Origin of the sequence: Dictyobacter aurantiacus (genome assembly GCF_003967515.1) — a bacterium.
GTDB classification, from domain to species: Bacteria; Chloroflexota; Ktedonobacteria; order Ktedonobacterales; family Ktedonobacteraceae; genus Dictyobacter; species Dictyobacter aurantiacus.
Genome location: NZ_BIFQ01000001.1, coordinates 3,229,608 through 3,287,278 on the forward strand (window position 1 = coordinate 3,229,608; position 57,671 = coordinate 3,287,278).

Annotated in this window: 40 protein-coding genes, 1 tRNA gene and 2 rRNA genes (2 of these 43 cut by a window edge); 23 read left to right on the plus strand and 20 right to left on the minus strand. The window is 52.9% G+C overall.

From position 1 onward, the window contains the following. The 6 genes from KTT_RS13025 to KTT_RS13050 form a co-directional block, all read right to left on the minus strand. Positions 1-101, minus strand: the beginning of a protein-coding gene (locus KTT_RS13025; RefSeq protein WP_126596380.1) for a glycosyltransferase. It extends 2,122 nt beyond the left edge of the window; 101 of the gene's 2,223 nt are visible here — the first part of the coding sequence; the start codon lies at positions 99-101; its stop codon lies off the left edge, out of view. 16 nt (positions 102-117) lie between these two features. Then, complete coding sequence (locus KTT_RS13030) at positions 118-1,473, minus strand: lipopolysaccharide biosynthesis protein (protein ID WP_126596381.1); 1,356 nt, start codon at positions 1,471-1,473, stop codon at positions 118-120. 92 nt (positions 1,474-1,565) lie between these two features. Beyond that, complete coding sequence (locus tag KTT_RS13035; RefSeq protein WP_126596382.1) at positions 1,566-1,949, minus strand: hypothetical protein; 384 nt, start codon at positions 1,947-1,949, stop codon at positions 1,566-1,568. Positions 1,950-2,367: 418 nt separating this feature from the next. Beyond that, the gene (locus KTT_RS13040; protein ID WP_160145838.1) at positions 2,368-3,147 is read right to left on the minus strand and encodes an RNA polymerase sigma factor; all 780 of its coding nucleotides are present in this window, start codon (positions 3,145-3,147) and stop codon (positions 2,368-2,370) included. Positions 3,148-3,689: 542 nt separating this feature from the next. After that, positions 3,690-4,874 (minus strand): AI-2E family transporter, encoded by a 1,185-nt coding sequence (locus KTT_RS13045; RefSeq protein ID WP_126596384.1) that lies wholly within the window; start codon positions 4,872-4,874, stop codon positions 3,690-3,692. A 253-nt stretch (positions 4,875-5,127) separates the two neighbouring features. Further along, positions 5,128-5,201: transfer RNA gene (locus KTT_RS13050), tRNA-Gln, on the minus strand. 257 nt (positions 5,202-5,458) lie between these two features. Here KTT_RS13050 and mdh point away from each other — a divergent pair. After that, complete coding sequence (gene mdh, locus KTT_RS13055; protein ID WP_126596385.1) at positions 5,459-6,385, plus strand: malate dehydrogenase; 927 nt, start codon at positions 5,459-5,461, stop codon at positions 6,383-6,385. 68 nt (positions 6,386-6,453) lie between these two features. Here the strand turns inward: mdh and rsmI are convergent, their stop codons facing one another. Together rsmI and KTT_RS13065 are read right to left on the minus strand one after the other, a co-directional pair. After that, positions 6,454-7,161 (minus strand): 16S rRNA (cytidine(1402)-2'-O)-methyltransferase, encoded by a 708-nt coding sequence (gene rsmI / locus KTT_RS13060; RefSeq protein ID WP_126596386.1) that lies wholly within the window; start codon positions 7,159-7,161, stop codon positions 6,454-6,456. A 49-nt stretch (positions 7,162-7,210) separates the two neighbouring features. Then, positions 7,211-8,764: an AMP-dependent synthetase/ligase gene (locus KTT_RS13065; RefSeq protein ID WP_160145839.1), complete on the minus strand. Its 1,554-nt coding sequence runs from the start codon at positions 8,762-8,764 to the stop codon at positions 7,211-7,213. Between the two features lie 758 nt (positions 8,765-9,522). Between KTT_RS13065 and KTT_RS13070 the strand changes: the two genes are divergently transcribed. The 3 genes from KTT_RS13070 (at position 9,523) to KTT_RS13080 (ending at position 13,137) form a co-directional block, all read left to right on the plus strand. After that, positions 9,523-10,905, plus strand: a complete 1,383-nt coding sequence (locus tag KTT_RS13070) for a helix-turn-helix domain-containing protein (protein ID WP_126596388.1) — start codon at positions 9,523-9,525, stop codon at positions 10,903-10,905. 251 nt (positions 10,906-11,156) lie between these two features. Next, on the plus strand, positions 11,157-12,056 hold the full coding sequence (locus KTT_RS13075) for a hypothetical protein (protein WP_126596389.1): 900 nt from the start codon (positions 11,157-11,159) through the stop codon (positions 12,054-12,056). Between the two features lie 34 nt (positions 12,057-12,090). Beyond that, entirely contained in the window at positions 12,091-13,137 is a 1,047-nt protein-coding gene (locus KTT_RS13080; protein WP_126596390.1) for a hypothetical protein, read from the plus strand. Here KTT_RS13080 and moaC read toward each other — a convergent pair. Beyond that, positions 13,134-13,643: a cyclic pyranopterin monophosphate synthase MoaC gene (moaC, locus tag KTT_RS13085; RefSeq protein WP_235845698.1), complete on the minus strand. Its 510-nt coding sequence runs from the start codon at positions 13,641-13,643 to the stop codon at positions 13,134-13,136. The genes KTT_RS13080 and moaC overlap by 4 nt on opposite strands. A 373-nt stretch (positions 13,644-14,016) precedes the next feature. Here moaC and KTT_RS13090 point away from each other — a divergent pair, with 373 nt between their 5' ends. Beyond that, on the plus strand, positions 14,017-15,090 hold the full coding sequence (locus KTT_RS13090) for a pentapeptide repeat-containing protein (RefSeq protein WP_160145840.1): 1,074 nt from the start codon (positions 14,017-14,019) through the stop codon (positions 15,088-15,090). Between the two features lie 180 nt (positions 15,091-15,270). On the opposite strand, the gene KTT_RS13095 is transcribed toward KTT_RS13090, so the two are convergent. Continuing rightward, positions 15,271-16,620 (minus strand): helix-turn-helix domain-containing protein, encoded by a 1,350-nt coding sequence (locus KTT_RS13095; RefSeq protein ID WP_126596392.1) that lies wholly within the window; start codon positions 16,618-16,620, stop codon positions 15,271-15,273. Positions 16,621-17,454: 834 nt separating this feature from the next. Here KTT_RS13095 and aroC point away from each other — a divergent pair. Further along, positions 17,455-18,618 carry a chorismate synthase gene (gene aroC / locus KTT_RS13100; protein ID WP_126596393.1) on the plus strand — a complete coding sequence of 388 codons (1,164 nt, stop codon included), beginning with the start codon at positions 17,455-17,457 and terminating at the stop codon, positions 18,616-18,618. Positions 18,619-18,815: 197 nt separating this feature from the next. Here the strand turns inward: aroC and KTT_RS13105 are convergent, their stop codons facing one another. Beyond that, the gene (locus KTT_RS13105; protein ID WP_160145841.1) at positions 18,816-19,268 is read right to left on the minus strand and encodes a Fur family transcriptional regulator; all 453 of its coding nucleotides are present in this window, start codon (positions 19,266-19,268) and stop codon (positions 18,816-18,818) included. Positions 19,269-19,757: 489 nt separating this feature from the next. On the opposite strand from KTT_RS13105, the gene fdhD reads away from it, so the two are divergent. Then, positions 19,758-20,621, plus strand: a complete 864-nt coding sequence (gene fdhD, locus KTT_RS13110; RefSeq protein WP_218030887.1) for a formate dehydrogenase accessory sulfurtransferase FdhD — start codon at positions 19,758-19,760, stop codon at positions 20,619-20,621. Positions 20,622-20,705: 84 nt separating this feature from the next. Here the strand turns inward: fdhD and KTT_RS13115 are convergent, their stop codons facing one another. Continuing rightward, positions 20,706-24,050 carry a glucodextranase DOMON-like domain-containing protein gene (locus KTT_RS13115; protein ID WP_235845700.1) on the minus strand — a complete coding sequence of 1,115 codons (3,345 nt, stop codon included), beginning with the start codon at positions 24,048-24,050 and terminating at the stop codon, positions 20,706-20,708. 297 nt (positions 24,051-24,347) lie between these two features. Between KTT_RS13115 and mnmE the strand changes: the two genes are divergently transcribed. The 6 genes from mnmE to KTT_RS13145 all read left to right on the plus strand — a co-directional run bounded on the left by mnmE (position 24,348) and on the right by KTT_RS13145 (position 34,641). Next, positions 24,348-25,775, plus strand: coding sequence for a tRNA uridine-5-carboxymethylaminomethyl(34) synthesis GTPase MnmE (mnmE, locus tag KTT_RS13120; protein WP_126596395.1), 1,428 nt, complete (start codon positions 24,348-24,350; stop codon positions 25,773-25,775). Between the two features lie 217 nt (positions 25,776-25,992). Further along, positions 25,993-27,186 carry a hypothetical protein gene (locus tag KTT_RS13125; RefSeq protein ID WP_126596396.1) on the plus strand — a complete coding sequence of 398 codons (1,194 nt, stop codon included), beginning with the start codon at positions 25,993-25,995 and terminating at the stop codon, positions 27,184-27,186. Positions 27,187-27,807: 621 nt separating this feature from the next. Then, positions 27,808-29,285: ribosomal RNA gene (locus KTT_RS13130) — 16S ribosomal RNA — on the plus strand. Between the two features lie 312 nt (positions 29,286-29,597). Beyond that, a 23S ribosomal RNA gene (locus tag KTT_RS13135) occupies positions 29,598-32,563 on the plus strand. Together the 16S and 23S rRNA genes form the textbook arrangement of a ribosomal RNA operon. Positions 32,564-32,735: 172 nt before the next feature. Next, the gene (locus tag KTT_RS13140; protein ID WP_126596397.1) at positions 32,736-33,596 is read left to right on the plus strand and encodes an amidohydrolase family protein; all 861 of its coding nucleotides are present in this window, start codon (positions 32,736-32,738) and stop codon (positions 33,594-33,596) included. A gap of 43 nt (positions 33,597-33,639) precedes the next feature. Next, positions 33,640-34,641 carry an MBL fold metallo-hydrolase gene (locus tag KTT_RS13145; RefSeq protein WP_126596398.1) on the plus strand — a complete coding sequence of 334 codons (1,002 nt, stop codon included), beginning with the start codon at positions 33,640-33,642 and terminating at the stop codon, positions 34,639-34,641. Here KTT_RS13145 and KTT_RS13150 read toward each other — a convergent pair. Beyond that, on the minus strand, positions 34,598-38,719 hold the full coding sequence (locus KTT_RS13150) for an adenylate/guanylate cyclase domain-containing protein (protein ID WP_126596399.1): 4,122 nt from the start codon (positions 38,717-38,719) through the stop codon (positions 34,598-34,600). The genes KTT_RS13145 and KTT_RS13150 overlap by 44 nt on opposite strands. A gap of 635 nt (positions 38,720-39,354) precedes the next feature. Here KTT_RS13150 and KTT_RS13155 point away from each other — a divergent pair. Together KTT_RS13155 and mce are read left to right on the plus strand one after the other, a co-directional pair. Continuing rightward, positions 39,355-39,912: a ribonuclease FAU-1 family protein gene (locus KTT_RS13155; protein WP_160145842.1), complete on the plus strand. Its 558-nt coding sequence runs from the start codon at positions 39,355-39,357 to the stop codon at positions 39,910-39,912. 33 nt (positions 39,913-39,945) lie between these two features. Further along, on the plus strand, positions 39,946-40,350 hold the full coding sequence (gene mce, locus KTT_RS13160; protein WP_126596401.1) for a methylmalonyl-CoA epimerase: 405 nt from the start codon (positions 39,946-39,948) through the stop codon (positions 40,348-40,350). A gap of 393 nt (positions 40,351-40,743) precedes the next feature. Here mce and KTT_RS13165 read toward each other — a convergent pair whose 3' ends face one another. Further along, positions 40,744-42,150, minus strand: coding sequence for a transposase (locus tag KTT_RS13165; RefSeq protein WP_126594639.1), 1,407 nt, complete (start codon positions 42,148-42,150; stop codon positions 40,744-40,746). A gap of 332 nt (positions 42,151-42,482) precedes the next feature. On the opposite strand from KTT_RS13165, the gene KTT_RS13170 reads away from it, so the two are divergent. The 4 genes from KTT_RS13170 to KTT_RS13185 all read left to right on the plus strand — a co-directional run bounded on the left by KTT_RS13170 (position 42,483) and on the right by KTT_RS13185 (position 44,333). Beyond that, positions 42,483-43,220: a YggS family pyridoxal phosphate-dependent enzyme gene (locus tag KTT_RS13170; protein ID WP_218030888.1), complete on the plus strand. Its 738-nt coding sequence runs from the start codon at positions 42,483-42,485 to the stop codon at positions 43,218-43,220. Positions 43,221-43,283: 63 nt separating this feature from the next. Further along, positions 43,284-43,778 carry a DUF6391 domain-containing protein gene (locus KTT_RS13175; protein ID WP_126596403.1) on the plus strand — a complete coding sequence of 165 codons (495 nt, stop codon included), beginning with the start codon at positions 43,284-43,286 and terminating at the stop codon, positions 43,776-43,778. Positions 43,779-43,780: 2 nt separating this feature from the next. Beyond that, positions 43,781-44,068 carry a YggT family protein gene (locus KTT_RS13180; protein WP_126596404.1) on the plus strand — a complete coding sequence of 96 codons (288 nt, stop codon included), beginning with the start codon at positions 43,781-43,783 and terminating at the stop codon, positions 44,066-44,068. 4 nt (positions 44,069-44,072) lie between these two features. Further along, complete coding sequence (locus KTT_RS13185; RefSeq protein ID WP_126596405.1) at positions 44,073-44,333, plus strand: DUF167 domain-containing protein; 261 nt, start codon at positions 44,073-44,075, stop codon at positions 44,331-44,333. Positions 44,334-44,556: 223 nt separating this feature from the next. Here KTT_RS13185 and KTT_RS13190 read toward each other — a convergent pair whose 3' ends face one another. From KTT_RS13190 to KTT_RS13215, 6 genes are all read right to left on the minus strand, one after another. Beyond that, positions 44,557-47,415 carry a protein kinase domain-containing protein gene (locus KTT_RS13190; protein WP_126596406.1) on the minus strand — a complete coding sequence of 953 codons (2,859 nt, stop codon included), beginning with the start codon at positions 47,413-47,415 and terminating at the stop codon, positions 44,557-44,559. An 81-nt stretch (positions 47,416-47,496) separates the two neighbouring features. Continuing rightward, positions 47,497-50,310, minus strand: a complete 2,814-nt coding sequence (locus KTT_RS13195; RefSeq protein ID WP_126596407.1) for a protein kinase domain-containing protein — start codon at positions 50,308-50,310, stop codon at positions 47,497-47,499. Positions 50,311-50,773: 463 nt separating this feature from the next. Next, positions 50,774-51,616, minus strand: coding sequence for a sulfurtransferase (locus KTT_RS13200; RefSeq protein WP_126596408.1), 843 nt, complete (start codon positions 51,614-51,616; stop codon positions 50,774-50,776). 236 nt (positions 51,617-51,852) lie between these two features. Next, positions 51,853-52,932: a dipeptide epimerase gene (locus KTT_RS13205; RefSeq protein ID WP_126596409.1), complete on the minus strand. Its 1,080-nt coding sequence runs from the start codon at positions 52,930-52,932 to the stop codon at positions 51,853-51,855. 28 nt (positions 52,933-52,960) lie between these two features. Further along, the gene (locus tag KTT_RS13210) at positions 52,961-54,088 is read right to left on the minus strand and encodes a D-alanine--D-alanine ligase (RefSeq protein WP_126596410.1); all 1,128 of its coding nucleotides are present in this window, start codon (positions 54,086-54,088) and stop codon (positions 52,961-52,963) included. Between the two features lie 28 nt (positions 54,089-54,116). Further along, the gene (locus KTT_RS13215) at positions 54,117-55,544 is read right to left on the minus strand and encodes a UDP-N-acetylmuramoyl-tripeptide--D-alanyl-D-alanine ligase (RefSeq protein WP_126596411.1); all 1,428 of its coding nucleotides are present in this window, start codon (positions 55,542-55,544) and stop codon (positions 54,117-54,119) included. Between the two features lie 294 nt (positions 55,545-55,838). Between KTT_RS13215 and KTT_RS13220 the strand changes: the two genes are divergently transcribed. The 4 genes from KTT_RS13220 to KTT_RS13235 all read left to right on the plus strand — a co-directional run. Beyond that, positions 55,839-56,189: a zinc-ribbon domain containing protein gene (locus KTT_RS13220; protein WP_126596412.1), complete on the plus strand. Its 351-nt coding sequence runs from the start codon at positions 55,839-55,841 to the stop codon at positions 56,187-56,189. A gap of 5 nt (positions 56,190-56,194) precedes the next feature. Next, positions 56,195-56,380: a 30S ribosomal protein S21 gene (gene rpsU / locus KTT_RS13225; RefSeq protein ID WP_126596413.1), complete on the plus strand. Its 186-nt coding sequence runs from the start codon at positions 56,195-56,197 to the stop codon at positions 56,378-56,380. Between the two features lie 397 nt (positions 56,381-56,777). Further along, positions 56,778-57,302 (plus strand): YceI family protein, encoded by a 525-nt coding sequence (locus KTT_RS13230; RefSeq protein ID WP_126596414.1) that lies wholly within the window; start codon positions 56,778-56,780, stop codon positions 57,300-57,302. A 265-nt stretch (positions 57,303-57,567) separates the two neighbouring features. Continuing rightward, positions 57,568-57,671, plus strand: the start of a protein-coding gene (locus tag KTT_RS13235; protein WP_126596415.1) for an NAD(P)H-quinone oxidoreductase. It continues 877 nt past the right edge of the window; only the first 104 of its 981 coding nucleotides appear in the window; it begins with the start codon at positions 57,568-57,570; its stop codon lies beyond the right edge, outside the window.

Sequence of the window (57,671 nt, forward strand, 5' to 3'; positions counted from 1 at the left end):
CCGCTTTGCGCCAGTTCCCTTGAACTGGTCCGAAAAGCGCCGGTCGACCTGGTGCGGATAGAGATATGGGTGGAATGCGCTAAAGAATGGTGGATCGTCATACATTCTCCTGTTTGATCAAAGCAAGGTGTTGTGGCGTAGCAAAAGTTTTTTGCAGAGTAGAATGGAGATCAAAGCAGAAACAATCTGTGCCAGGGCGCTGGCGAATGCTGCTCCTGTCATGCCGAAAAATATGATCAATGGAATTGCCAGCAGAATTTTGAAGGTAGCCACTCCCATATTGAGCTCTCTCTGCATCTGCTGCAGGTGGCGCAAGTCATAGTGTTCATGAGTGGTCATATGGGTAAGCCCGACAGTGGCGATGCTGCCAAAGACGGCCGCGATCAACAAGATACGCAATGGTTTAACCAGCGGGAGGTAGGAGTTGCCCAGGCAGGTGATCACAATAGTCGGACTGAGCAGGATCAGTATGGTACAGATCGGGACAGCCAGGAAAATGATATAGCACGAGGTGCGCACAAAGGCATCGTACTGATTGAGATAGCGATGGCGGGGCAGGTAGCGCACAAACAAAGGGAATAGCCACTGAGAGAAGAGCGACGGTGCCAGCCCGATAATCCTGGTACTGATGATCGAGCCCAGAGCATAGAATCCCAGTTGCTCAGGGCGATACCAGCAGGCCAGCAGCAGCAACTCGCTTCTCTGCCATATGATCGCATCCAGCGCGAAATGAAAGCGCGACTGATACATATTGCGTGCCAGCCGCTCGCGCAAAAAGATGCCCGGTGCCAGCGCCTGGTCCATGGGTAGCAGATGCATCACGCAGATCACGGCCAGCACTAGCGTAATAGTATTCGCCAGCGCGAACGCCAGGATAAAAGCCTCAACCGGTCTACCATTTACCTGGGTTGAAATAATGATCAGGAGCAGAGTTAATAGATTGCCGAAGAGATGCAGCATTGTCAGCAGATCCGAGCGGCGCAAGCTTCTCAACGTAATACCCGCCACACTGCTCAAGAGCAAAGGGAGGGTAGCCAGGCTGGAGAGCAGCAGCAATCCCGGCGTAAAGTCATGGAAGACATGTGTCAGAGCGAGGGAGAGTCCCACGTAGATCAGGCAATAGAGCAGGATACTGCGATGCTGGCGATACCATAGAAAGTAAAAGATGCCGGCCATTAAACGTGGAGACTCGCGACTCTGGGTGGCTGCAATCTGCCGACTAGAGAGGGTCGACATCCCGGCGCCAATCGCCGGGACTGTCACCGTAGCCAGCCACTGAGCAAAAAGATAGCTACCGAACAGGTAGGGTCCCAGTGCACGGGCGATGACCAGGTAGACAATGATATTGACGGCAGTAGAGCCAGTGAGGATAACATTTTGCCAGATGCGAGCATAAGGCAGACTCACCGTAGATGTCTGCGATGCAACATTTGTACGCAATTGTGCCAACGACGTATCCCTTCCACCCACCATATATGTGTATCCTTAAACTGCAACCCCATTGCAGATACAGAAAGACATATCGCCCTATGCGGGCCTCCACACATTAGCGGCACATAGCCTGTTTATATAAAGGCTCCCATCTCCAGATCCAGGAAGGCCGTAAAATCCTGAAGGCCCTGAACATCCTGGTCCGGCGTCATTTCTCCGGCATCCACATCCTCTGACGATGCATCCACTGTCGCGGTTTCAGTCTGTACAAAGGTTCTCTCCCTGGGCCCTGCAAGGAGGGGTGTCATCTGAGCATCCTGCGCTTGCTGCGCTACCACGGCCAGTATATCCGGTGTAGAAAATAACAGACCCGGGATATGATTGTTTTGTCCGGCAACCAGTGAATAACACTGATGGCTCGACTTAAGAAATACATCGCCCTCTGGAATCATAGCTGCTTCAGGCATCAAAGGTGCCAGCCAGGTAATGGTCCAATCTGTGTCCATCGTTGTTCTCATTGTGCGCAGAACTCCCTCCATGAGCAGGGAAGAAGATGCGCATCTCCTTTCATCTACTGAGCATATGTGATTCATCGTGGGCGATCATTCCTGGATAATGAGCGGCCGCGCCTACTTTTATCCAGAAAGATCAGAAACAGTTATAATTGTACCATAATGCACCAGGTTATGCCGCCTGTCTATGAACTTATGGTACCGATGTGGTTATAAACGTGTTGATATCAGGTGGGTGGTGTTAAGGATTGAAGAAGAGGGATACAGATAGAAGATAATAGAGTTGGTTATTGGGGAACTGAGAGGAGCAGGTATAGGTTAGGAAAAAAGAAGAGGCGGTTATAGACATCACGCTGGCAGAGGAAAAACATGCGCAATGTAAACCGCCCTTCATTTGTGTTTATCCATTGTCGTCTCACCATACTTACGCCGCGGAAGTCGCAAAACTCGCTATATGTTGTGTTAACTGCTCCTCTTCCTCCATATTAGAAGCGCGTAGTATGCGGCGTAGATTTGTTAAGGCTGCCTGAATACGCTTCTTAAGGGTATTCTCAGATGTTTGCAATGTCTGTGACATTTCTGGTAGCGTCATGCTATTGTAATAGTGCAGGACGATCACCACGCGTTGCTTCAGGGGCAGACTTTCGATAGCCTGAGCCAGGTCCCAATCTCTCTCCATGCGACCTTTATGGTCATCGGCAGCTTGAGCGATCAGATCTGTTTCCTGCTCTGATAGAGCCTGGCGCATAAATGCGCTGGTACGGGCCAGGCGGCGCTTAAAGCTAATGCACTGATTGACAACGATACGCATGAGCCATGGACGGAGGGCACCGGCCTTACGTAGATCTCCGAGGTGATGCCAGGCCTGAATCAATGCATCCTGAACCACATCCTCCGCGATATCACGATCGCCAACGATCATCGCAGCCGTACGCAGCATAAGAGTACTGTATTGATCAACTATTTCGCCAAATGCCTCATGATCACCCAGGGTTGCACGCGCCACCATCGACTCCTGCTTCAAGAGTTCGGGCTTGTCTAATGTATCATCGACATCTTCAACATCCTCAACAACATTGTTGCCAGCTTCCGCATGCTGATTATCGTTCTCATTTTCATCATTTTCCACTGCAGGCAATTCGGGAACCTCATCTAGCAGCGACATCGTCTCCGGAATTTCAAGCTGGGCTGTGGCTGTGGTCATATGAAATTCTCCTCCTGTAGAGATTACTGTGCAAACTATATACAGAAATATAACATAAGGTATACATGTGAACAAGGTGTGCCTGCTCATGAATTTTTGCATGTGTCGTTTTATTCAACGCGCCAAAAAGAACCGAAAACGAGTAGGGTGGCAAGCAACTTTGAGGGAGGTAGTGATGCTAATATGAGGAATAGGGACAGACACTAAAGCGGCATGAGAAGACGCTTGACCGCAACTTTGACTATTCTCTTGCGGGCTTGTAAGATCCCCATTCTATTGGTCGGTTGAGACATCATTAGTGGATATCATGGACCCATGGCATTATCCAGACAACAGAGAATGGGGTAAGATAGATACGGAGCTAGATGGAGAGCGATTCCTGGTATTACGTAGGTATCGCCCTATTATCGCTTTATATGGAACGGCTGTTAGAGTCAGCTCAGCTACAACTGCCATCCTTTATCTCAGCCTTTTTAACGGCGTAAGGTGTCGAAAGGCGAGGGCCATTTCCCAGCCAAAAGGATATACAAAGATTGTACAACTTATCGGGTGGGTTGCTCGATATCTACAGTTGGATGGTCGGCGGTCTCAAGCGTAACCTCCGCGATATCGTCTGCAAGCTGTTCATCGGCGGATTGGAACTGTTCGGGATGGGATTGGCGCCACTCGGTCCAGAATGTGATGATCAAGGCCTGGATGATACCAGCGAGCGGAGAAGCGAACAGCGCCCCCCAGATTCCAAAGAGCTCACCTCCGGCGATCAGAGCAAAGAGCGACACCACGGGATGCAGGCCGATGGCTTTACCGACGATACGCGGGCCAACCAATTCACCCTCGATCACATGGATAATAACAAAGTAGGCCAGCACACCCGCCGCGATCCAAATGCTCTGAGTGAGGGCGATCAAGACGCATACCGCGCCAGAAACCAGGGTGCCCAGCACCGGCACAAAGGCCATCGCAAAGGCGAGCACGCCTAGCAAGACCGAATAGGGCACATGGAAGATGAGCATACCGATCCACACCAGTAACCCGATCAAGGCCGCCAGCGTCACCTGTCCACGAATGTAGCCACCGACGACGTGTTGCAGGGTATCTAGAAAGAAACTGGCTCGTGTCGCCGTCGGTGTATTATTGCGTGCCCAGCGAGCAACCCGCGAACCATCGATGAGCAGATAGATACTCAGGACCGCAACGATGATGATATCGATGGCGAAATCCAGGATGCTCTGTAACAATGGCAGCGCCTGTTTGGAAAAATCGCCAATGGAGGTGATCAACTGATGGCGTGCCTGCGCGATCTGATCGGGAGAGATACCATAGTGAATCAGTGCCTGTTCCAGAGGGGTAGTACGCCCCTGCCGAGGTGAGAGCAGATCCATCAACTCGCGGGAAAGCGAACCGGCTTGATGAATGGTCGTCGCGATCGCAAAGTAAATAAAGGTGCTGATGGCCCCGAGGACAATCAGGTACACTATGGCGATGGCTGCGAAGCGCGGCATAAAGCGCTCAAGCATCCTGGCCGCGGGCGCGATCGCATAGGCCAGGATGGCGGCGATAATCAGCAACAGCAAAGCACGCGCGATATGGCTGGCCCCCCACAGAATCACCGCGGCCAGCGCGATCCAGGCCAGTATCGCCAGAGGAATGTAGAGACGCCGCGCCCACCTGGCCGCCTGCACGTCTGGTTTTCTGGTTTCGGGAAGAAGCCGGGTTTCTTTTGCCACAGTATTACACCTCTGTTTCATCAGAATATCTATATCAGGTAACACATCGTATAAATAAGATCTTCAAGTATTATGTCATATAAACGCGCCTCTGCAATGTATTTGGGAAGTGAACTCCCCTCATTACAAACTGAATAGATAGAAGAGCTAGAAAAGAAGGAAGGCAGTTAATTTCAGCATTTGCAAATGCTGAAATTAACTGCCTTCCTTCTTTTCTAAAGAATCAAAAACCGCCTCTGCAGGCGGTTTTATGTGGCTGGGGTACAGGGATTCGAACCCCAATTAACTGATCCAGAGTCAGCCGTCCTACCGTTGAACGATACCCCAATATTGTTTGTTTAGTGTGTTCTCTCGAACGCGTTGTTATAATACTCCATCCATTGATGGATGTCAAGGGTTTTGTAAGAGCTTTTAAAAAAATTCGCAGAAATTGATAGAAATCTCAAAAGATTGGAAAGAAATGGATCGAATAATTGCCATGATGGCCTTTTTAGGCATACAATAGCGGTAGAAGGTTAATGGATCCAGCATCCATTCTATTTCAAAGATACATCTTGTATGCGAACAGATGAAAGGATACGTCAATGCGGAGTAAAATCACCGTAGTTGGAGCTGGTTTTGTTGGGAGCACGCTCGTGCAGCGTATCGCGGAACGCGACTATGCTGACGTGGTTATGTTTGATATCGTTCCCAATATGCCACAAGGCAAGGCTCTCGATATGCTCCAGGCCGGTCCTGTGCTTGGTTATGATACATTAATTACCGGCACCAATGATTATGCCGATACCGCTGATTCGGATGTCGTGGTAATCACCTCTGGTTTTCCGCGTAAGCCAGGCATGAGCCGTGATGATCTTTTAAAGAAGAATCAAGAAATTGTCACGCAGGTGACGGAGCAGGTTGTTAAATACTCGCCAAACGCTATTTTAATCATGGTCACCAATCCGTTGGATGCTATGGCGCAGGTGGCGCTCAAGGTCAGCGGCTTCCCGCGCGAGCGCGTCATTGGCATGGCCGGCGTGCTGGACACCGCTCGCTTCCGCACCTTTATCGCCCAGGAGCTAGGCGCCTCGGTACGAGACGTGCAGGCCTATGTGCTGGGTGGGCATGGCGACACCATGGTACCGCTGTCCCGTCTCTGCACGGTAGCCGGGGTGCCGATCGCTGAACTGTTGCCAGCCGAGCGCATCGAACAGATCGTACAGCGCACAAGGGACGGTGGCGCCGAGATCGTCAAGCTGCTCGGAAACGGCAGTGCCTATTTCGCCCCCTCGGCATCGGTTCTGCAGATGCTCGACTCGATCATCCTGGACAAAAAGATGATCATGCCCTGCGCCATCTACCTTCAGGGTGAATATGGTTTGAACAACCTGTTTGTCGGTGTTCCCGCCAAACTGGGAGCAAAGGGCCTGGAGCAGGTCATCGAAGTTGAGCTGCAAGAGCAAGAGAAAGCGCAACTGCAAAAATCGGCCGACGCCGTCAAAGAGCTGGTCAACGTCCTGGGATTGTAAACATCATTGGGAAAGGTGCGCGCATGGGTACGGGCCGCTTCGCGGCAAAGCCGGGGCAAGCCCGGCACCTACGGTTCCTCTTCGGGTATGGCGCGCGCATCTTTTCCGCGCGTCATGCCTTCGATGACTACGATATACTCGCCCTTGAGCTTTGTTTGTGGGGGGAGGGAGGCCAGCAAGGTTGAAAGCGTACCCCGTTCCACCTTTTCAAACATCTTCGTCAGGTCATTGGCCAACGCCGCCGGCCGGTCCCCGAACACCGCCAGGGCATCTGCAAGAAAGCCATCCAGCCGATAGGGGCTTTCATAGTAGATCAGCGTATGGGGCGCATCGCGATCCACTTCAAAGAACTTGCGGCGACCCACGACCTTGCGGGGTGGGAAGCCGCGAAAGGTAAAGCTATGAACAGGGAGCCCTGACAGGACCAGGGCCATCACAAAGGCTGTCGGGCCGGGAATCATCGTGAAATCCAGTTGAGCCTGGATAGCGCGGCGCACCAGGGTAAAGCCGGGATCCGAGATACCCGGTGTGCCAGCATCCGTTACTACCGCGACCGATTGACCCTGTTTCAGCATCTCCTCAATGCGCTCACCCGCGCGCTGCTCATTGTGCTCGTGAAATGCCATCTGCGGCTTCTGAATATCGAAATGCTTTAGCAGCATGCCTGTTTTACGCGTATCCTCACTGGCCACAATATCGACCGAACGCAGAATATCCAGGGCGCGCAGCGTAATATCATTGAGGTTCCCAATCGGGGTAGCAACTAAGTAGAGCATAGATGATTCTTCGACTCCCAATCCATGAATTCTTACCTGTATTGTACTATCACTGACGCGATTGAGATAGGGTCTCAAGGACTTCTTGCCGCTTAACCTTCAGGGTATGGGTACGGGGAAAATCCTGCTCAGACCAGATAGTAAAGCCTTTAACCTGTTGATGGGGGGCCAACTGCTTATTTGTGCTCTGGATGGTGATCTTCGCCAGGCTCTCATCCTCCATCAGCAGAACGGCGTGGACCGTAGGACCCTGATCTTTCTCATGCAAGCCAAGCACCACGGCATCCTTCACGCCATCCTGTGTCTGCAAGACATTCTCAATATCCTCTGGATAGACGTTCATGCCATTGGCGAGCACGATCAGATTTTTCTTGCGCCCCTTCAGATACAGATTATGCTGCTTATCCATGTAGCCCAGATCGCCCGTCGCATACCAGCCATCATGGAAGGCGGCCGCGGTCGCCTCCTCATTCTGCCAGTATCCCAGAGCCACATTCGGACCTTTCACCTGGATCTCACCATCCGCCTCGATACGTACTGTAACGCCCGGCAGGGGCTGGCCCACAGATTCCAGCGTATGGTCGTGTATTGGATTCACCGAGATCACGGGTGAGCACTCGGTTGCCCCATAGCCTTGCAGGATGCGAAATCCCATCTCTTCCCAGGCGCGTCCCAGCATTGGAGCAAGGTAGGCCCCTCCGCTTACAAACAAGCGGAAGTGGCCGCCAAAGCGCCGATGGATCGAGCGGAAGAGATGGCGTCGCCATGGAAAGGGGGTCCACCTGGCGATTTTATGTAAAGTTTTCCACTGTTTCTCTAATTTCTGGCGTCGAACCTCGCGTTCGATACCATTCATAAAAAGCTGTAACGCCTGGGGCACCAGCACCATACAGGTCACATGCTGGGTTGCCAGCAAGCGGAATAGTGTATCCGGCACCAGGGAACGAGCATACACAATACTGGCGCCCGCATAAATAAGCGCCATCTCGATGGTCATCTCAAACATATGAGAAAGTGGCAGAATGGAGAGCGCGCGATCAGCGGACGTAATTTTTACGACCTCAAGGGAAGCAATGGCATTGGAGACAATATTCTTATGGGAGAGCATAACCCCCTTGGGTTGACCAGTCGTGCCAGAGGTAAAAACCAGCTCCGCCAGATCACCTTCTTCAACTGCTGGTAGTTGAGCTGTAGTTAGCTCAGCAGTTGGCAGGGCATCAATATCGATGAATGGAAGAGAGAAAGACTTAAGACTTGTATAATTTTTTTGAGTTGTAATCAGAAATGCAGCATCTGTAATTTCTAGCAATCGCTGAAGAAAATCTTCTTTTGTATTTACATCAAGTGGAACGACAACCAATCCCAGCAACAATGAAGCGAAGTAGGCGACCAACCAGTTAGAGCAACTGGCGGACCAGATCATCACACGCTGACCTTTTGACACATTTTGTTGCTGCAGGTAGCCAGCGAACTGCAGAACACGTTCACGCAACCCATCATACGTCAATGTCGTTACAGCGTTATCTGAACGCGGTTCAAGCAAGGCAGGGCGTGCGCCAAAGCGATCGGCGGAGCGCATAAAGAGACGTGGAATAGTATGCATATGCAGGCTTAGCATCCTTTCTCAGGGACGGCAGTGAAACGTTTTACATCATTGTTAGAAAGCGCCCGTTATTTCTCTCATCAGCGCTGGCAATCCAGCGAAGCCACAGAAAAGATGGCCCAATGATTGTGCATTATAGTGTAGTTCGTGTGTTTTTACCAGTCTTTTCAGCCGATTCAATATACAAGATGGAGAGATGGTTGATCCGGCTACAGCATTACTACTTTTGATAGTTATGAAGTTGACATATTGTTTGCTCATTTATAGATTGCTTGCTATCATTTCACAATATGAACTCATGCGTTGATATGTTTTTATAGCTCACCTGATTCAGTATAGTAAGCATGGAAGAAGACGAAAAAGACTGCAAAATAAATGAGCTTTTTATTCAAACAATATTTGATCTGCCCATGCTTCATTGATGTCAAGGATTATATAATAAAGCGATGAAAAAAGTACAATATGGGTTGACTAGAATCGTAGTCTATGTTAGACTACGAAATATGAAGTAACATCTAGCTATTTTCCTTATTGTAGCATTCAGAATGCTTAGAACACTCTCTATTTTTTGAGAGTTATACATGAGAATGAAAAGAATGCAGTAGCAGCAAACACATCTATGACTTTTGGTAACAATTGCGGCACCTCCTGCCGGATTGTTACGATTTTTTAAGGAAAAGGATAGCTAGTTCAATTGACAATGCTGAAGCTTATAAACGAGAGCGTTTAATATATTACTCATTGAAAGGAACTATTCCATGCCATCCCTTGAAACTGCAAATGTAGGGAAGGCTGTTGCCGCAAGAGTCGGTACGAATATTCGTGAGGTTCGTACGAAATTGGGCATGACTCAAGCTCAACTAGCCGCCCCCGAATTTTCGATCTCCTACATCTCGGCCATTGAACGCGGCAAGATACGACCCTCCTTAAAAGCCCTCTCCATTCTGGCCCGTCGCCTGGATGTACCACTGACCTTCCTCCTCGAAGGGTCTCCCTCGGGCGCAGCTGAAGCGCGTGCGGTTGGTTATTCTCCTGCCGATGCGGGACCTGATCAGCGTGTTGATGTTGAAATATTGCAGGCCAATGTTCTGGTGCAGCAAGGAGATTACCAGCAGGCAGAAGTATTACTGGAGCCGATTCAGCCGGACCGTGTCACCACAGACCAGGTGTATCGCCTTTACTTATTGAAGGGGCAGATCCACATGGGATCGGGAGCATACCAGGAAGCTGTCGTAGATCTGCGTAATGCGGTTGCCCAGGGTGAAGCCCTCAATGATAGTGAATTTATCGAGCGGGCTCGCAACCTGTTAGGCAAAGCCTACTTTTTACTCTATAACTATACCCTGGCCGTAGAAAACCATCAGCGCTGTTACACCGCCATCGAGAACGGACAGATCACCGATCCGGTCTTCTCACTGGAAGTGTTTAGTAACCTGGCGAACGACTATTTCCGCCTGGGTGATCTCGAAAAAGCGATTGCATATTATCATCGTGCGCTTGAGACCCTGGATGCCATGAATCGGGATAGCAAAAGTTTCGCCAGAAAGTACATGGACATCAGCCAGCATTACAAGACCGTTGGCAAGCTTGCCATGGCGCGTGAGTATGCCATGCAGAGCCTGGCTATCTACGAGATGCGCGACGAGCAGCGCCTGGTAGGCATGACTCACCAGCGCCTGGGCAAGGCCCTGGAGAAACAGCAGGATCTGGATGGAGCAGAAAAAGAGTACCGCCAGGCGATCGCCATTGAGCGCGAGCTGAACGACGAGATTTCCGCTTCCATCTGCCACACGGGCCTGGCCGAGTTGTTGCTCAAGCGTGGCAACTCTAAAGAGGCGGAGCAGGAAGCGCAGGAAGCCTTAAAGTACGCTCAGGCTGGTGGAGATTCACAATCGCAGGGCCAGGCCCTCATCGTATTGGCCCAGATTCGCCACCAGTTAGAGGACTATGATGCAGCCGACCAGTACTTCACGCAGGCGTTAGAATTGCTTGACACCTCCAACGCCCATGAAATCGCGGCCGATGCATACTTCCGCTACGCTAACTTGTTAGAGGAGCGCGGAGATGTCAAGCGCAGCCTGACCGTGATCAAAAAGGCCTACGAGCACCAGCGTCTGGGCAAACGCGGCGACATCGAATAGCAAAGCAATTCGCTAAATCTGTCAGCGAAACCGTGGCGCTCCTGATAAAAGGAATGATACCTCATGAAATCCTTTATCAGGAGCGCATTTTGTTGCGTCTCGCACGTATTCAATATACAATGTACAGGAAAACGCCGGCTCGAAACTATTTAAATATTGTTTCAAGAATATATTTGATCCATCTCCATCGTCTAACAGAGATAGAGATACATACATTTCATAGGATCGGCACCTCGGAGGAAAATCCTGCCATGCCATTTACAGCCAACGATTTGAGGTATCGGGCAGAGCAAAGCTATCCATTACTGTATGCCTACCTGCACAGGAACGCGCAACGATATTTAGGTGCTTTAAAATACGATGCATTTGAAGTTGATACAGTAATCGGGCACGTGGTAGAGCAGCTTGTGCGCCTGGGTATCTTAGGAGGGGAAGACCGAACCCCGCGGACCGCGCTGGACCAGTTGACCGATGCCCAGTTTTATGCCTTTCTCAGTCGCAGTGTAAGAAACAAGGCCATCGATCGCCTCAGAAAGAGACGCCTGCAGGTGAATACGGCGGCCGAACTGGAGGGAGTGGATGAAGAGGAGCCCGACAATCCTCTTTCAGACGCGGTAGAGTCGATATGGGGTGAGACCCCTTTTTCGACGCCTGAAGCGATCAGCCTTCATATCGCTTCTCAGCGCGAACTACGCAATATTCTCAAGCACTGTATCGCCGTCTTGCGTGCCGCGCCCAATCAACTGCAGGCTGTCATGCAAGAGCTACAAGAGATAGGTGCTGATGACCTGGTTGATACCTTATCCAAAGAACTGGACTTCTCCTTTAGCACTGAACTCAACCCCCATATTAGCCAGCACAAGGACCATGCGCACAAAAAATTACGCAGTTGTTTGCAGCAGCAAAGTTCAAATTTGACAGTTACCATTGCCTTGCGTTTAACCATGTATACAACGAAACATTCCACTGATAAGAATATATACGAGGTAGACGTTCAAACACTCGCGCAGAACGACCTGACAAAGCAGGATGTATGTAAAGGCTTGCATGAGCTCGCTTCCGAGGGTCTCCTCAATTGGCATGGCGAGGAGACTGTACAGCTTACCTCGGCACAACTGAAGCGTCTATCGCGTTTCTATAAAGAAGAGTAGAGCCAGATAACTGACACCGAAGGAGAGAATTATAATGAACGACGAAACAAAGTTTGGAGGGGCCTCTGAACTCAGGGGAAATTACCGCAAACTGGGACAGTGGCTCCAGCAGGTTTTACAGGCGCCCGCAACAACAGATGGAGAGGCCGGGGGGCTGGTAGAAGAGAACGACAACCAGCTAAAGCTTCAATTAAGCGAAAATTATCATATCTCCTTTTATCAGCAGCTTCCTGATTTCATCATGGCTCTCCTTAACAATGATTCCCAGGCCACAATCCACTATGCGCCCCTTCTCTTTCACCTGGTCAGCTGTCAGGAATGTCATCACGCTTACCTGGATCTCTATGATGCCATGCGCGCGGCTGTACAGCCGCTGGGGACGCGAGCCTTGCTGGGACAGGGAACACGTACCCTATCGGCCACTCCTCATCGCATGCTCAGCCACCTCAGTCAGTCTCTGATCAGCCAGGCCGAGGCGGTGCTGCTCCAGGCCCGTCACGAGCATAGCGACAACGACGAGGCGGCTCGCTCGCTCTTGCAACTGGCCTTGCGCGTGAGCGCCCATATCACCCAGAGCTCGCTGCGCCAGCAGGCGTTAAAGGACCTGGTACGGGTTGCCACCTTATTTGGTGGAGCTACAGCGCCGGAGGAGCGCGCCGCTGACACTCACGCATATACACCGGTCATGACCAGCGCGGGCGGCGTACGCCGTGGCAAAACCTTAACGCGTCCAGATAGTGCTCTACGCATCAATCCAGCTGATCAGGCCATCATCCACCTGCATTCCCAAAATTTAGAAGGTAGCATCATCCAGCGCGGTGAAACGCTGGAATTGCACCTACAAGATCTCGACCCATCCCTGCGTGGACAATATGTTACCATCTCGGTTTTCCTGGGATCGCTGCTGGAGCCTGTACGCTGGCTGGGAGGAAATCCGCATGCCATTCGTAGCGTGGTCCCCGTGGACGAGAATGGCATGCTGGTCACTCCAATTGGACAAACAGAGTTAAGCCTGGCCCAACCCGAAGAGCGCAATCTGATTGAGGCTATGTTGATGCTGCTGGAAGTGCGAAAAAATTAAGGTCTGGTCGGGCCGGGTTGAAACGTCACAGTGCCGCTCTTGCCACCACTTTTCTGCGCGATATAGGCCTGTTCAAGGGTGATAGTGGTATCCACTCCTTTGCACATATCGTATATGGTGAGCGCGGCCACGGTCACCGCCGTTAGCGCCTCCACATCGACGCCGGTCTTATAATTGGTGCGTGTACGTCCCTCAATCGAGATCAGACCGCTCTCGCTCTCCAGGGTAAACTGCAGATCAATGTGGGTCATTGGTAGAGGATGGCAGAGAGGAATGATCTGCGGCGTCTGCTTGGCCGCCATAATGCCGGCGATTTTAGCCACCTCCAGCACACTCCCCTTTGAAATCTGATTCCCTTCAATCAAGCGCACCGTTTCCGGTCGCATGCGCACGCGTCCATGGGCGATCGCCTCACGAACTGTCTCAGGCCTATCGGTAACATCAACCATGTGGATATTGCCCTGCTCATCCAGGTGAGTTAATTGCTTTTTATCTGTTGTATCCACGCTCGAAAAATCTCCTCTATGTTTTTGATATGCTGATCTTATTTTATTCTAGTTGCGCTACATGTATAGAGCTTCCCTATAGAGCTTCCCTTTGTGTAGATAAAGTACAGGCTCAGCGCCTTATTAGTATAAGATATTTTATTGGTCTGAAACGGCTACTATTAAAGAAGGTCCTGGTCAGCTCTGGATGATTCTGTACCCCTGGAAACGTATCATTTTGTCCCCTTGTTCATGCTCGTGTTTGCAGTCAACAACTATGATAGGATTGTCCTCTGACCTCACGTAGTGCCCCTGATAAGAGATGACTCCTGATGCAAGATGCGTTTAGCGTATGTTTCCCGGACATGGTATTTATCGCTCTATGAGGAATCATATGAATGAGGAACATCAAGATAAGACATATAGCAAACCGATGGCAGCAGACGATGAACTCTGGGTTCCTCCACGGTTAGCTAAAGATCGCAGCAAGCTCAAGCGCCTGCAGAAAAGAACATTGATTCAGAGAATAGGGCTTGCCGGAAAGACTCCACTAGAAATATTTCAATTGTTGCTTCTTCCAGTTGTTCTCGCGGCATCCGGATATTGGTATAGTTTTACTCAAGTACAAAGCAGCCAGAGGGGGCACCTTGTAGATCTCCAGATCGCGGCGGACCAGCAACGAGAGACAAGGCTTAAAGACAGCCTGGATGAAATAAGAGACTTATTGCTTAATAAAAATCTAAGCGGATCACAAGCGGGAGACGAAGTGAGGGTAGTCGCAAGGTTGGAAGTTTTAACAGCCCTGCGGCACCTTGATGGAGAGCGTAAAAGGTTGTTGATGCTGTTCTTATCCGATGCGAAGCTCATTTCTACAGATAGGAATGATGTAATTATTGACCTAAGCCACGCTGACCTGAGCAATACTGATCTAAGTAATATTGATCTGAGCGGTGCCCATCTGAGCCATGCCAGCTTGAACAATGCAAATCTGAGCAATGCAAATCTGAGCAATGCAAATCTGAGCAATGCGAATCTGAGCAATGCAAATCTGAGCAATGCGAATCTGAACCAGGCTAATGCGTCGCAGGCTAACGTGTCGCAAGCCAGACTGCTTTATACCAAAATGAGGGGAGCACATCTAGATCGCGCCGATCTGAATCTGACCAGGTCAGGCCATGTTGATATGGACAGTGCCGATTTAAGGCAGGCCAATTTGACTAGATCTGATATGATCGGTGCTAATCTACGCGGTGCCAATCTGGCCGATGCCGTATTGCACGGATCCATATTGATCTATGCCAACTTGAATCATGCTAAATTGATGAACGCCAACCTGAACCACGCCAGATTGATGCACGTTGACTTGAGCAATGCTGATCTCCGCAATGCCAGGATTACCAGAGATCAACTGGCTGAAGTAGCATCACTTAAAAAGGCAATTATGCCCGACGGATCAATACATCCTTAGAATTGCGTTATGGTCTGTTGTATCAATGACTACTGAATAGCATTAACCCGGGTGGTCCCTTTTTTTTAGGACATATAACAAATGATAAGAGGCACGATCAAAAATTGGCAATCGGGATCAGCGCCGTTCCTTCCAGTGCCGCTGACCACCCGATTGTCAATCTTATATGGTAAAAGTACTTTATCGTCCCAGTTTCTGGCGGCTCTGGAAGGCACGTCGGATGTGGGTAAAAGCTTCACGCTCATGGCCCAGTTCCTCAAGGAGCTGAGCGTAGCGAACAGACTCATCCGCCAGTTCTTCGTGGCTCCCCAGTCGTTCTAGCATATCCAGACCCTCAACGAAATGTCCACCCCCCTGATCATAATTTTTCAGTGCATACTCTATTCTGCCGAGAACAATCAATGTATCTGCCGTAATGATTGTATCGCCGAAGCTTTGCGCCAGCTCATAGGCCTGCCGGGCATTTTGTTCAGCTTCCTTGAGATTCTGTTGCGCAAAGTACCACTCGGCATTGCGGGCCAGCAGACTGGCCTGCGTCAATTGATCTCGGGTAACAGTAGGAGATTGTAGAGCACTATCCAGATAGGCACGTGCCTGCTGGCTATCAGTCTGCATCACAGCGTGACCCAGATAATGATAAAGCTCGCTGCGTAAGTGTTTCGTGATATCAAAATTGTGTAATTGAATGCTTTTATAGGCATACAACATAGCCAGTTCATTATCTTTCGCGGCAGCATAATATTGACTGAGATTTGCGTACGTAGCCTGAATACTTTGGGTAGTTGTCAGTTCTTCAGTAATAGAAAGAGCTTTATGAAAGGCATCCAGGGCCTGCTCAAAGTTTTCCAGACGTGTATAGTGTTGGCCCATCTGAATATAGATTTGAGCGCTAAAGAACGGATCCTGTGTTCCGCTCTCCTCAAGCTGGTTAAGGCAGCGCTGATGAGCCAGCAAAGCCTGTGCATAATTGCGCATGGCGGCATATGTCAATGCTAACTGATGAAGGATGCGCAGATGCAGATATTGCGCGTTCAACTCCTTCGCTATCTGTGTCGCTTCAGAGAGAATGTATTCGCTTTCCTGGTACTGATTGTCCTTATAGTACGCCCAGCCCATGAGATAGCGATGCTGCAATTGATGGTGGCGTTTCAAGCGCTTATTTGAGGTATGTTCGAGCAATGTGATTGCAGATTGTGCCTCTCCTTGTATAATTAGAATCTGTGCATCGAGTAGATCTAATTCTACCTCGTCCTCTTCTCGTTCGCTCAATGCTGCGGCAGCGCTAGCACGTTCTTCCTGCTGAGATTTGTTGGGAAGGAGTTGAGTTGAGCTCATTCCAAGACGGCTGGCAAGAATTTCCAGAGCGCGGAGCGAGGGATGAATCTGTCCGCGTTCAATGGCTGAGATGTAACTGACTGAGAAATCAGGGGCGGCAAGTTGACTCTGTGTATAGTGCTGAGTGATGCGCGCAGCCCGTAATTTTTCCCCTACCGTTTTGCCAATCTTAGCTGATGGTTGCTCAGGGGACATGTTGACCTCCTAGATGTAAGTTTTTTTTAACGAGAGAGTCAATAAATACACAAAATCCTGGTCAAATGTATTGTAAAATACACTTATGTATGGTGTCAATATGTTAGTGCAATCTGCACTAGAAAGATACTGATATATGATAGCTTGTGTTACAAGTACAGTTCTTAATTTACGCCCCTAATGATAATGCAAACAGTGGATGCTTCAATAATCAAATTAGTCAAATCACCAGAAAGAATGTTAGATATTCTCAAGCTATCATGCGAGCAGGTTCGCTTTTTGCTGTACTTTTACTGCTTGCTTTGTAGCAAAATTATGTTGAGAACCGCTACGAAGAACGTTTATACATCATGTTTGCTGATTGCTTGAATGAGAAATAGTTGTATCTTTTTTCAACTAAAACAGCCTGCTTATTACACAAGTTGTAAGAATGGCCTCTGTTCTCGCTCTACTTTTTTTCAGCTAATATAAAAGTGAGAGCATTTCAGAGAGACTTATATTACAGACGTTATATATAGAGAAACCGTTTCTGATTCACTGATTTGCGGCCGCAGTGTTGGTACAAAATGATGATGGATGATTTGTCTGTTGACGAAAATGTTGGGTTTTTTTACAATGTCGTTAAATCATTGGGGCTCAAATGTCGCCTGTTGTACAATTAGGCTATTAGCCAATGGCATATGTAGGTTATTGATTTGCGGCTCCACACTGATGGCGTTGGGGAGCTGATTGCGGCGCTGGCAATGAGTAGTATGCAACAAAGATACCCGGGTGTGGAAACTGGTCCTCTGCATAGCAAATAAGGCAGTATTCAGATTTGAGGAGTGCGCAAGTATGTTTCGTTTCTTAACGGCAGGAGAATCACATGGTCCCTGCTTAACCATGATAGTCGAAGGCCTGCCTGCGGGTTTAGAGGTCAAGAAAGAGATCATTGATGCTGATTTACGCAGGCGCCAGGGAGGATATGGACGCGGGGGACGAATGAAGATCGAGAAGGATGCCATCCGTTTCCTGTCCGGTGTGCGTCATGGCAAGACGCTGGGCTCGCCGATTACATTGCAGGTGGAGAATCTGGACTGGGTGAACTGGGAAGAGCGCATGAGCGCGTCTCCAGTTGAGGCGGAGATGGAGTCAATCACGCGTGTTCGACCGGGGCATGCTGATTTTACTGGCTCCATCAAATATGGCCATGACGACGTACGTAACGTCATTGAGCGCTCCAGTTCGCGTGAGACTGCCTCTCGTGTCGCCGTAGGCGGTCTATGCCGCCAGTTTTTAGCGCAGTTTGGTATCAGCGTACACAGTCATGTGCTCTCAGTCGCGGGCGTTGGTTATGAGACTTCCCGTGCTATGACCGCTGATGCATATCCAGAGGACATGTGGCGTCAGGTTGAAGAGTCACCGATGCGCTGCGCAGATGCCACTCTCACCGAGAAAATGATCGCGCGTATTCTAGAGGCCAAGCGCGAGGGCGACACCTGCGGCGGCGTCTTTGAGGTAGTGGCGTTTGGGGTACCGATCGGCCTGGGATCTTTTAGCCAGTGGGATCGTCGTCTGAGTACGCGCGTGGGCATGGCGATGATGAGCATTCCATCGGTAAAGGCAATGGAGATCGGGGCGGGCTTTGAAACGACTCGTACCACCGGTTCGCATGTACATGATGTCCTGCGCCATGAAGAGCAAGGCGGCTGGTCACACCTGACGAATAACGCCGGTGGTATTGAAGGGGGCATTTCGAATGGAGAGCCCATCGTGGCTCGCGTCGGCGTCAAGCCTATTCCTACCCTGGCGCATCCGCTCCCTTCAGTAGACCTGGCGACCAACGAGAATATCGACCAGAGCCGTTATGAGCGCAGCGACGTCTGTGTGGTGCCCGCCGCGGGCGTCGTGGGAGAGGCGATGATGGCTATCGTCCTGGCTGAAGCGCTGCTCGAAAAATTTGGCGGCGACAGCATCGAGGAGACGTTGCGCAACTACCGCTCCTACCTCCAGAAATAAAAAGAAAGAGATGTGGCTGGCGCCAGCGCTCCCCAGGCTGGCGCTCCCGCTCATATTTTATCATGGGTAGTTGGTACAGAATGTGCGCAAATGCGCACATTCTGTACCAACTACCCATAAGGGATGAAGTACGTGATGGAGTGTGATGAGTTAAAAACCGCGATGGTGTACTGGTGATAGGGATGATATTGAGAGGGTTAAGCTTGTGCCGGTTCCTGCTGGATTTTTTGCCAGCACTCATGGCAATAGCCGGCGGCCATCAGCTCCAGAGAGAGGCCATGAAAGTGGTACTGCTTCTGGAGTTGTTCATTCAGGTTGCCCAATAGCTCTTCGTCGAGGTGGAAGGTCGCTTTACAGCGACGACAGATTAGATGGTGATGGGCCTGGCCCTCGGCCGTCTCATAGAGAGGTTGTTCGCCAGGGAGGTGGCTTTCACGCACCAGTCCAACACTTTTGAGCAGCTCAATTGTGCGATAGACCGTAGATAGGCTCACGTAAGGATTCAACTGTTGGACGCGCTCCATGATCTGATCGATGCTTAAATGCTCGTCAGCTTCTTGAATGACCCTGAGAATCATATGGCGCTGCGGCGTAAGGCGATAGCCGCGCTGGCGCAATAGATCATTACTCGATTGAAGGAAAGAATGCATCTCTGGTTCCTGTCGTGATTGCGAGTGCGATAATATGTTGCGCATATCCTAGCACGTGTAGTATTGACAGTCAACGGCCTGTTATTCCTGCGAGAAAGGTGAGGAAGAGCGTTTATTCTCGGTGTGTGTTTGACTTCCGTCATGTTAGGGGTACGTGCGCACCCCCGCACGCGCGTCCGCACTGATTTTTTATATGAGTGCATCGCGTGCGCATCTGCGCACGCGATGCACTCATATAAAACTGACACGTGAGCACCGAAGGTGCGAGACCTCATGCAGGCCGCGCGTGTGGGGTGTGCAAGTGCTCCCACACGCGCGACCGCATTGGTTTTTTATGTTAGGGCATGGGGGCGCGAAGGTGCCCCCATGCCCTAACATAAAATAGAAGGTTAGAATTATGGTACACTGGGGGCATAGCTATCCGTTAGGTACGATGGTTTTTTTCAATTGCTGGCCATGTGGTGCGCGATTTTGATGAGGAGCGGTTTTATGACTCTTTTTCATAGCTGGCGTTCAGAGCTAGATCCCGAACGCGTCATGGAAGTGCAGGTTCAGCACTGGAAGGAGGAAGCAGCTACATCCAGGGAGGAACATGTGACGGTCGAAGAACCGTTTGAAGTGCGTCTCGGGAATCAAAGCCTGGCTGTAATTATGCGTACTCCCGGCCACGATACTGAGCTGGCGCTTGGCTTTTTGCTATCCGAGGGCATCATCCAGGGTCCACAGGATGTGATAGGGGTGAAGAACGCGCAGGATGAGGATGGTCTACCGCTCGAAAACGTTGTAAGTGTTACCCTGCGTCGAACAACTTTTCAGGACGCTTTGCAGCCGCAGGCGCCCAAGTTCGAGCGTCACTTCGCCGTTTCCGCCAGCTGTGGGTTATGCGGAAAGAACAGTATTGCGGACTTGATGCTATCTGTCCCGGCTCTGGAAGCAGACGAGCTACGCATCTCCTTCGAGACATGCTATGGGTTGGCCGCGCGTTTAAATGCCGAGCAGGCTGTTTTCCGGCATACGGGAGGACTGCATGCCGCCGGCCTCTTTACCCACCAGGGTGAGTTGCTGGCGCTGCGTGAAGATATCGGACGGCACAACGCCGTCGACAAGCTGATCGGTTATGGCCTGGAAAAAGGGCTCTTCCCTTTTAAGGAGCATATACTCATGGTCAGCGGGCGCACTTCATTTGAGATTATTCAAAAGGCTCTGCTGGCACGCATCCCCTGCATAGCGGCCATTTCCGCACCTTCCAGCATGGCGGTTGAACTGGCCGAGCGGGGTGGCATCACCCTGATCGGTTTTTTGCGTAACCGGTCCATGAATATATATACCCATCCCGAACGCATCATTCATTGAGCAAGCTATGCTACCAACAAAATGAGAGAAGCGGGCAGCCGATAAGGCTGCCCGCTTCTCGTTAATTAACGACAATGTACGGTGTCAGGGGATAACCACATCCTGTAGTACAACGGGATGTTTGGTATAGTCCAGTTCGTCAGACTGGCTGACTCCTGTCGGGGTGATGGTGTCCATGACTTTGGGCACCGTATTGGGATCAACCGTACAATGTGGATCGCTACTGGTAGTGGCACAGACGCCGAAGGAATACGCGCCCGGCGTGGCTGTAAAGGCGCGCGCCTGGTCCGGGCTGTATCCATCCTGCCCCGTCAGGGTTACGGTAAAGCCCCAGCCGGAGCCAGGAGTGCCAAAGGTAGCTTTCGGCACGCTAAAGGTGATATAGCGCGAAATCGCGTTAGCGCTGACCTGTACGGTCCCCAGTGACGTACCGTTTGCATCGATGTAACGCTGACCAAAGCCCTGTACCTCGATGAGCTGGCTCCAGGCGGCTCCAGGCGCGATGGTATAGTTCCGTTGCGGATAGGATGCTGCCGTAGAGGTCTGGCTGGTCGCGGGATTATGCACATAGACATCTACCAGCTGCGCGCCCAGTGGACTGCCGAAAGTTGGAGTGAGATCGCGGGTCTGCAGCTTGAAGATGATATTGGTGCCGTCATCATAGATGCGGAAGTCCTGGATATCATAGGCCCCGGCATGGAAGTCAGACGCGGTCGGGTAGGCGTAGTTGCCGGGACCGTTGTCGTCGTTGCTGGGATCGCTGGCATCATAGACGAGCTTGCCAGGTGTGAAGTCGTAGACGACGGTGCGCTGATCGTGCGCGGTTGCCCCGCTCGGGCTGACCGCCACCGTATTCAGCACGGTTGTGCCGCCGCTAATCGGCAGCGAGGCGTTGAATGATCCGTCCGCCGCCACCTGCGCCTGCACGGTGCTGGTCTGATTCTGTTGATCAGTATTGGTCGCGGAAACGTAGACCGCGTTGCCCGGCGCGGTTTTGCCCGTAACGACAACGGGTGATGAACTCACTGACGAAAGGTTGGCCGGAGCTGCCACACTCAGTTGCGTTTGATCTACCGGGTGGGTTACGTAGCGGTTGTAGGTATTCTGTGGCTGTTCGAGCAGCTTATTGGACAGGGTATCGTTGAACAGGCGCACATATGACGCGACAGCCCAGGTCAGTGGAGATGCGGAGCCATCGGGCTTGCCAGTCTCAAAGCCAATCGACGCAACGGTGGGATCGGTGCCATACGGAGACTGGGCCAGATCTGGCTGTTCCCAGATCTGCTCTGGCAGCAGACCCACTCCTGACGTGGATTTCTGCAGGGTATTCAGCAGCGAGACCGCTGTACCGATATCCCCGGCGGCCAGTTGATACTCGCCACGTTCGTCTCCCAGGACCGGCCATGGATGGCCGCTACCTTTGCCGCTAGGCGCCCACGGATGTCCATCCTGATCTCCATCCCCATAGCCATCGCCATTGTAGCGATACCAGCCGGGACCATTGGGGGTCTGTACCTTGATGGTCTTATCAACCACGGAAAGTGAATTTACCACATCTTTGTCGCTGGCCGACAACTCGCCCAGGCGCACCAGGTCCAGGAAGCCCGCATCGATGACTGAGCGTTGATCCAGGGTTGGGCCACCATTGCCCAGGTTATAGGAGATGGCCGCGTTCGGATCACCCGTCTTCGAGAGCCGGATGAAGTAGGGCTGCGAAGAGAGCGGGCCATTGGTAGTTACGGTCCATTTTTTGATGGAGCGCTGCCAGTCATCCGCCACGCCTAGCCAGAGGTTGGCGCTCTTCAGATCGTTGTTCTTGCGCGCGATATCGGCGGCGGCCACCAGTCCCGCAATCTCGGCGGAGATTGTCGAGGGAGAGTAGCCTCCCTGTTCCTCCCAGCGCTCCACGCCAAAGGAGGGGCCATGGCTGGCTACAAAATTGGCCGCGCGTTTGACATGGTTTTGATAGAGGTCGCTATCGGTCATTCCCATCTGATCAGCCATCAGGATGGGATAGCTATTCTCATCCAACTGGGTGTTGAACGAGTCGGGCGCGACCTTACCATTGAGCAGGCTATTGCGCGGGAATGAACCGTCCGCCTGCTGCTGGTGATAGAACAGGAAGTTGACCGCGTCACGGGCGGTCTCACGATCGCCATCGGTGAACAGGGCGGTCCAGGTCTCATAGAGGTCGCGTGCGAAGACCTCGCGGTATGAGCCGAAGTAGGTATTATTTGGATCGCCTGCTGACGTTGCCTGCCCCCATGGGGAGGCCAGGCCGGCTACCAGAGCACCGGGGAACGTTTTATCCTCTGATGCCTTCACGACGTTGACGCTGAGATAATATTCATTGAGCAGGCGCGCGAAATCGATGCTGGATTGTGACTTCGCCGCGGGGAAGAGACGCCGCAGCGTCAACTTCGCGTCGTATTGCAGCCAGCCGGCGGTATACTGTGCCAGTACGGCATTGAAGTTCTGCCTCAAAGCGTCCTGTACTGTCTTTACGGCCTCCGCCTGTGACTGACCAAAGCCGAGTCCCAGGGTCAGATCGCCGCCATGCGAGATATCGGCCTGCGCTGTCTGCACCACGTTGCCATTGGAGGCCGTACTATACAGCGCACTGAGCGTATGCGAGGTATCGAGCTGCTGCAAACCATCGCTGTCCGTTCCCACAAAGCCACTTGATACCCGGGTGAATGGAGACGAGGCATCCAGGGCGCTATAGACCGGAACCCCATAATCCCGATTGACCGCGTTAGTTTTGGTCTGGGTATCGAACGCCACGGGCAGCGTATGTCCGTTTGATGTCGCCAGCGTCGCATTGTCCGCGCCGCCATTGCCGGAGCCGCCACCACCATTACCATTAATAGTGGGATCATAGCGCAAATAGAGCTTGTACGCCGAAAGCTGCCCCTTAAGAGGCTGAAAATGCAGCCGCATCAGCACAGCATTGCGCGCGGGATCAGTCACATAGTCTGTCACCACCCGATACTTACCACTCTTCGCCGTTGAAGTTACTCGACAGGCCAGGGTGGGACCATTCAGTTCCTGCACCGTATAGGTCGTATCGCGGGTTTGAAGATCAGTAAATGTACTGCCATCGGTCACAATGAACTGCAGCGTTTTCACATTGGTATTGTCGATGGTTGGATAGTAGACGTCACTCAATACGCCATTAGCCAGGGTGAACCAGACTTTGGAAGTGGTATTTCTGGCCGTTCCGACGCAATCTTTGCGCGCCATATCAAAATACGAGAGATCGCCGGGACCACCAGGAGCGGTGGCGGAACTGGCGGCACTCACCGATGACGAGGAGCGCAAGGCTTGAGCTAGAAGGAGTAGTAACATGCAGAACAGTAGAAATATACGCCAGGAAGTTGAGCGTGGATGCGACACCGCATCAAAGGTATCCTTACCGTGCTTACGCATACATTTTTTGCCCTTTTTCTAAGTAGATGGACAACAAAAAGTTGCAATCTATAACGCCGGATTGCATTCAGCAGGGTCTTATAAAACATAAACCGAATAGAGAACACAATTCTTCAGAAGGTTAGATGACGGGAATGGCACCCCTGGGTCAGAAATATTACTATATACTATACAACATTTATTGTTACACACCATTCCATCGTGACGCGTATTTTTGGTAAATAAAGTGCCTGGTTGATAGAAGCTTGCAAAGGTCCTGCTAGACTTGGAAATTGAGCCTATGATATAATTTTCGGTATGCATAACGATACAATAGCTGCTATCGCTACCCCACCCGGCGTAGGTGGGGTTGGCGTTATTCGTGTGAGTGGAAGTGAAGCGTTTGAACTGGTCTTACCCCTCTTTAAACGTCCCGCCGGTCAGAGTGAGCTTCCCCCATCACATAAACTGACATTTGGTCATATTATTGATCCCCACACCCGGGAAGTGCTTGATGAGGTGCTGGTGGCCTTTATGCGTGCTCCGCATACCTATACGCGCGAGAACGTCGTAGAAATTCAAGGCCATGGCGGACCCTTAATTTTGCGTCGCATCTTGCACGCCGTACTGGCGCAGGGTGCGCGCATGGCGAATCCAGGTGAGTTCACCATGCGTGCCTTCCTCAATGGACGCCTGGACCTTGCCCAGGCGGAAGCTGTAATGGACCTGATCGGCTCCGAGACTGAAGCGGGTCAGCGCCTGGCTTTACAGCAGCTACGTGGACGCCTATCAGACCAGATTCAGCAGGCGCGCCAGGCGGTCCTGGGGGCAATTGCGCGCATTGAGGCCAGTATTGATTTTCCCGAGGACGATATTCCGACGCCACAGCCTGAAGACTTGCAGCCGTTGATCGCAGAAGCTTATCAGCTAGTATCCTCCTTGCTGGCAGGTTCCGAGCAGGGACGGCTCTACCGCCAGGGGGTGCGCACAGCCATTATTGGTCGACCCAATGTTGGGAAATCCAGTATCCTGAACGCCTTTCTACGTACCGAGCGAGCGATTGTAACTCCTATTGCGGGTACCACGCGAGATACGGTTGAAGAAGCTGCCAACCTGCGTGGCGTGCCCTTGCACCTGATTGACACCGCCGGCATTACCCCGACTGATGATCCTGTTGAGCAAATCGGGGTACAGCGCAGCCGTGCCGCCGCTGAAACCGCGGATGTCGTCCTGCTGGTCTTTGACGGTTCCGAGCCCCTGACGGAGCAGGATCGCCTGGTATCAGCCGAGTTGCAGGCAATGGGCTTTGGCTTACAGGCGGCTAATAGCGACGGGACAATCAGTAAGCGCCCGGTACTACTTGTCATCAATAAGGCGGATCGTGATCAGAAGATCGAAACCTCAGAATTGAAAAAACTATGGCCGGAAGGGGTATTTGTCTCAACCTCCACGTTTTCAGACGCGGGTTTGCGGCCATTGGAAGATACCCTGGCGGATATCGTTCTGGCGGGTCGCATGCTTTATAGTGAAAGCGTACTGGTCACGAGCACACGTCATCAAGAGGCGCTACGCCGGGCTAATGGACATCTACAGGCATCGTTCCATTCATTGGATCAGCAATTGCCGCTTGACTTCGTCTCAATTGATCTGCGTGCCGCGTACGATGCACTGGGAGAAGTAACCGGCGAAACCGCCAGTGAAGATCTCCTGGACAAAATTTTTAGTGAATTTTGCATTGGGAAATAAAGCTATGAGGTATATCTAAAAATAGTGCTGGATCGCTTGATTGACGCTTCCCTTTACTACACCTGGTATCATACTTTTCTAATCCGCTGCTTATGAAAATACTAAAAGCGATCGATCATTTCCGGCACATAGCAACTCTTTTTTAAGAGAGATAGGGGTAAATGACGACGTGAATGTATTGAATAAGGTTTTAAATATATTCAAGAAGCCCGGTAGTGTGGTTTTGACTCTTGTGGTTATAGTTTCTATCATACTGGTGGCACTGTCCTACCGACTGGTGAGCGCCTCTCCTGAGCAGGCACAGGTTGTTGCCACACCTACTACCCGCATCCCAACTCCCACACCAACTCTCGCACCCACACCAACCGTTAAAGCTTCTCCAACCCCCGCACCCGTGATTTTGCCAGTCCAGGATCGTTCAAAAGTTTTAGGTATTGCCGGTGAGCCGGGCACCAATTATGACGGTATCCCCTGGATACGCTTGAGCCATCCCACCTGCGGTTGGGGTAATTTGCGTGGTGATGTGCTAAAGAACACCATTCAGGCGTATCATCGTAAAGGGATTCGTGTCCTGTTTTCTATTTGCCAGGCCAATAACGCCACTTTGCTTGATACGGCGAAATTTGATGATGCCGCCCATGCATATCCCGATGCCGTTCAGTGTGGTAATGAGGAGATGAAGCAAGACTCGTCGGTCTCCTTTTTATATACGCCACCTGATAAGTTTGCCAAATTTTATGATCTGTGTGAGAAAGCGATTCACAAGGTACGTGCCTCAACACCTGTTATACTTGGATCTCTGGATCCTCACGTGGCCGGTGCAGATTACCAGTTGCTGGTAAATCAGGTAAGCTACCTGGACCAGATGCAGACCGCTATGAATACCAGTGTGCATCCAGGAGGCAACTGGAGCTGGCGCAATCAGATCATCGGACTCATCGATAGCTGGCATAACGGATGGGGTGGATCTAACAACCTGGCTGGCCTTTTCGACTTCTGGTCACAGCAGTTTCAGATCGACAAAAATCAACTGGGTAATCACATGTGGGTCATTGAAGGGACCGGCTGCTTCAAGGGGTGTGGCATTAACGTCGATAGTTCGTATGAGCTGGCGGTCTCGCACATTCTGACATTAATCACAGATGTGCAGACAATCAAGCAATTGAAGGTACCATTCTTCTACTTCAGTGGCAAAGACTTTGTTGATCAGGGGGTAACATGGCCTATTGGTATCCTCGACATCAATGGTCATCCCAAGCCTATTCGCCAGGACATGGGGATGGGTGGTCGAACACTGACGCTCGCCTGTGGTAGTAAGAGTGTTACCGTGGCCGACCAGCTACAGCTTCTCTCCCGGCTCTACGCTGATTGTGCTCTTCCCTCAGACTACCTCAACACCTTAACGAGCTAGCATGACCTGAATAAAGATAGCACACAGTGGGAGGCGCGGAAGGGCGGTCAGCCCCTCCGCGCCTCCCACTGTGTGCTATCCCCTGTATAGAGGATAGCAATTTTCGCCACGAAATAAAAAACCTGGTCGAAAATCGGGCAAAAAACCTTGACAAGCTCTGACTTGATATGTTAATATCATTGAGCTGTCGAAAAAACAGTATCCATTACTCGAGTCACAGTAAAGTGACATCCTCAGGGATCTTAAATTCCCCGCAGTGAAGATATTCGATATGTAGTATTTGCTTCGAATGTTTGAACGAAGGTCGGAAAAAGAAATTTGGGTCAGGCGAATTCTCGTTGAGAAAAGCCTTGACAAATCCCGAGCAGTATGCGATACTACGATGGCTACGGTGATCCTTCGAGAAAGGTCATCGGGTACCTTGACAACTGAAGAGTGGAAAGCAGAACAGCAACTGGAACAACAACACACAACGAACCAGTTCCTGTCAATTCGGAGGCTTGATGGTCACCATCAAGTATCCATAATAATCTGCGAAATAAGCCAATGTTATGTAACTTGGCCATGATCGCAATTCACATGCAATTGCACATCACTGCTCTGTGATGTACACATAAAAATTGGATGGCGAGTTTGATCCTGGCTCAGGATAAACGCTGGCGGCGTGCCTAACACATGCAAGTCGAACGCCCTTAGCAATAAGGGAGTGGCGGACGGGTGAGGAACACGTGGGTCATCTGCCCTGGGGTGAGGAATACCGGCGAGAAATCGCCGACAATACCGCATAGCTTCGTAAGAAGAAAGCTCGCAAGAGCGCCCGAGGATGAGCCTGCGCTCGATTAGTTGGTTGGTGGGGTAATGGCCTACCAAGACCGCGATCGATAGCTGGTCTGAGAGGACGATCAGCCACACTGGGATTGAGAACGGCCCAGACTCCTACGGGGGGCAGCAGTGAGGAATTTTCGTCAATGGGGGCAACCCTGAACGAGCAACGCCGCGTGCAGGAAGACGGTTTTCGGATCGTAAACTGCTTTTCTCTGGGACGAGAACGGACGGTACCAGAGGAATCAGCCTCGGCTAACTACGTGCCAGCAGCCGCGGTAATACGTAGGAGGCGAGCGTTGTCCGGAGTTACTGGGCGTAAAGCGCACGCAGGCGGTCAGATTAGTCTGTGGTGACAGTCGTCGGCTCAACTGACGAAGTACTATGGAAACTGTCTGACTTGAGGGCTTCAGAGGGACACGGAATTCCGGGTGGAGTGGTGAAATGCGTAGATATCCGGAGGAACACCAAAGGCGAAGGCAGTGTCCTGGGAAGTACCTGACGCTCAGGTGCGAAAGCTAGGGGAGCGAACAGGATTAGATACCCTGGTAGTCCTAGCCGTAAACGATGACCACTAGACGTTGGGGGTATCGACCCCTTCAGTGTCGTAGTTAACACAATAAGTGGTCCGCCTGGGGAGTACGGTCGCAAGATTAAAACTCAAAGGAATTGACGGGGACCCGCACAAGCAGCGGAGCGTGTGGTTTAATTCGATGCAACGCGAAGAACCTTACCAAGGCTTGACATGAACTTGCACCAGCCGTAACGGGCTGTCCCTTCGGGGCGGGTTCACAGGTGCTGCATGGCTGTCGTCAGCTCGTGTCGTGAGATGTTGGGTTAAGTCCCGCAACGAGCGCAACCCCTGTCGTTAGTTGAACTTCTCTAGCGAAACTGCCGTTATAAGACGGAGGAAGGCGGGGATGACGTCAAGTCAGCACGGCCCTTACGCTTTGGGCGACACACACGCTACAATGGTCAGGACAAAGAGTTGCGAACCCGCGAGGGGGAGCTAATCTCGTCAAACCTGGCCTCAGTTCAGATTGGAGGCTGCAACCCGCCTCCATGAAGTTGGAGTTGCTAGTAACCGTAGGTCAGCACACTACGGTGAATACGTTCCCGGGTCTTGTACACACCGCCCGTCACACCACGAAAGTTGGCAACACTTGAAGCCGCTGGGCTAACCCTTTGGGAGGCAAGCGTCGAGGGTGGGGTCAGTGATTGGGGTGAAGTCGTAACAAGGTAGCCGTACCGGAAGGTGCGGCTGGATCACCTCCTTTCTAGGGAGCTTGAGCACGCGTCTGAAGACCTTCAGACACACACGCGTGTTCCACTTCCAGGTCGACCAGGACATTGGTACGATGCGTGTTGCCAGAAGCGACGCTGGTTTCCACTCTTGAGCTGTTGGGGTACAGCATCCCTTTCTACGGAAAACGGATGGCCAACAGTGCACCTGAACAACTGAAGATAGTATTCCTTCAATTTTGCTGAGCGATCTATTGCCAGCCAGAGTTGAAGCAGAGGATCGATTTCTCTCTTCGAGAAGAAGAGCAGAAGTCAAAGCATTCATAGTACATGATGAGATAAGAAGAGAACAAGCTACACAGAGTACGAGGTGGATGCCTTGGCGCTAAAGACCGAAGAAGGACGCGGAGACCGGCGAAACGTTCGGGGGGAGCTGCATACAAGCGATGAACCCCGAGAATCCGAATGAGGCAACTCCTCCAGAGTGATGTCTGGAGACCGCCTGCTGAACACATAGGCAGTGACGGGGGGCAGTGGGTGAACTGAAACATCTCAGTAACCCGACGAACAGAAATCAACCGAGATTCCCGTAGTAGTGGCGAGCGAACCGGGAGGAGCCCAAACCGATGAACCCTCGGGTCCATCGGGGTTGTAGGACTAGCAACACAGGAGAGATTTCCACTTGAACGCGTTGGAAAGCGCGACCAGAGCGGGTGACAGTCCCGTAAAGGACGGAGAACTCGAATCGGCTAGGATCCTGAGTACCACGAGACACGTGCAATCTTGTGGGAAGCTGGGGGGACCACCCTCCAAGGCTACACATCTTTAGCGACCGATAGCGAACAAGTACCGTGAGGGAAAGGTGAAAAGCACCCCGAGAGGGGGATGAAAGAGACCCTGAAACCACGTACTCACCAGCAGTCAGAGGCCACTGTTCCACGAGGAACCAAGGGCTGATGGCGTGCCTTTTGTAGAATGATCCGGCGAGTGCATCGTCGTAGCCTGGTTAACCAGCGCTAAAGCTGGGGAGCCCCAGGGCAACCGAGTCTGAACAGGGCGAACGTTGCGGCGATGCGACCCGAAACCGTGTGAGCTATCCATGAGCAGAGTGAAGCGGATGTGACAGTCCGTCGAGGCTCGCACCCACCAGTGTTGCAAAACTGGGGGATGACTTGTGGATAGGGGAGAAATTCCAATCGAACACGGAGATAGCTGGTTCTCCCCGAAATGTATTGAGGTACAGCTGTATGATACACTATCCTGGAGGTAGAGCTCTGAATGGGCTAGGGGCCTCGTGCAGGTTACCAAACCCAAGCAAACTGCGAATGCCAGGACAGCATGCATGCAAGTGAGACGGCGGGGGCTAAGCTTCGTCGTCAAAAGGGAAACAGCCCAGACCATCGGCTAAGGTCTCCAAGTATCCGCTGAGTGTAAAAGGGGGTCACAACGCCCAAACAGCCAGGATGTTGGCTTAGAAGCAGCCACCATTTAAAGAGTGCGTAATAGCTCACTGGTCGAGTGTCGTGGCACCGACAACGTATCGAGGCTGAAGCGGATTACCGAAGCCATGGAACCTCTCTCTTGAAGAGAGGTTGGTAGGGGAGCGTTCTCCAGCTGAGAAGCCAGACCGCAAGGACTGGTGGAGCGAAGAGAAGTGAGAATGCCGGAATGAGTAGCGTCATGTCTGTGATAACCAGACACACCGAATGCCTGAGGGTTCCTGGGCACCGTCAAACGTCCCAGGGTGAGTCGGGTCCTAAGCCGAGGGCGTCATAGCCGTAGGCGATGGAAAGCAGGTCAGAGATTCCTGCACCGGAGATGCTCGTTATTGAGCAATGGGGGGACGCGGTAAGGAAGGTGAGCCCATCGATTGGACAGGATGGGTCTGTGCGTTGAAGTGCGAAGCCGAGGCAAATCCCGGTTTCCTGTGCATGACACGTGCAGCGAGCGGACGTCAGTTCGCGGAAGTCATCGGCCCCTAGGCCGCCAAGAAAAGCCTCTCGCCAGAGCCATCTCCGCCCGTACCGCAAACCGACACTGGTAGGCAGGGGGAACACTCCCCAGGTGATCGAGCGACCCTCTGTTAAGGAACTCGGCAAATTGACCCCGTACCTTCGGAAGAAGGGGTGCCCTAGTAGCGAGACTGGCTTGCCAGGAGCGTGAGGGGGTTGCAAGAAATTGGCTCAACCGACTGTTTACCAAAAACACAGGTCTCTGCGAACGCGAAAGCGGAAGTATAGGGGCTGACTCCTGCCCAGTGCCGGAAGGTTACGAGGAGCGGTGATCGTAGCTGCGAATCTAAGCCCCGGTGAACGGCGGCCGTAACTATAACGGTCCTAAGGTAGCGAAATTCCTTGTCGGGTAAGTTCCGACCCGCACGAAAGGAGTAACGAGTTGAGCACTGTCTCGACAGAGGACTCGGCGAAATTGAAGTACCCGTGAAGATACGGGTTACCCACGACAGGACAAAAAGACCCCGTGGAGCTTTACTACACCTTGACCTCGAAACGAGGCAGAGCGTGCGTAGCATAGGTGGGAGTCGGAGAACCTACCCTTGTGGGGGTAGGGGAGACGGCAATGAAATACCACTCTCGTTGTGTTTTGTTTCTCACACGTCACCGTGAGCCGGGACGTGGACAGGATCAGGCGGGTAGTTTGACTGGGGCGGTCGCCTCCCAAAGCGTAACGGAGGCGCCCAAAGGTTCCCTCAGGGTGGATGGACATCACCCACAAGAGTGTAAAGGCACAAGGGAGCTTGACTGCAAGACGGACAGGTCGAGCAGGGACGAAAGTCGGGCTTAGTGATCCCACATTCCCGAGTGGAAGGAGTGTGGCTCAACGGATAAAAGCTACCCCGGGGATAACAGGCTTATCTTGCCCAAGAGTTCACATCGACGGCAAGGTTTGGCACCTCGATGTCGGCTCGTCGCATCCTGGGGCTGGAGTAGGTCCCAAGGGTTGGGCTGTTCGCCCATGAAAGCGGCACGCGAGCTGGGTTCAGAACGTCGCGAGACAGTTCGGTCTCTATCCGTCGTGGGCGTAGGAGAATTGAGGGGCGTCATCTCCAGTACGAGAGGACCGAGATGGCTCGACCGCTGGTGTGCCAGTTGGCCTGCCCGGGCCAGAGCTGGATAGCTATGTCGAGAAGGGATAAGCGCTGAAAGCATCTAAGCGCGAAGCCGCACCCAAGACGAGTTCTCCCACTCTCTTGAAGAGTCAAGATCCCAGGAAGACGACCTGGTCGATAGACGACACGTGGACACCTGGTAACAGGCGGAGCGAAGTCGCCCTAATGATCGTACGGCTTGTTTCACCATTGTGTATCTTCATCGTGGACGCATGCAGTGCGTGTTCTCTGCTTCACGCTGGTTGGCAGCGCGCTCGGCAAAATTGAGGGAATACTATTTCCAGTTGATCAGGGAAACATTGTAAGGATTTGCTAACAGGCAAATCCTTTTTTGTGTTTTGCTATAAGGGGCGGGGAAATGCTCATCGACTTTCATACCCATATATTTCCTCCAGAAGTTTGTGCACAGCGTGAGCGCTATTGTGAGCGGGATCCCTGGTTTCGTACCCTCTATACCAATCCCCGCGCCCGTATGGCTTGCGCGGAAGATCTGATCGCGGAAATGGATGCTTCGGGTGTCGATGCTTCTGTCACCTTTTCTTTCGGTTGGACCGATCCCATGTTGATTGAGGAAACCAACAGCTACGTTATTGATGCCATGCGGCGCTATCCCGGCCGCCTGTATGGGATGGCTGTGTTGCAGCCACTGGCTGGCGAACGCGCCGCATATGAGCTAGAACGCTGCGCAAAGGCTGGCATGGTTGGACTGGGTGAGCTAATGCCTCACGGACAGGGATATAGCCTGGGTGATGTCCGGTTGCTCTCTCCTCTGATGGACGTGGCACGGCACTATCAATTGCTTGTGCTTTCCCACTGTAGTGAACCGGTCGGTCATCAATATCCTGGGAAAGGCGACGTCTCGCTACAGGATGTGGTGACCTTTCTGACGGCTTTTCCTGAAATACGTTTTGTGGCCGCGCATTGGGGAGGAGGCCTGCCTTTTTATACGCTGATGCCAGAGATTCAGCGTATCGCCGCGCACGTGTGGTATGATACGGCTGCAACCCCTTTTCTGTATCGACCAGAAATATTTTCTACTGTTGCCCAATTAGTAGGGGCCGACCGTATTCTCTTTGGCAGTGACTATGGTCTGCTACGGCAGAAGCGTGTTATTGAACATATTCAGCAGACCGACCTGGATGCGGCCGCGTTACATATGGTGCTGGGACAAAACGCGCAAGATCTATTGAGTCTCTATGGCCCAACTTTACGCGGATAGCATTCTATTTTTTTGACTTTCATCCTGACGAGGTGTCTTTCTTATGCGAGTGGTTTCTCTTGGCAGCGGCAGTAGCGGCAATGCACTCTTAGTTGAAGCAGGTCCTCAGGGACGCACAAAGCTGTTGCTGGATGCTGGTTTGAGCACGCGCACACTGGCGACGCGCCTGGCTTCGGTTGGTATATCACTGTCGCAGATCCAGGCGATTCTAATTACCCACGAGCATAGTGACCATGTTCTTGCCCTTCCCCAATTGATCAATCGATATGCCTTCCCAGTAGTGGCCAATAGCAAAACCTTGCGGGCTATTCAGGATGGCTTGCGGTCCGGTGTGTGGAGGACCGATGCTGGTCGGACGGTCGCGGCAAAGATCCAGGTGGAAGAGTCTGTATCATATATCCCTGTAAGCGCTGGTAAAGAGGTGGAGGTGACCACGACCTCGCTAGAGGCATCAAGTACCATTGTAGAACTGGATCATCCGGAATCCGGTGACACTCTTGAGCGGGCAACCCCTCAGGCACAACTGACGTTTCCCCACCAGATTTTGCCGATCGGGGCGCATCTGACAATTGGTGATATTGAGGTTACCTCTTTTGCTATTTCGCATGACGCGACCGCTCCCTGTGGTTACCTGCTCCATGCAGGTGGGTGCCGTATCTGCCTTGTAACCGATAGCGGTGAGGTCACGCCCGCGATGCTTGAGCAGATGCAGCATGCTGACCTGTTAATTCTGGAGTCCAACCACGATCGGGAGCGCCTGGTGCGTGGTCCCTATCCCTGGCACTTGAAGCGCCGTATCCTGAGTCCAACGGGCCATCTTTCCAACGATCAGGCTGGTGAGGCGATACTGCAGATCTGGCGTGAGGTTGGTATGCGCTGGCTCTGGCTGGCTCATTTGAGCCGTACCAACAATACTCCGGCTCTTGCTTTGGAGAGTATGCGCCTGTATCTACGTTCAGCCAATATCAACCCGGCGCATATTCGTATTTCCGCTCTTCCTCCTACGATGGGTCAGGTCTGGGATTCGACTCAGTTATGGCTCTGATACGCCCAGATGAGGCGGAGAGTTCGGATCCTTGCTCCTCTTTTAACAGCCTCTGCACACGCCTACTAGAGGGACGCGCTTCCAATGATTCATAGAAGCCCAGCGCCTGTTCCAGATAATAACGCATCAACTCCATATCGCTGTTATGCTGTCCATTGTTGATGGAGATATCGGCGCGGGCCCGGTAGAGCAATCCCAGGTTATACAGCGTATGGGCGCGTTCCCAGGGCAGATCCAATTCCTCACAATACTTGAGAGAGCGGCGCAGATCTTCTTCGGCCTGTTCCCATTGCAACTTTTGCATCAGCATCTTCCCACGTGCCCGCAGGGCGACTGCCAGACTTTTGCGCGACCCGGCCTCTTCGCAGAGCTTGATTGCCCGGTCAAATAGAGCCTCTTCTCCAGCACTGTTGTCGGTATTGATCAGTAAGTCCACCAGTGTTGCCAGTATCGCGGGATTAGGGAACGGCTCGCTGAGCTCAAACTTGATGCGATAATCGGACAGAGCCTGTTCCCAATCCTCCTGTGCGAGGTGGATGGCGTGCAGGCGGGTTGAGGGCGGAGCGCCTTCCGTGTACGCCTCCCGATCGCTCTGCTGGATAACCAGGCGCTTATACTGCTGGGCGTATCTATCTCCATCTTCCTGTCGGCCCTGATGATAAGCGATGGTTGCCAGCGTTTCCAGCGCCCATAGCTGGCGCTTCTCATCCTGTTGATATTTTTCAACAAATTGCAGAATATCTTGAGCTACCTGCTGCGCATCGCTCCAGCGATTCCAACGGTACCAGGTACGCATGCGCCCGACCATGCCAGTGAGCACCATAGAGGGGCTCTCCATGCTGAGCGCATTGCTCCAGGCCCGGCCATAGTATGTCAGGGCGACGGCATATTCTCCTACCTGTTCGTAGGCGCTCCCTAACGAAAAATAGAGGTCGTAGAGCTCTTCTCGGTCCTGGATACGGTCCTCAAGTTGCAAACGTCTCTCTTGTAGCTCTAGTGCTCTCTTATACTGATGATACTCAAAGTAGATAAATCCCATGGCATCCAGAGTTAGAGAGAGGGTGCGCGGATTATTCAACTCCTCCGCCATCTGTAGCGCTTCATTTCCACTGAGCAGAGCCTGGTCCGCCAGCCAGGCTTTTTGATCGTGGGGCGCTGCCCCTAACTGGCGAATATACCAGAAAGCCAGGTAGGTGCGAAAAGCGATATGTTCACGGCTGGCAGGTGTCCCTTCCAGAAGCTTCAGGCCCGCATCGATATACTGGCGTATCTCCTGTGGATCGGGCTGGTTATCAAAGCGTGGCAGCCAGCGCGTCGCCAACAGTGACATTCTTTCATATAGTTCTATCAGGTGCGATTTATTTGCCTGCATCTCATCCTGGGGAATCAACTGTAGCGCGCGGCGCGACTGACGCCAGGCCTCATCAAGGTTGCCGTGCTGCGCATGAGCCTGTCCGATCTTGGCCAGCATAATGCTCTGGGTTAACTTATCCGCGTGCGATTCGCTCAGCAACTCAAACGCGTCATTATAAGCCTGCAGGGCACGCAGGGAGTAGTAGCTATCCATGGCCTGATCACCGGTCAGGGTCAGATATTTGACGGCTCGATCGCGCAAGTTTTCCCGAGTCAGGCGGATCGGGGGTGCCGTAGGATGATGCTGATTATAGATTTCAATATAGTCGATGGCGGCGTTGGGCGACCAGGCCGCTAGCGCGCGCTGGTAGTGATAGGCGATCAACTCGGCGAAGTTGACCCGCTGATTGCCCGCCTGCTCATCCAGCCAGAGCGCGATGCGTGCATGCTCATGGGCGCGGCGCTGGCGAGGAATGTTGTTATACACGACGTCGCGAATCAGGATGTGCTTAAAAATAAAGGCCCGATCTGGCGTCATAGGACTGGCCGCTTTGTTGCTGATTTCAGCGATAAAGTCGCGGCGCATCAAGGCGATCAATGCTTCCATCACAGCCTCGGGGCTCAAGCCCTGTGACAACTCTAGCAATGAGGAAAGCCAGAAGTTGCGACCAATGATGGAGCCATGTTGTAGCACCAGTTTCTCTGTAGGATTGAGCAGATCCACACGCGCAGCCAGCACGCCCTGAATCGTATCTGGCACATGGGGGAGTGGAATCAAGTATGGACTGGTTAATAATCCCTCCTCCAGAGGCTCGTTGTTGACGGTCTGTACTGGCTGTCCTACCTCTCCCATCATTCCATGTCTGGGATACTCAACCTGCCAGTAGCTCTGACCGCGCTCCTGATCTTCTTTTCGCACTAGAATGCCCTGATCGATAAACATACGCACGATCTCTTCCACAAAGAAGGGATTGCCTTCTGAGCGTGCCAGGATGGTATAGCGCAGCGTCTCGGGCATCTCACTGGTGTTCAGCAGAGCATCTACCAGATCGTTGCTCTCTTCCCAGGTCAAGGAATCCAGTTCGATAGCAGTGAAATTCCTGTGGCCGCCCCCCCAATCGCGGCGATGCTCCAGAAAGTCGGGTCGAGCGGGACAGATAAACAGCAAGGGGACCGAGGTGAGGCGCTCGGTCAGGTACTCGAAAAGATCCAGTAGCGCTTCATCCGCCCACTGGATATCATCAATGACCACGATGACCGGCTGTAATTCTCCCAAAGCCTCCAGCAGCACACGCCAGGCACGTAGCAAGGTACCCTGCGCGCCACTCTGCTTGTCCGTGGTATTTCTGGGAGTGGGCCTCTGCTCTGAGCGGGGACGTTCATCGTAGCCCGCAACTTCCGTTGCTGCGAGTTGCTTGCCGAGCAAGCCGCGTCCAACGCTACGCAGCAGCGTCTCCGCGATGCTTTCTGGCGACTCGTTGATCCTGGCTTTGGTAAAGGTTAAGCGCAAGAACTCAACGAAACGTTGGCGAATGATAGCGTCAGTATCTTCTTTCTGCACATGCAGAATCGTGCGCAAGATCTCGATCAGGGGCCAGTAGGTCAGTCCTTCCCCGTAGGGTGGACAACGACCTTTAAGGACGAGGGGCGGTGTCAACTCCCCGGTAGATGATGTGCTCTTCACCAGTTCCTGTTCGCGTGTAATAAATTCCCGCACCAGGCGCGACTTGCCGATACCAGGGGCGCCCAGGATGGTGATCAGATGGGGACGCCGCTCGGTCTGCACGCGCGCGTAGCTGGCGTGGAGCAGGGTCAGCTCCAGATCTCGGCCAACAAGTTGTGAGTTGCTGCCCGTCAGGCCACGCGGGTGCTGGGCGACGGCCAGGTTAGATTGGCGCAGGCCCTGTACCACATAGGCTGAGATCGGCTCGGACTTGCCTTTGAGATGGAGCGGTGCGATGGCCTTAAAGTCGAAGACGGCTCGGCTCGAAAGATAGGTGCGCTCCCCCACCAGGATCGTATCGGGCGTCGCCACCTGTTGCAGGCGAGCGGCGATATTCACCGCGTCACCCGTGATCAGAAAGTCGTGGTGCTGCGTGGCTGTGGCGCTGGGCGCGGCTACCTCGCCAGTATTGATGCCGATGCGCATCTGGAGCCGTGTTGCCTCGGGATCACGCGCCAGCCGATGCTCATTAAAGCTATTCAACGCGGCCTGCATATCCAGCGCGGCCCGAATAGCGCGGTCCGGATCGTCCTCGTGGGTGACCGGCGTCCCAAAGATCGCCATCACGGCATCGCCAATATATTTTTCAACCGTGCCATCGTGCTTGCGGATCTGTTCCGTCATCAAATTAAAGTAGCCGGTCAGGATCGCGCGCATATCTTCGGGATCCAGGCGATCGGCTAGCGGGGTAGAGCCTGTGATATCGGCGAACATTACCGTCACCACGCGTCTTTCCTCAGCGGATGCCAGCAGTGAGGGATCGATCTGAGGCATGCTCAACTGCCGCGTGGGCTGTGTGGTGTCGGCATCGACCACAGGTGTGCGGACAACGGACGCTGCAGATTCGCGTCTCGGCTGTAGCGCGGTCCCGCATTCGATACAGAACTTGGCTCCTGTGGGATTAATCGTGCCGCAATTGGGGCAACCAGCCAGGCGATGTCCGCATTCCAGGCAGAATTTGGCATTGGGTGGATTGAGGGTTTGGCAGTTAGGACAACGCATACAAATCCAGTTTTTTCTGTTCTTTCTTGGCTCCGAATTGTCTTACTTTATGCCTCTGTATTGTACAACACTTCAGCTGAGAATGAAAACTTCTTAAAGAATGTATCTTACTCCCGTCATTGTGGGGCTACTCACGCGCCCCCACACGCGCGTCCGCTACGCGGCCGCGCTGGTTATTTTGTGCTGGTGCATCGGGGGCGCATCCGCGCCCCCGATGCACCCATAGAAAATAGACTTGTGAGTACTGCAGGTGCAAAAGCTCAGGCAATGCTTACGAGTGCCTATTTTCTATGGGTGCATGAGGGGCGCGGATGCGCCCCCGATACACCAGCAAAAATAGACTTGTGAGTACTGCAGGTGCAAAAGCTCAGGCAATCTTGCGAGTGTCTATTTTCTATGGGTGCATGAGGGGCGCATCCGCGCCCCTCATGCACCCATAGAAAAAAACAGCGCGGCCGCGTAGCGGACGCGCGTGCGGGAGGAGTCAAACACCATCAAAAAATTGATGTTTTGAGTTCTGTATAACATCAAATACTTTTGAACCTCTTGTTTGTAAGGGTAGAGGCTGGCACATTTTCTACTTGACGTTTTCCACTTTGTTCCGTACTATGGATGTTGATGAAGGGAGACATGTTATGCAGCGAGATTTTTTAGTCGAGAGCCATAGCTATGATAAGATGCTGCGTGGAACGTGGCGAGCATATAAATTAAGCTCCGATCTTCAACTTGGAAATGAACAGGAATCTCCTGTGCTGGATAATTGTGTGCGCCTGTGGCTTCCCTCTGGTACTCCAATGAACTGGTCATCGGGGACGCGCAATTTGCGTAATAATTGTCTGCAATTCTTCTGGCCCGATCGCTGGTATATGCTCAGCGCATTTTACAATGAAGATGTTCTGATCCATACTTATGCTAATATCATTCAACCGGCCCAGATTTTGCTAGACCATATTTCTTATGTAGACCTGGATCTGAGTACGCTGGTCAAACCCGATCTGAGCTATGAGATTTTGACGCAGCTGGAATTTGAGCATATGGCCGAGACACTGCACTATGACGAGTCGACACGTGTCAGTGCACTGATGGCTCTGCAGACCATTACCAGCACTATCCAGCGCAGTATTGGACTATTTTCCATCGTGCCACACCAGTTGAATTTAAGCCAGTTGCATACCAATTGCAACAAATCATAACTAAAGAGTATTTTTAAGAGGGGGAATGATTGCATGCCCAGGCGTATTGATCATGTTGCCATTATTGTCCGTAATCTGGAAGATGCCTTGACCTTTTATCGTGATACTCTGGGCGTTGTCCCTACTGAGATCAAAGAGGTTCCTACCGAGCAGGTGCGCATCGCTTTTCTTCCTCTGGGTGGTCCCGCTGGTAGTCAGATAGAACTTATTGAACCGACCCTCGCTAATGCCAGTCTGCAAAAGTTTCTGGAGCGGCGGGGCGAGGGTCTTCATCACCTGTGTCTGGAGGTCGAAGATATCGATGGGGCGCTGCAAGACTTAAAGGATAAGGGCGCGGCTGTACTGGATCAGCAGCCACGTGTGGCCGCCGAAGGGCGGGCGATCTTCCTGCATCCCAAAGCCACCAACGGCGTATTGCTGGAGCTCCTGCAAAAGTAGCGCAAAGTCTGTATAGAAGAGCTGGTACAACGCAACATGAGACATCCCAAATTTTAGGGATGAACTTGTGAAAGAAGCGAGCAGTTCTCCATTTTTGAAGGAGAACTGCTCGCTTCTCTTCTCTTGCAGAACAACGTGCTTTCCCCGTTTGGCTCGCTGAAAAGCACCACTGTGCCAAAAAACGGAAAAAGAGAAAGGAGCTGGTCAACCGACTTTCCACTCCCACAGCATCCCAGCGGCTTCCACAGGGCCTAGGGGTATGCTCTTTTCGCACGCATTCGCATCCTCTGTTGGCAAGACGTGTTGTACCCGATGAACACCGGACACACGCCCACATGGTCAGCCGATGCCGACCAGAGCGTCTCTCGTCACGTGGGGAACCTCCACACCGCCTCAGAGCATAATGATCTGGACGCGAGGCTGGGGCCGGGGCCGGCCAGCTACCTCCTCCCAGCGCGCAGGGATCCGTTGCCACAACCGACTCAAGGCCAGGCGCAGCCGTGCAAACGGCTGGTGTGCTTGCCGGGCATGACGGCCTGTGCGATGACAGTAGTGCCGCAACAGCCAGCGGCGTAAGAGTTCGTAAAACGGCGCCAGCAGGCTCAGCAGAAAGGCGTAGGCCAGCGCCGCCAACAGCAGCAGTTTTTCTCGCGTCTCCCACTCCCAGAGCCGCGGGCTTTGGAAGCCCAATTCGCTCTTGTTTTCTTTCCAGGTCAGTTCGATCTGCCAGCGACGCGCATAGGCAAACATAATCCGCCAGGCATCTTCCGCGGTGGTGATGGACTCGGCGGTGAGCAGATACCAGGGCAAGCCACCTTTGCGCCGGGCCACGACCAACCACAACGGCTGCTCAGGATGGTCGGGATGCCTCACCGCACAAGCGAGAACACTGCCCATGACCCACTGGTGACGACGGCAATCCCACACCCAGCGTTCTTGCCATCCTCGTTTGCCGCGGGTGATTTTCCAGGCTGCACGTCGCTGACCCTGGGCATCCACGAGCTGGTAATCTTTTTTCCAGCGCAGCACAAAGCGCAACGAGAACGCCAGCAACAGACCCAGCCAGAAACTGCTGGCGAAGCCTTGATCAAAGACATGCATCACCTCGCGTCCCCAGAGCAGAACGCCTTGCAGTAACAGTTTGGCTTGTTCATCGCGTTTGAAGGAAGCGCGCGCCCCACGGCTGGTCCACCACCGCATGCTGGCTAGTTCAGGCGGGTCGTCTTGCTGCTCGCTGCCGACCAGGACCACGGCCAACCAATGGAGGCCCGGCACAAAGATGGGGCCACGGGGCGGGGTGTAGTAACCTTTCTTGATATGGGTGAGTCGAGCGCCCTTACTCGAGCGCACCGGGGCAAGGTCGTCCGAGGCGATAGTTTCTGGCTTCTCCCACGCACTCTCATCCCACAGCGCCAGCACATCCCTTCCCATCTGTTTCCACCTTGTGAGACGTTGGCTGGCTCGATGCCACAGATACGAGCGGATCAGTTCAGCCGACCATTTGCGACAATGCAGCAGCCGAGACAGGCGTTTGGTTCCTGCCGGAGCTTTGTCGGGCGTCTCGAGATAGCCGCCCATTTCCGAAAGGAGCAAGCCATTGACGCGATCACGGAAGGTCAAGATCACCGCCACGGTCTGCACCATCGTGCGCACCAGTCGTTTGTCCATGCGGCTATCGGCTTGCATGAGCAAGGGAGCCAGAAAGTGAGCCAGAGCAGTGTACAATCCCTGCGCCATCTCGGCAGGGGGATATGCTGGAACTTGTGGCTCCTCAAGCGGTGTGAGATACTGAGATGACATAAACAACACCTCCTGGATTGACTGAATGGTGGTCTGTTTTTCCTTCAGTCTCGCTCAGGAGGTGTCTTTTTACAAACCCGACCTTAAAATTCGGGATGTCTCATGTTGCTATATCTTCTATACAGGACGGCTTGAAATGTTAGATTACATGGAACTTACAACGGCGATGGGGGGATAGACGTACTATTATTAGCAGAAAATGCCTCTGTCGATCGGGTATGGTGAGAGTATGTAGAGATGCTGCCGCATACGGTGTGTTATCTGCCATTCTAGTGGTACAATATTGATATTATAAGAGCAAATTGATGTCCGTAGCCAGTAGAGAGAAGATCGTGATAAATCAGCCCCCCATCAACCCAGAGCTTATTGCTGAAAATATTGCCCATGTGCGTGCTCGCATCGCCGAATCTGCGCAGCGCGCTGGTCGACAACCTCACGAAGTCGCCCTGGTCGCTGTCTCCAAGACGAAGCCACTTGCAGATGTGAAGATGGCGTATGATTTAGGGATTAGAGATTTTGGCGAGAACCGTGTGCAGGAAGCATTGGAGAAACTGGCAACGTTTTGCCCGCCTGATCTTCGCTGGCACATGATTGGGCATGTACAGACCAATAAGGCGCAGAAGGTATTTGGGGCCTTTCACTGTATCCATAGTGTTGACAGCTTGCATGTGGCCGAAGCGCTCCAGCGCGCTGCTGAAAAGAAGAGTCAGGTTAGCGGGGAGGATAGGCGGCAACCGATCTTGTTGCAGGTCAACGTTTCTGGTGAGGCCAGTAAAGAAGGCATGGCTCCTGATGAGGCACCAGCCATTGCGCGCCAGATCCTTTCCCTTCCGCATTTAGAAGTGCAGGGGCTGATGACTGTAGCACCGTTGGTCGATGATCCAGAGCAGGTACGTCCGGTGTTCCGTGCGCTGCGGCAGTTGCGGGACAGACTGCGTGAGGAGGTGACGGATGCCTGTTGGGATCAGCTTTCAATGGGAATGACCGATGATTATACTGTAGCGATCGAAGAGGGGGCAACTATTGTACGTGTTGGGCGTGCCATCTTTGGTGAGCGGATCAAAAAATAGCCTGATGCTGCTCATGGCGGGCCTTTCTATCTGACAGTGTCGATGGTGCGAAAGGAGTTTTTCGTGAAGATTGATGATCTGGTGTTTAGCCGACGAACACGACAAAACCATGCCCTGGAGCATGCTACTTTTACCATCCTGGGTACTATGGATCCATCGTTAAGCGCCAGCGCGCGCTCAAACTCGGACGGTTTTATTATCTTTGGTGACGTCGATCTGGGCTTGCTGAGGCGTGCCCTGGATGAGGCTCTGAGGCGCTTGCAGGCCGGCGAGGCCGAGCTGGCGATTCATCCTAACTGTGGCACCAACCTGGCGGTAGGCGTTTCTATGGTGACCATTGGCACCTTGCTGGGGATGGCCTCAAGCAATAGCCGTACCCGCGTTGCCTCGGCCGCCGCCTCTTCTGTGGCCGGCTGGATGGCCGCCCGGCCGCTGGGTGAATACGTCCAGAAGCACTTTACCACGCTGCCAGACCTGACGGGCGTACACGTTACCAGTATCACACGCCGCAAAGTGTTTGGCTTTACCTTTGTTGATGTTCGTACAGTGCAGGAGTAGCTATGTATACGCCACCACCATTGTCGGTGCCTATCGTTTCCATTTTGATTGGTTATGGAATCAATATTTTGATCCTGGCCATGTTTGTTCGTGCTATCGCCTCCTGGTTTCAAATGGATGAGCGTTTTGCCGTCATCCGTTTTCTCGCCCGGATGACGGATCCCTTTATCGTTCCGGTTCGGCGCGTGGTGGGCCAGATAGGCTTTTTGGATCTCTCATTCCTGATAGCATGGTTCGGGTTGTTCATCATTCGATTATTACTGTTGCAATCGTTGCCGCCTGGCTGGTAACGCCATGCTGATATCGGTACGCGTCATCCCGCGCAGCACGCGCAATCAATTGGAATGGGATGGCGAGGTGTTGAAGGCGCGTCTGACCGCGCCCCCTGTAGACGGGGCCGCCAATCAGGCCCTGATCGCCTTGCTGGCCGATCAATTGGCTATCCCCAGGCGCGCCATCAGCATTGTACGAGGAACGACCAGCCGTCAAAAAGTGGTGGATATCGAACAGTTAACGCCTGCAGAATTAGAACAGAGACTGACTCAGACACACTAGCGTGTCACAAAGCTGTCTTACTCTCATGATCATCGACTGTGGCCTATAGGAGCTTTAGCACCTGCGTCTATGGTAAGGTGGTGCAACAGGGGCGCATCCACGCCCCTGTTGCACCACCTTACAAAACCCCAGCGCGACCGCGAACGCGGACGCCCGTGCGGGGGCTATCACCTTTCCCCAGGGTGATGAGGGTCTGGCACAATAACAGCTATCTGATAGCTGGTTATTGTGCCAGGAACTGTCCTGTTCCCAGGTTCTCCTCCATATGGATACGCCCCATGTCATCGAAGTACAGGACGACGATAGCTTTGTTGATTGGATCCCCATCTGGGCCGAACGTGATCTGCCCACTTACTCCCTGCAGATTTTTTACGCTGGCCAGGGCCTGCTGTAAAGCTGTGGATTTCAGGGTAGTGCCTCCGTTGAGCGCCTGTTTGGAGCCGGTGAGCAGGGCCGTCATCGCGTCGTAGGAAAGGATGACGTTATTGCTCGGCCGTCGAAAACCGTAGACACCGCTCGGATTCGAACTGCTATAGTCGTCAGAATAATCCTTGAAGAAGGCTGGCTTTTTATTGCCCTGCTTCAGAATATCCCATTCATCTGGATAGGCGAAGGCCGTGAAGTGCATGCGATGCAGTTCCCCCTTCACGCTACTCGGATAGCCCGCCAGCTCATAGAGCGCGTCACCGCCCAGGATCTGGGTTTTGGCCAGGGCCGGATGTTTGGGCAGTTCCCCCAGCAGGGTTGCCACATCATTGGAGTAGCCAGCAAAGTAGATCAGACCGGGGTCGGTCTGCAACTGCTGCACGCCAGCGATGATCGAGGCCGGATCGTTCCTGTGATAGGTAATGATCCTGGTCTGCCCACTAAAGGCGCCTTTGAAGTCGTTACCCAGGCTCTGGCTGTATGAATCACCATCATCCAGGAAGATTGCGGCCTGTTGTGCCTGAAGCTTGCTCTTCGCATAGGCCGCGGCAACCGTGGCCTCGCTTTTATTCGACGGTGCCACGCGGAAGAAGTAGGACGAAAGCCCGGTCAGACTATCACTGGAGGCCGTCGCCGAGACCATAGGAATGTGGGCGGCGGTCAGGATATTGGAGGCGTTTTCCGCGTGCGAGCTCAAGGACCAGCCCATGACGCCAACGATGGTCGGATCTTTGGCGGCCGCCTGCACTATCTGGTGGGCTACGGTAGCGGCATTGCCCGAATCGCTGCCCGTATTGGCGATTATCAGGCGCACTTTGACGTTGCCCAATGTATTCTGCTGGTTCCATTCATGCTGGGCCACGTAGGCGCCCTGCAGATTGTCATAACCGATGCCAGCGTTGGGTCCGGTGAGGACGGTGCCCACCACAAACGTGATATATGGCTGTCCCGAAGAGAGGATACGCATATTCTCCTGATAAATATGCGCCTCCGCGTCACTGGAATCCTGACCAAGGGCGTCGTTCCAGAAGGTGTTCGCCTGGCTGGTGTTGCCCTGCGCCATCGCCTGTACCGCCTGATTTTTGTAGCTGGCGTTCTTGCGCGAGGTATCAAAGATCGATTTGCCGTCGCTCAGACCAATGGACTCGCCCTTGATGGTCGTGACACTGATCGGGTCGGCGGAGGGCTGATTCCCTTTGGCAGATGTCTGGCCGGTATGGCTGATCGGTTGAGCACCTCCTCCAGGGGGTGTCACTGGATGTCCCAGGTTTGGCAGCACAAAGATGAGGGCGCCGATAATGATCAGGACCACAATTAGCAGCAGAAAGCTCCACAGGATATAGTTATTGTCGTTCTTCTTTTGTTGTTGCTGCGGGGCGAATGTCCCCATCTGCTGCTGTTGATAGCCACCGCGATTGCGGGGTCGCTGGCCCTGATTTGGGCCCGGACCATATGGACCCCCGCCATAGGGATTATTGGCTGGCTGGCCTGGCTGGCTGCGGGCGGGCGCGCCTGAAGCACTATATCCGCCAGCATAGGCGGAACCCGCGCTGTTGGCGGCTGGTTTGGACGCGACCGAGGGCGTTGATATAGGACCCGAAGTATTGAGAATGTACGAACTGGTATCAATGGCCGCGTGGAAGCGTTGCTGCAGAAGGGCCTCGATCTCTTGCTTCATCTGGCGAGCATTTTGATAGCGCTTGTTGATATCCAGGGTCAGCGCCTTCTCCAGGATGCGCTCAAGCTCTGGTGAGAGTTGTTTATTCAGGGTCCGCACCGGTGGATAGTTGAACGGAGGATAATTGCGTGGATCGCGATTGGTGACCAGGTGATGCAGGGTGGCGGCCAACGCGTAGAGATCCGAGCGCGCGTCGGCGTTGCCCTGATACTGCTCGGGCGGCGCATAGCCGGGTGTCCCCAGCGCGGAGGTCTGTTTGCGCTTAGCGTTGCGCGCCTCGTCGGCGCGGGCGATGCCGAAGTCCACCAGTCGGGCCCGTTTGTCGCGACTGCTGATAATAATATTGGCAGGCTTGATATCGCGGTGCACGATCGGTGGTTTCTGCTCACTCAGGTATTCCAGGATATCCAGGACCTGAGCAATATAGGTCAACGCCTCCTGCTCGGGCATGGGCTTGTTAACCCGTTCCATATAGTCTTCTAGATTTTCACCCGGTGCGTATTCCTGCACCATGTAGTAGCGCGAGCCCTCTTGAAAACTATCGGTCACAGTCGGGATAAGTGGATGATCCAGGTTGGCGAGCGTCTCTACCTCGCGCTCAAAGTTACGTACATCTTCTTGTCGTTGTGTTGGATCATTTTCGTCTGAGATAAGTTCTTTGATGACCACGCGCTTATTTGAGACGCGTGAGTCCCTTGCCAGCACGGCGGCGCCCATACCGCCCTGGCCCAGCACCTTCTCGACGATATAGCGGCCGTTTTGTAGTTTTGCGTTGGGTGTCAGGGTACTTGAAGCACCGTGAACGCCGCCGCCTGTGCCACCACCTGCTGCCTGTGTTGTTGTGGCCGTTGGATAGCTGGCACCAGGCTGGCTAACCACGGTCTGAGTGCTGGAGGCTGGTGTATCCAGGTAACCACCACAATTGGCACAAAAGGTTTCACCGGCCGGATTATTCGTACCGCAAAAAGGACATTTCATAGTTGTGCCTATTATTCCAATCTCATCGCTATAGAGCGATTATCTAGAGATACCATTATATTAGTAATAGCGCAATTCCGCTCACGATTTCAAAAATCGGCCCAGGTAGGCGGGTTCCATGTGGATATGCCCGTTCTGGTCGACATAGAGGACGAGAATTGCTTTATCAACTGGATCTCCATTCGCTCCAATGCTGATCTGCCCACTTACCCCTTGAATAGCATTAGCACCATTGAGCTTGAGCAATGCCAGATGTAAATCCTCAGGGGTAGGATTCTGCTTTCCAGTGTTCAATGCAATATTGTACGCACTTAGCACTGTAACAGTTGCATCATAGGAGAGAATAACATCATTATCCGCGCGCGTAAAGCCATATGAGCCGCCCGGGTGTTGTCCATCGGGATTGAACGCCGACGAATATTCGTTGAAAAAGGCGGGCTTCTGACTGCTGTATTTCAGTACATCCCACTCATCTGGATAGGCAAAAGATGTAAAGCGCAGGCGGTTGAAATTGGCGCGCGCGCTACTCTGGTAGCCTCCCAGTTCATATAGTGCGTCGCCTCCCATGACTGGCAGCGTGCCTGGAGGCAGATCGCTCAGCAGCGTGCTGACATCGGTCGCGTAGCCGGAAAAGTAGATCAGGTCCGTCGCTTTGCTACTACTATCATGCATAGCGCTGGCGATGGTGTCAGCTTTGCCAATGGTATAGTTTTCGGTAATGACCTTGTTTTTATCCGTCCCTTGATAGCGTTGCATGAAATCCTGCGCCAGGCTCTGGCTGTATGTATCCTGTGGATCGTAGAAGACGGTGACGGTCTTCGCGTGCAGAACCGTCTCAGCATAGATGGCGGCCTGGGTGCCCTGCTGCTTGTTGGGTGGTACGACACGGAAAAAATAGGGCGATGCATTGCTGAGCGCGTCGCTGGATGAAGTCTGCGAGATCATGGGAATATGATTCTGGCTCAAGATCTGGATAGCGGTCTGTGTGCGTCCGCTGTATGGCCAGCCCATTACGCCTGCAAAGGTGGGATCAGATTGCTGCAGTTTGACGATCTGCTGCGCGACCGTCGCGACCGTGGAGGTCTGACTGCCGCTATTGGCGATCAGCAGGCGCACCAGCGTTCCGTTGCGTAGTTTGGCTCCATCGTTGTACTCTTTCTGCGCGATGTAGGCCCCCTGAAGATCGTCGCGCCCCACCTGGATCTGGTCGCCGCTGAGCATAGTTGCGACCACTATCGTCACATAGGGGTTACCGGATTGTATGACATGGATGTCCTCTTTATAAATGAGGGCTTCCGCGTCATTGGAGTTCTTGCTGGTCGCATCATTTAAGAGTGAGATGGCCGCATTGACATTGTTTTTATCTTGCTTGAGCTGCTGAGCCGCCTGTGTCTTGAGCGAGCCGTCCTCCAGCGTGGTATCGAAGGCCGTCGTCCCGTCGCTGATCCCGATCGGTTCTCCCTTGATCATGGTCACGCTGATGGGGGCGCTGCCCTTGCTTGCTGTCAGCCATGAGTAGCCGCCAAAGATGCCGCCTGCGATGAGCACCAGCAGCAGCACCGCGATCAGCACGATCAGCCCACCGCGTCTCTTTTTCCGAGGCTGCGCCTGTTGTGGCTGATAGGGGAAGCCGGGCTGAGATATTTGTTGGTTGGAGAAGCCAGGCTGCGATATCGGCTGATTCGAAAATGCTGGCAATGGCTGAACCGGTGTAAATGATGCTCCCGCGTTGCCCTGTCCAGCGGCTGAAAGCGTTGGTGGCGGTGGGGGCATCAGCGTGGGCGGAGTAGCGCTGTTGCCTATCCCCGGTTGTGATACCCCTGATGGGGTAGATGGCAGCGTCGCATCCGCTGCAGAATTGGCGATCTGTGTTTGCGCACTGCTAATGGCGCGCATCGGACCCGAGGTCCCCAGCGTATAGCTGTCGATGTTGCCCGAGATTCCGAAGCGCTGCCGCAGAATCGTGTCGATCTCGTTTTTCATCGCCGTGGCGCTCTGATAGCGCTGATTGATATCATTATTTAACGCTTTGGTCAGGACCCTCTCGATGTCCGGCGATAGCTGCGGATTCAGTGAGCGTGCCGGTGGATAATAAAAGGGCGGATGATTGCGTGGGTCACGGTTGGTCAGCAAGTGGTGCAGCGTGGCGGCCAGAGCATAGAGATCTGAGCGTGGATCGGCGTTGCCCTGATACTGCTCGGGTGGCGCGTAGCCGGGCGTGCCCAGCGCGGAGGTCTGTTTGCGCTGGGCGTTGCGCGCCTCGTCGGCGCGGGCGATGCCAAAGTCCACCAGGTGCGCGCGCCGATCGCGCGTACCAATAATGATATTGGCCGGCTTGATATCGCGGTGCACGATAGGCGGCATCTGCTGCGAGAGATAGTCGAGCACATCGAGCATTTCGGAAGCACAGATCAACGCTTCACGCTCATTCATTGGTTGATTGGCGCGATTCATGCGCTCCTCTAGATTTTCACCATCCACATATTCCTGGACCATAAAGTAGCGCGTACCCTCCTGGAAGTGGTCCGTCACGTTGGGTACCAGCGGATGGTCGATGTGGGCCAGCGTGGCAACCTCGCGCTTGAAGTTGCGCACATCCTCTAAACGGCGATTCTGATCCACATTATCTGAAATCAACTCTTTGATGACCACTGATTTGCCATCGAGACGAATGTCGGTGGCCAGTAGGGCGGCTCCCATGCCTCCCTGCCCCAGGATCTTCTTGATGACGTAGCGCCCACCCTGCAGGCGTGAGCCTGGACTGAGGGAGCTTGCAACAGCGCTGTTACTATTTGAAGGTGTAGAGGAGTCCGGTGACTCATTTACCCGGTTCCCACAATTTCCGCAAAAGCGAACGTTATCTCGCAGTTCCGCGCCGCAGTAAGGACATGTCATCTTTCTGCCTGCCTTTTAAGACATAACTATGAATGGGTCTTACACTCGTCTTACAGTGGGACGTGATAGTTCTCGCACAGGCGCCCGCGTGCGCGGCCGCCCTCGTTTTTTATTGGTGCATGGGGGGCATCCGCGCCCCCATGCACCAACAACACCATGACCTGTGAGCACCGCAGGTGATGAACTTGCACGTCAGACACTCTCTTATAAATAAAAGACGCCAAAGAGCATCTTTTCGGAATGATAAAAAATAATGATTTCGCCAAACAGGCGGAAAAATTATACTTATTTTTTCAATATAAGTCGAGCCTTTTTTATGCTAAAATCTACATCCTCTTATTACATACGTAATCTTATGTGAAAAGTTAAAATGAAGGGCAGCGCAAAAAAAGACCCTGCCAGAACAGGGTCTGTGCAGGATCTAAAGTATGTTGAGGTTGCGAAGCAAGGCTCTGGTTGGTGATTAGCGCTCAATTGGTGAGCGAACCAGGCTGCCCCACTCGGTCCAGGAACCGTCGTAGTTGCGAACGTTCTGGAAGCCAAGCAGCTGGGTCAGAACGAACCATGTGTGGGCGGAGCGCTCACCGATGCGGCAGTAGGAGATGACCTGGTTGTCTGGTGAGACGTCTTTGCCGCCATAGATATCACGCAGCTCCTCCGCTGATTTAAAGGTGCCATCGGCGTTTGCCGTAACGGCCCAGGGGATATTCTTGGCACCAGGAATATGGCCGGCGCGCTGCGCACCTTCCTGGGGATAGTTCACCATGTGCAGCAGTTCGCCGCTGTACTCCTGAGGAGAGCGTACATCGATCAAACGCAGGTTGGGATTCTTAAGTTCAGCCAGCACCTGGTCACGGAAGGCGCGGATGCTCTCATCGGCTGGCTGCGCATGATAGGTTGTGTGCTCGTAATGGGGCACCTCTTTAGTGTAAGGTCGGCCCTCAGCCTCCCATTTCGTGCGGCCACCATTGAGCAGCTTCAGATTTTTGTGGCCATATTGTGTAAATAGCCAGTATGAGTAAGCTGCATACCAGTTGTTACGATCACCATAGAGTACAATGGTGGTGTCGTTGGTGATGCCCCAGTTACCAAAGAGCTTCTCCAGCCCTTCCTGGTCAATAAAATCACGGCTCAGTGGATCCTGAACGTCGACATGCCAGTCCAATTTGACCGCGCCTGGAATGTGGCCAACTTCGTATAATAATACGTCCTCGTCCGCTTCAATCAAGCGTACATTGGGATCGTTCAGGTGGTCCGCAACCCAATTTGTATCGACGAGAGCTTCTGGATGTGCATACTCAGACATGTGTCTGGCCTCCTTGTATGTTGCCTTCTATTGTTGATTTAGTAGATCAACATTCAAAACTTCTACTGTAGTATAGAAGCTGATTATAGGTGATGTCAAGAGAAAAGCGCACAGCTTTTAACTTTTTCTATGTGAGTTTTGTTCGTCTCACGTTCATGATGATTTTGCTTGAGCCGTTACAGAAAAGTGTCGGCATTGCCGACACTTTTCTGTAACGGCTCAAGCAAAAAATGATGTCATGCTTTGCGAGGGGAGATGCCGAGGCCCTTGTCGACTTTCGAGAGATCATAGATACCCGCGTGCTGTTGATAGCCGCCGCAGAAGGGATCCTCGGTTAACAGCATGGGAGTATCCAGGTCGATGAAGCGGAAATTCCCCAGGCCGGCGGCAAAGTGAGCGGCCATGCTGATGGCGAGGCGCGTCTCGATCATGGCGCCGATCATCAGTTGCATGTGCGCGGCCCGGCAGAGGGCCACGATATCCATGGCCTCGACGATGCCAGTCTTCATCAGCTTGATGTTGATGACATTGGCGGACCCGGTGGCGATAATGCTCGAGACCTCGGCCAGGCTGCCGGCGCTTTCATCGGCGGCGATCGGTACGCTGGTGTGCTGCATGACATAGCGCAGTCCGGCCAGGTCGTCCTTATGGACCGGTTGCTCCAGTAAGATGGGACGGATGTCACGATCTTCCAGAGCCTCCAGGCAGAGCAGGGCTTCGTTGGGCGTGTATCCTTGATTGGCATCCAGGATGATGCCCAGGTGGGGAGCACCGCTGCGTACCGCCTCGACGCGATTGACATCCTCGCGTAGATCACCTCCCACCTTTACCTTGATCGTCGAGATGCCCAGTTTGACCGTTTTCTCCGCCAACTGATAGCCCCGTTCGGGGGTAACCAGGGGGATGCTCATATCGGTCTCGACATGCGTGCTGGCGCCTCCAAAGAATGCGTAGAGCGGCATACCATAGCAGCGTGTCAGGGCATCCAGCAGCGCCATCTCGATCCCGGCGCAAACGGTCTTCTGCGCGAAATAAAGGCCGTGTACAAGTTTTGAGAGCTTGCGCCAGTGGGCTGCATCCTGTCCAACCAGGAGATCGATACAACTGTGGGCCGCCGCCAGGGCGGTTTCCTGCGATTCACCGGTACTGGGTGGGAAGGGAGCACACTCGCCATAGCCGATGCTCCCATCCTGCAATGTGAGTGTGATCAGCACATTACGTGCCTGTGTTACACTGCCAGTCGCGATAGCGAACGGCTCATGTAACGGCACATTCAACGGCTCCACTGTCATTGAACGGATAGTGGTGCGGGTCATACTCGCTCGCTCCTTTGCAAGTTCAGTCTTAGAGGCTGGTACGGTTCCTTTGACGATCCTGGTAGCGCTCCAGTGCCAGCTCGATCAGTCGATCCAGCAGCTCCGTGTAGGGAACGCCACTGGCGGCCCAGAGTTTGGGATACATACTGATTTCGGTGAAGCCTGGAAGCGTATTGACCTCATTGATGTAGACCTTGCCACTATCCTTATCGATGAAAAAGTCTACGCGTGAGAGTCCACTGAGATCCAGGGCCAGGAAAGCCTCGACGGCATAGCGGCGCATCTCCTCGGAGGTCTGCTGAGGAATGTCGGCCGGGATGATGACCTGAGATTTGTTATCGATATACTTGGCGTTGTAGTCGTAGAATTCGTTGCTGGCGATGACTTCGCCGATGACCGAGGCCAGCGGCTCATCGTTGCCCAGAACGGCGCATTCAAACTCGCGGCAATTGATGTTTTGCTCAATGATGATCTTGCGGTCGTATTCGGCGGCCACGCGCATGGCGTGCGCCAGTTCCTCGCGATCATGGGCCTTGTTGATGCCGACACTGGAGCCCAGATTAACCGGTTTCACAAAGTTCGGATAGCCCAGCTGCTCTTCAATCTGATCCAGAATATCCTCTGGTGAGCGCTCCCATTGGTTGCGACGGAAGACCAGGTATTTAACATTAGGGAGGTGGGCGCTCTCAAAGATCATCTTCATCTTCTCTTTGTCCATGCCTACCGCCGCGCCAAGGACGCCACAGCCAACATAGGGAACGTTAGCCATCTCCAATAGACCCTGCAGGGTGCCATCTTCTCCATAGGTGCCGTGGAGGACTGGAAAGATGACGTCGATCTTCCCGTCATCGCCCAGCCCTTGCTGGCCCTCGATAGGGATGAGATGCCCCACCGTAGGATCACCGGTGAAGGTCACGCTGGTAACGGTCTGGTTAGCATCTTCTGCCTGGCTGTCCACGGATTGTCCGGACGCGATGAGTTTGGCTGGTTCGGTGCCCAGTAGCCATTGGCCGGATTTGGTGATGCCGAGGGGCACGACCTCGTATTTCTCGGGATCCAGATTATTCATCACCGCCTGTGCTGAGGCCAGAGAGACCTCGTGCTCGCCGGAGCGACCACCAAAAACAATACCTACGCGGATCTTTTTTTTGCTCATTATCTATCCTTTCTCGTGTGCGCGGGCCCTAGGCCTGCAGCATGGCAAGCAACGTGTCCATCCCCAGACCAAACGATGCCTTGAGCAATACCAGGTCGGCGCTCTTGACGTTCTCTCTTAAAATATTGGCTGCTGCTTGCTTGGCGGCTTCCAGTTCGGCTGGATTATCCAGGTGGGCCGCGAAGTAGAATGTGTGATCCTCTGACATGCCGGCCGCGACGGCGCCCTCCACGAAGTAGCGTGCCTGTTCGCCAATCGCGATTACGTAGTCTACCAGGTGGGCCAGTTCGGTGCCCGTGTTGTAGTGCTCGTCGTGTGAATAGCTACCCAGCTCTAGAATGTCACCCAGCACGACCCAGCGCTTGCCATTGGCGTCCATGTGGGCTTCGTGCATGGTTTTAGCGATGGCCAGGATAGACTGGCGGTTGGCGTTATAGCTATCATCTATCAGCGTACTGCCATTAGGACCGGCTTTGATCTCTCCTCGACGCTTAAATGCCTTCAATTCTTCAAGCGCGCTGGCGACCTCTGCCAGCGGCATGCCGGCTGCCAGCCCAACGGCAGCGGCTGCCAGCGCGATCGTGATGCCGTGCTGGCCTGGAATGTGCAACTGCACCCGACTGTGATTTCCCTGATAGGAAAGGGTGAAAGTTTGGCCGCGCAACATATCACCGCTGATCTCGCTGGCGCGCACAAGGGCATCTTCAGAAGTACCATAGGAAAGGATGCGGGCCTGCGTTCTCTGACTCATGGCACGGACTCTGGGATCATCATAGTTGAGGATCGCGATCCCCTCGGGCGTCAAAGCTTGCACCAGTTCACTCTTTGCCTGCGCGATACGCTCCTGTGAGCCAAAGAACTCAATGTGTGAAGTGCCGACATTGGTAATCACCGACCAGTCTGGTCTCTTGATGGTACAGAGCCACGCCAGTTCACCGACCCATTGCGCGCCCATCTCCAGTACTGCGTAGCGATGCTGTGGCTCCAGACGCAGCAAGGTCAGGGGAAAGCCGATCTCTGTATTGTAGGAGGCCAGCGTCTTGAGCGTAGGAGCCAGGTGGTTCAGCACGGTCGCGATCGCCTCTTTTGTGCTGGTCTTGCCATTGCTACCAGTGATCCCGATATAGGTTGTCTCGGGCTGACGCTGTGTCCGCGTGCGGGCCGTTGCGTGCAAGGCTTCAACCACGTCCGGCACCACAATCTGGATAAAGTCGGCGGGCACATCTGGTGCCTCCTCAGTACATAGCGCCCCGATCGCGCCCGCCTGGGCGGCCGCCGGGATAAAGCGATGGCCGTCGACCCGGGCGCCTTTCAAGGCAATAAACAGATCTCCGGGTTCAATCTGGCGATTGTCATGATGGGCTGAGCGAAAGACAAGTTGGGGATCGGGTGTCGTGCGGCTTACTACGCGAGCTTTACCAGCATTACCTTGCAGTATGTCATCGAGGGTGAACATGCTGTTTCTATCCTTTACAAATTCTACTGTACTTTGAGCTGATTATATCATGGCTCGTTCTAAAAAGCATTTGGAAGCGCCACTCGATTATGGCTCGTTTTGCTCATCCAGATTTGAATTTTTTCCTGCCAATAGGGAAAAAAGGGCCAAAAGTGATAGCTTTTAAAGACAATGTGTGGTATAATCCCAGGACACTGTATGCACATAGGGGCTTTCACTGGCTGATCCGTGAGAGTTGTGCATTGCAGAAGAAGAGCTATAATGGGATTTAGACCCAAGAATTGAGAAGCATTTATGTCATTCACAGATCAGACGTTGGTTTGCCGAGATTGCAATCAGGAATTCACCTTTACCGCTGGCGAGCAGGAATTTTATGCTAGCCGTGGGCTCACAAACAACCCATCACGCTGTCCGTCATGCCGTGCCGCGCGCAAGAGCAGCATGGGTGACCGCTCCCGCTCATCTCGTGGCAACGATGGCGGCTATCGCGAACCCCGCCAGATGTATACCGCGATCTGCGCAAGTTGTGGTAACGAAGCCCAGGTTCCGTTCCAGCCCCGCGAGGATCGTCCAGTTTATTGTAGCGATTGCTATCAGCCCCGTACTTCTTCGAGCCGTGGTGGTGATCGCCGATCGCGCTGGTAGTATCCATGAGCGAGATTGTTATTCAAGCCGGTGAATCGTTCGAACTTGCGCTGAAACGATTCAACCGTAAAGTTCAGAATGCTGGCATTCTGGCCGAGGCTCGTCGTCGCAGATATTACGAAAGCCCACAGTCCCGTCGCAAACGGAAAGCTGAAGCGGCACGTCGTAAGCAGCGCCGTTCACGCGTCTAAATTTCTGTACGCTGAATCCTGGCAATTAACGTAATACAACGTCAATAAAAGGCACATCCATAGAAAGCGTCTATGGATGTGCCTTTTATTTTGCTCAGTTTTACCCCAATCGGAGGCGTGCGTCGACCGCCTGGCGAAGCCATATAGGGGATCGGGTCCATTTATCATGGAGGGTCATTGGGTGCGCAGGGCGCGTCCAATGACCCTCCAAACACTCGGCAGCCGCCTATGCGGGGGCGTTTTGCCCCCTATGATGACGAATTACGAGCTGCACAGCATGGGAATTTGCTAATTTAAAATAAGTGACTTGACAAAGGAAAGTATCTGTGGTATGTTATGGCTAACATTAGTTAAGTAACTAATATTTAAATAGTTTGCTATCTGGAGGATTACTCTTATGGCTTGGACCATTGATGCAGCACATTCACATATCGGTTTTTCTGTACGCCACATGGTGGTGAGCACTGTTCGCGGACAGTTCAATGCTGTACGCGGCACACTAGAATTGAACGAAGCCAATCCTTCCGCTTCCTGGGTTGAGGCTGAGGTTGATACCGCCAGCATTGACACCCATGATGCCAACCGCGATGCGCACCTGCGTTCGGCTGAATTCTTTGATGCGGAGAAGTTCCCAAAAATTACCTTTAAGAGCACCAAAGTTGAAGGCGACTCTGGCGACTTCAAAGTTACTGGCGACCTGACCATCCATGGTGTTACGAAGCCCGTTACTTTCGAGGTTGAGTATTCTGGCTTTGTTAAAGATCCCTATGGTCTCAACCGCGCTGGCTTATCCGCGCAGACCAAGATCAATCGCAAAGACTTCGGCCTGGGCTGGAATCCTTTGCTGGAGACCGGCGGTGCCGTTGTGAGTGATGAGGTGAAATTGAACCTGGAGTTCGAGGCCACTCAGCAGCCTGCGTAATCCACTTTCCTTTTTTACATACACGAACAGAGCAAGTAATTGGTAGATTCTTACCGATTACTTGCTTTTTTGTTTGCCAGGCTTGTTCGGGCTCCACGGTGGTCTCTCTTGATCGGTAACACCCTATGAAGGTTTTTTGCTTCTTATTTGTTTAGAAGAAAGTAGTGAGTCGTCGCATACTTTCTATGGCATACAATAAGTGTGGGTAAAAAATAGTGATAATGATGTAGTGCTTATACAGTAAATGAAGGAGTGTAGACAAGCGATGAGAGCTGTTGTGATTACGAGGCCAGGTGGTTCTGAAGTACTAGAGATACAGGATCGAGAGACGCCGGAGCCGGTAGGAGATTGGGTGCGTGTGCGCGTGCG

What these genes read in the sequence shown, in the direction of transcription:
- KTT_RS13030 (WP_126596381.1), bottom strand. Translation starts at nt 1,473, where the DNA reads ATGGTGGGTGGAAGGGATACGTCGTTGGCACAATTGCGTACAAATGTT.
- KTT_RS13035 (WP_126596382.1), bottom strand. Translation starts at nt 1,949, where the DNA reads ATGAGAACAACGATGGACACAGATTGGACCATTACCTGGCTGGCACCT.
- KTT_RS13040 (WP_160145838.1), bottom strand. Translation starts at nt 3,147, where the DNA reads ATGACCACAGCCACAGCCCAGCTTGAAATTCCGGAGACGATGTCGCTG.
- mdh (WP_126596385.1), top strand. Translation starts at nt 5,459, where the DNA reads ATGCGGAGTAAAATCACCGTAGTTGGAGCTGGTTTTGTTGGGAGCACG.
- rsmI (WP_126596386.1), bottom strand. Translation starts at nt 7,161, where the DNA reads ATGCTCTACTTAGTTGCTACCCCGATTGGGAACCTCAATGATATTACG.
- KTT_RS13065 (WP_160145839.1), bottom strand. Translation starts at nt 8,764, where the DNA reads ATGCATACTATTCCACGTCTCTTTATGCGCTCCGCCGATCGCTTTGGC.
- KTT_RS13070 (WP_126596388.1), top strand. Translation starts at nt 9,523, where the DNA reads ATGCCATCCCTTGAAACTGCAAATGTAGGGAAGGCTGTTGCCGCAAGA.
- KTT_RS13075 (WP_126596389.1), top strand. Translation starts at nt 11,157, where the DNA reads ATGCCATTTACAGCCAACGATTTGAGGTATCGGGCAGAGCAAAGCTAT.
- KTT_RS13080 (WP_126596390.1), top strand. Translation starts at nt 12,091, where the DNA reads ATGAACGACGAAACAAAGTTTGGAGGGGCCTCTGAACTCAGGGGAAAT.
- KTT_RS13090 (WP_160145840.1), top strand. Translation starts at nt 14,017, where the DNA reads ATGAATGAGGAACATCAAGATAAGACATATAGCAAACCGATGGCAGCA.
- KTT_RS13095 (WP_126596392.1), bottom strand. Translation starts at nt 16,620, where the DNA reads ATGTCCCCTGAGCAACCATCAGCTAAGATTGGCAAAACGGTAGGGGAA.
- aroC (WP_126596393.1), top strand. Translation starts at nt 17,455, where the DNA reads ATGTTTCGTTTCTTAACGGCAGGAGAATCACATGGTCCCTGCTTAACC.
- KTT_RS13105 (WP_160145841.1), bottom strand. Translation starts at nt 19,268, where the DNA reads ATGCATTCTTTCCTTCAATCGAGTAATGATCTATTGCGCCAGCGCGGC.
- fdhD (WP_218030887.1), top strand. Translation starts at nt 19,758, where the DNA reads ATGACTCTTTTTCATAGCTGGCGTTCAGAGCTAGATCCCGAACGCGTC.
- KTT_RS13115 (WP_235845700.1), bottom strand. Translation starts at nt 24,050, where the DNA reads ATGCGTAAGCACGGTAAGGATACCTTTGATGCGGTGTCGCATCCACGC.
- mnmE (WP_126596395.1), top strand. Translation starts at nt 24,348, where the DNA reads ATGCATAACGATACAATAGCTGCTATCGCTACCCCACCCGGCGTAGGT.
- KTT_RS13140 (WP_126596397.1), top strand. Translation starts at nt 32,736, where the DNA reads ATGCTCATCGACTTTCATACCCATATATTTCCTCCAGAAGTTTGTGCA.
- KTT_RS13145 (WP_126596398.1), top strand. Translation starts at nt 33,640, where the DNA reads ATGCGAGTGGTTTCTCTTGGCAGCGGCAGTAGCGGCAATGCACTCTTA.
- KTT_RS13150 (WP_126596399.1), bottom strand. Translation starts at nt 38,719, where the DNA reads ATGCGTTGTCCTAACTGCCAAACCCTCAATCCACCCAATGCCAAATTC.
- KTT_RS13155 (WP_160145842.1), top strand. Translation starts at nt 39,355, where the DNA reads ATGCAGCGAGATTTTTTAGTCGAGAGCCATAGCTATGATAAGATGCTG.
- mce (WP_126596401.1), top strand. Translation starts at nt 39,946, where the DNA reads ATGCCCAGGCGTATTGATCATGTTGCCATTATTGTCCGTAATCTGGAA.
- KTT_RS13165 (WP_126594639.1), bottom strand. Translation starts at nt 42,150, where the DNA reads ATGTCATCTCAGTATCTCACACCGCTTGAGGAGCCACAAGTTCCAGCA.
- KTT_RS13180 (WP_126596404.1), top strand. Translation starts at nt 43,781, where the DNA reads ATGTATACGCCACCACCATTGTCGGTGCCTATCGTTTCCATTTTGATT.
- KTT_RS13185 (WP_126596405.1), top strand. Translation starts at nt 44,073, where the DNA reads ATGCTGATATCGGTACGCGTCATCCCGCGCAGCACGCGCAATCAATTG.
- KTT_RS13190 (WP_126596406.1), bottom strand. Translation starts at nt 47,415, where the DNA reads ATGAAATGTCCTTTTTGCGGTACGAATAATCCGGCCGGTGAAACCTTT.
- KTT_RS13195 (WP_126596407.1), bottom strand. Translation starts at nt 50,310, where the DNA reads ATGACATGTCCTTACTGCGGCGCGGAACTGCGAGATAACGTTCGCTTT.
- KTT_RS13200 (WP_126596408.1), bottom strand. Translation starts at nt 51,616, where the DNA reads ATGTCTGAGTATGCACATCCAGAAGCTCTCGTCGATACAAATTGGGTT.
- KTT_RS13205 (WP_126596409.1), bottom strand. Translation starts at nt 52,932, where the DNA reads ATGACCCGCACCACTATCCGTTCAATGACAGTGGAGCCGTTGAATGTG.
- KTT_RS13210 (WP_126596410.1), bottom strand. Translation starts at nt 54,088, where the DNA reads ATGAGCAAAAAAAAGATCCGCGTAGGTATTGTTTTTGGTGGTCGCTCC.
- KTT_RS13215 (WP_126596411.1), bottom strand. Translation starts at nt 55,544, where the DNA reads ATGTTCACCCTCGATGACATACTGCAAGGTAATGCTGGTAAAGCTCGC.
- KTT_RS13220 (WP_126596412.1), top strand. Translation starts at nt 55,839, where the DNA reads ATGTCATTCACAGATCAGACGTTGGTTTGCCGAGATTGCAATCAGGAA.
- rpsU (WP_126596413.1), top strand. Translation starts at nt 56,195, where the DNA reads ATGAGCGAGATTGTTATTCAAGCCGGTGAATCGTTCGAACTTGCGCTG.
- KTT_RS13230 (WP_126596414.1), top strand. Translation starts at nt 56,778, where the DNA reads ATGGCTTGGACCATTGATGCAGCACATTCACATATCGGTTTTTCTGTA.